This is a genomic window from Chloroflexota bacterium, assembly GCA_034717495.1.
Classification (GTDB): domain Bacteria; phylum Chloroflexota; class Anaerolineae; order JAAEKA01; family JAAEKA01; genus JAYELL01.
In genome coordinates, this window is the sequence record JAYELL010000038.1 from 1 (window position 1) to 57,671 (window position 57,671).

A 57,671-nucleotide genomic window follows, 5' to 3' on the forward strand; every position below is an offset into this window, starting at 1 on the left:
CTATGTAGCTGAAATCGAAGGGCTCGGCGGAGAGCCACAGGATTTCCTGGCCGGTGCTATCCAGAGCGGCGGCGTAGTCCTGTCCAACCCCGCCGAGCTTGCTGATGTAGGGGCTGATCAACAGGTTAATGCCGGTCTTGCCGGTCAGCATGAAACGGCCTGTATGGCCGTAAAGGTAGGCCACATAGGGCAACGCAACGAGCAGAAAACCGGCGGCAAAGAGCAGGGGCACCGAGCAGCTTTGGCGCTTTTTGATGGCGATCCCGATGACGATCAGCAGGAATAGCGCCCACCAGAAGAGGCCCTCGGTGCGGATCAGGTAGGCCAGGCCGAAGGCAATGCCTGCCAGAGCAGCTGACAGTTTGCCCCCGTCTCTCATGACCCGCCAGGATGCCCAGAGTCCGCTCAACCAGCAGAGCAGGAAGGCAGATTCGCTGAGGCTTCCCCAGTAGAGGGGCCATACGACCAGGGCCGGTGAAACGGCAGCCAGCACGGCTGCGATCGACGCCACCAGTTCGTTTCCTGTTACCTCCCGGGCCAGATAAAAAAGCACCACGCAGGCCAGTGCGCCGGCAAGCAGATGCCAGACCGGCAAGGCATAATCGAGCGGCACGCCCAGGGCCATGGCGGAGGCGGCCAGGGCCGGGGGACCGGGAGGCCAGACCAGATCCGGGGTGCCGAAGACCTGATAGCCGTCGCCTCTCAGGAGATTGCGGCCCAGGATGAGGTAATCGGATTCGTCCCAACGGACTGTCCGCGACTGAAGGACCCAGGGCAAACGGAAAAGCAGGCCCAGGGCAAAGACCCCAAGCGCGATGAGCCGGTCGCGTTTCATGGCGAGGACTCCTGGAACTGATAGATGACCACGTCATCAGGTCCGCAGCCGACGCTCGTAAGATAGCGCAGCTGCGGGGGAGCCTCTTGGGGCAGCATCAAAAAGCTCAGTTGGGGCCGCAGCTTTGCTTCCCAGGCATCCATGACGAGAAAGTCAGCATCACGGTCGCGGGCGTAGGCAAGGACTTCAGGCCAGGTGGAAGCAGGGGTTGGGATCCAGGCAGTGCCGGCGTGGAAAGCGATGGCCGGATAGCGGGCCATGACGACGGAATCTCCGGCCGCTCCCCGTTCCCGCAACTCGGCGGCGGCATCCAAATGCCCTGGCTGGAAGGAGTGGGTGTGGGTCACGATGGTACCAAGCTGTCGTCCTTGCCATAACATCAGTGTCAAAAAAAAGAGCAGCGGCAAAGCCATCAGCAAACGCGTCCAGGAGGCTGGCAGATCCTTGCGAAAAAGATTGGACGAGGTGCCGATTAGCCAGGCAACCAGAACTACCATGCCGGCGCCGGCCCAGATCAGCCCGGGAATCAGGAATCCGGCCAGATAGCGGTCGGTGATGAAGAATGGCAAATAGCTCAGCGGGCTTGCCAGCGACGCCAGCAGGGCCAGCTCACCGCGGAAACGTTGCGGCGTCCAGGCGCGCCCGAAGAGACCGAGGACTGCCAGTCCAGCCAACAGAACGGGAACGAGCCTGATGCTGAAGAGCAATTGGATCAGTTCCTGGCTGTTGGACCAGAGACGTCTCAAAATCCTGGCCGGGTCGGCCAGGAGAGCAGAGAGCAGGCCCTGTCCCTCGCTGCTTGGGGCGAACATGTACACCTCGTCGCTGTCAGGTTCCAATTGCCACGTTGCCTGATCGAAGGCGGCCGCGTCATCGTTGGCCAGGCCCTCCATGCTGACATAGGCCATGCCCGCGGCCCCTGACAGGCTCCAGCGCCCGGTTTCCCGCTGCAGATAGATCACGTAGGGTGAGGCAATCAGCAGAAAGAGCAATGCAGACAGCCCCGTCCGGGCCAGCACTGCACCAACCGGGTCTTTGCGGACGATTCTGGTCACTGCCAGCAGAAGGAACGCAAGCAAGGCGAAAACCATAGCCTCGGTGCGGGTCAAATAGGCGAGACCAAGGGAGGCTGCCATCAGCAGATAACCGCCCATGCTGCCCTGCTCCATGGCCCAGATCAGGCCGTAGATGGCTGTTGCGATCGCGAGGAGATAGAAGGGCTCTGTCATGGTGCCCCAGGCGAGGACACCGACGGTCAACGCCGGCAGCATCGCGGCAAAGAGCCCTGTCACGCGGGCTGCCTGGATGCCGTGCAGCCGGCGAGCGATGCCGTAAAGGGGCAGGATCAAAAGGGCGCCGCAGATGATATAAAGCAAGTTGCTGGCGTTGTACAGACCGCCTGTCAGCGGCGCCAGGCCCCCGGCAAGGGCGGGAAAGAGAGGAGGGAAATGGACGCCGGCATATTCACCGAAGATCGAATAACCGCCACCCTGCCAGAGGTTCTGCCCCAGCCACAGGTAGAAGGGCTCATCGCCCCAAACGATGCGAGGAGAGGAAATGGTTACCGCGCGGATGGCTGCCGCCAGTAACATGATTGCGAGCAGCACCAGCCACTCATTGCGGGAGAGGGAGCCGGTCACACCGGATGTCTTGTCGGGCGCCTCTTCCAGGGTCACGCTGTTTTCTCCAGTTGGAAATCGCTGATCTGTTGGAGAGGTATTTCAGGAATCGCTGTGACGTCAACCAGGCAGACGCCCTTCAATTCTGCCAGTTTTTCGGTTTCTGGCGGACTGATACCCAGGAGGAGGTGCCCATCCGGGTTGAGAACCTGGCGCGCGCCCAGCAGCACGCGGCTGAGAAACTCAATTCGGTCTGATTCCAGCCGGTTACCCGACAGTTTCAGCAGGGGCAGACCGAGCCACATGTAACGGCGCAAAATGCTGGTGATGATACGGGTGAATTCGTTTTCCGATGGCCGCATGGGTGGGTTGAAGGCAATTACATCGAAGCTGGATTTGACCTCGCTGTAAAGGTCGGACGGGTAGATCTTGATTTCGACCTGGTTCAAACTGGCGTTGCGACGTGCCAGTTCGATGGCGCGCGGGCTGACATCGACGGCTTCTACGTCCCAGCCATTGCGGGCCACTTCGATGGCAACAAAACCGCTGCCCGTGCCGAGTTCCAGGAGTCGACCTGGCGTATCGCGCAGCGCCAGGATAGCCGATGCCATGGTCCGGGTGTCATTCTGCACACCACAAACACCGATATTGTCTTCGATGACCAATTGAGAGTTATCTGTCAAGCTCTTCGCTCTCCTCGCAGCCTGGACTCCACCGCCTATTCAGAGTGGCTGGTCTCCGGCCCTCCAGGCCGGCCGATGACACCATTTGATTCAAGCTGCCGGCTGAGGGAATCGACTTGCTGTCGCAGGATGCCCACTTCCTGGGAGACAACCTTGAGCTGTTCATTGCTCTGGGAGATGGTGAGGGAAATCTGGAAGATAATGAGCAACAGCCCGACGATTCCCATCATCAGCAGCAGCGCCGGTGTGTATTCAAAACCGAGGGCCTTTCCCATCGCGTCCAGCTGGTTGGCGAAGAATGGGGAGATGGCCAGGGCCAGGCCGGCCAGAATCCAAAGCAGGGCGTAGCGTTCCTGAAGTTTACCGGTGCGGACCATGTTGAGAGCGATGCCGGTCACCGCCATCCCGAGCAGGAACATATAGAGTTTAGCATTCAGGTCCATTATTCCTCCAATCTCTTCGGCTGCATGCGGGTCTTCTGGCGAAGCACGATGACGGCGATTGCCAGCCACATCTTGCCCACATAGTAGATGGGTTTCAGCCCGCTATGCATCGAAACGCCACTGATGCGTTCCCGCATGGTGACCGGGACTTCGATAACCTGGAACCCGGCATAATGCAGGATGATCAGCGTATCCACATCCGGGTAGTCGGTCGGATAGTTATCCCGGGCAAAGAATTGCATGACAGAGCTGTTCATCGCCTGAAACCCGGAGGTGGGATCGGTAATGGCGCGACCGGTGATGCGGGATGCCACCCAGGCGAACAGCTCTGTTCCGAGCTTTTTTATCCAGGGTATATGATACTCTAGGCGCCCGCTGAAGCGGGACCCGACCGCCACATCAGCCTCGCCCGCGGCGACCACCTGAGCCAGTTTTTCGATGCCGTCGGGATCATGTTGCCCATCGGCATCCAGCACCACCGCCAGATCATAGCTATTGCGCACGGCGTAGCGGAAACCGGTCTGGACCGCGGCACCATAACCCAGATTGATGGGCAAAGATACAACGGTCGCTCTCTGTGCGGCCGCGACTGCTGCGGTCTGGTCACTGCTGCCGTCGTCCACTACCAGGATGTCGAATCCAGGTGCGGCTCGCCGCACTTCGGGCAAGACAGCTGGCAGATTTTCCGCCTCGTTGAAGGCTGGCATGATAATCAATTGGCGCATGATCAGTGGTCGGCGGTCGGCAGTCAGTGGTCAATGGTCAATTGTCGGTGACCCGTTAACGGTGCACTATCCACTACTCACCGCCCACCGATATTATACATGTAAACTCAATTATGCAAGCCAAGGAGTTCCCTGGTTGGCAGCAAACGATAGGTTTCGCTTAAACGTCCCAGGATGTGCTCGTAGAGCGCCCGTTTCTCTTCGAACGGCTGGTTGAGAAATTTGATGGATGCAAGCAGCGGGTCGTCGACCGGATCGATCAGGTCAGCGGCATGCAGCGAGTAGTTGATGACCACGCCACGGCTTTTGCTCAATGCCAGCCCCACGTCAAACAACTTTTTGCCTGAGGTCAGGGTAAAGGTGCTGTGCATGGGGATGCGAAGAATGGGCATGGTAGTTACCGGCACTTCCCAAACCCCAACCTCGGGAGCGGGTTTTTGGCGTGAAGGACGGTGCGGTGCTTTCGGATCGGGCCGGTAGGGCCGCTGGGGTGTCAAGCCATGGACCATCCGTCCGTAGCGAGTGGGATCAACATCTGTCTGAACCAGGAGCCGATTCAGGCTTCTCAGGGCTGGCGCGTACGGGGTGGTAAAAATAGAAGAGTCGTAGCGGTAACCAAGTTGACCCAGAATCACGAGTTGATCGGGACCAAAACTATATCCCGGGGACTTGAATCCGATCGGCTGCCAACCACTGGCTTGCACGATCAAGTCGTGGGTCTCTGCGATCTCTTTGCGCTTCTGGCGCTCATCGAGCCGGGAAAAACTGCTGGGATGGGAGGTTGTGTGATTGGCCAACTCGTGACCACGGCGGAGAATCTCGCGCAGCGCTTCCCGCTGGACCGGTAGATCGCGCCCGCAGATGAAAAAGGTAGCCCGGATACCGTATTTATCCAGAAAGTCAAGCAATCGGGGGATACCCTGATCATAAACCGGAGCGCTTGCGTTGGCCTGGGTGGTGCCACCCGCAGCTTCCCGGTAGACCCAGAGTTCATCGACGTCTACCTGGAGCGTTCCCAGCGGTTTTGTGCCGTCCTCTGGTCGAGCACTCATCGCTTTCGCCAATGACCCAGGACGAAGCTGCTCCAGCGCTTTGTCTGCAGGGGGGTGATCAAGCCTTCAAGCCAGAGCATCCCTGGTGCGTACAGCGGTTTAAGCCCGATTGGAATGCGCAGTATCAGCGACTGAAATACCAGGTAGTAGGCGATGTTGCCGCCGTACTTTTCGGAGATGAAGTCAAAGCGATGGGCGTTGTCGCGTTTCATCTGATCCAGTTGGATCCCAGCCTCATTTTCCATGAAATAACGGCGATCCCGGCTATACCAAAGGGACCGTGCCTGGTCGATCAAGGATCCAGCATAGGCCTCAACAAAAAAGAAGCTGCCACCTGGTTTGAGTATCCGGTAGATCTCGTCGATGGCCTGGTCGGTGAAGGGGTGAAGATGGTGCAGTCCGGCGACGACCACCACGCAGTCAAAGCTGCCGTCGCCAATGGGTGCATCGATCAGTGAAGCACAGAGCCCTGAAGCGTGGGGCCAGCGATGTTCAAAGCGGTGCACGGCAAGCTCTGCGATGTCCAGACCTGTGACGCGTGCTTCCCTGGCCTGTAAGTAGTCGCTGGCCTGGCCACTTCCGCACATGGCCTCAAGAACCGATTTACCCTGCAGGTCAACCCCCTCGAACAGGGGATCATACCAGAAACGACTGCGATATTCCTGGCTTGGAGGATCATCGTAGTGCTGTTCGTATTCGGCGATAATGCGGTTGAACTGTTTCCTTTGAAGGCTCTCGGTATTGCTCGACATAAGGTAGCGGGGCTGCCCCGATTTAGCTGACTTCCTGGGCCAGCAGCAGCGCGTAGCCGTTCTTGACCAGATTGCGCAATTCTACCAGGCTACGGGTGCCGCGCAAGCGCCGCCATAGATAGCTGGGATCGGTGTAAAAGGAACGAATCGCCTTGTTCCGGTAATCCCAAAGCACATCCTTGCTCAGGTTCGCTGTTTCGACCACCGGGTAGGTTCGACCACTATCAAAGGTTTCCTCATCGGGGTCATACCAACCCTGGCTGATCAACTCCGTGCGCAGGTCGGTGCCCACCTGGGGAATGACCGTGTTGAAGGAAGCATAGTCGCACCGTAGTTCTTTCGCGTAGTCGACAGTGCGCATGATGGACTCCCGGGTCTCGCCTGGCAGGCCCAGAATAAAGTGGCCCAGGGTGCGGATTCCCAATTCACGGCAGAGGGCGAAGACCTGGCGGGTTTCGTCCACATCCATCTTTTTGCGATAGCGTTCGAGCAGTTCAACATCCGCCGATTCTACGCCGAACTGAATGGTATGACAGCCTGCATCCCGCATGGCGGTCAACAGTTCCCGGTCGACGACGTCGATGCGACTCTCGCAGACCCAGGACAGATCCAGGTTCTGGCGGATCATGGCCTGGCACATCTCAATGGTCAACTCTTTACGGACACCAAAGGTGAAGTCCTTGAAGAGCATCTCCTTGACGCCGATGCTGCGCAGGTGCTCGAATTCCGCCATCATGTTTTCCAGAGGCCGGTAGCGATATTTGAGTGGACTGGCGACGCAATAGGAGCAAGTCCATGGGCAGCCATCGGACTGCATCACGCTGGTCACCGGTTCCCGCCTTCCGTAGGGCATGCGGTACCGTGATAGTGGAAAGATCTCGTGGCGGGGAACGGGGATTTCAAAGACCTTTCCCCTGGTTGCGCGCTCTCCCAGAATAACCTTGCCATTGGACTTGTAGGTAACGTTTGGTATGGGGGTGTTGCCGTCGCCGCCGTTCTGCAAATAGGTCAAAATATCGGGTGTACTGAAATCCAGCAGGATGGCGTCCAGGTAGTCTCGTTGGCTGAGAATTGGGGTGCCTTCGTATAGTAACACACCGCCGGTGCCGATTGTTCGGGCCCCGGTTCGCTGTTTGATCTCTTGAACAAAGGGCAGGTCCCGGGTCCAGGAGGCGACACCGGTCAAAAAGATCACGGCGTGGGGATCGAAGTCCTCGATTTGGGCAAGGGCACGATCGGCAGGGATGCTTTCGACGATGGCATCCATGGCACCTACTTCGTAGTGTTCGCCAAGCATGCCGCTGAGGTAAAGCAGGTCGATGGGAGGCCAATAATAGTCGGCCTTGGAAACGGAACTGCAGTACTGGTCCCGCAAATAGAGGCGATCGCCTGGCGGATTCAATAACAGCACGCGTTCCCTGCCGCTGCCAAAGGTTCTAATCATGATCACCTCCACAATCAGCCAGGGGTTTCTTCATTGCAATTAAAGCGTCGCCATTGTTGCTCATCAACAGGGTCAATTTCCAGCGCAAGGCCACATCGCGGCGCTGATACTGGTCGGCCAGCCAATGAGATTCGGGGATCACCTGACGGCAAAACGCCTGTAGCTGGGCTCTGGTCATATAGGCGACGATGGTGTTGGGCGTTACCTCGAAGCTTTCGATGCGCAAGTCCATGTTGGAGGCTGTCTGCGACAGGTGATAAAGCGCATTGCAGGCCATCGGACTCTGGTTCACCTGTTCCTGGATCAGGATCAATCCGCCTGGCCTGGTCACGCGGAAAAGCTCTTCCAGCGCGTGCTGCTGGTTGTGCCTGGTCTGAGCCAGGGAGGCGCCGATCAGGTGGTGCAACACATTGCGTGCGATAACTACATCGAAGGCGCTGTCGGCGAAACCAGATGCCAGGATCGACCCCTGCACGAAGCGGACGGTCTCCGATGCCTGGTGACCTGCGTAGCGGCCCACCAGCTCAGCATTGTAGAGGGTCGCGCGTTGCCCGGCCACGTCGCCGATCATCTTGAGCTGATAGCCGCCACCGCCGCCGAATTCACAGATCGTCAACGGATATTGCTTCTGAAGAGCCTCGTGCTCCCGTTCCAGCCACCGGAAAAAAAAGGGCGTGACCAGAAAGGGCACGACGCTCTTTTCCGGCGTTGATTCAGATGTGTACAGTTCGAGTTGATCTTCGAACTGTTTGGTGACGAGCTTTTCTTCCTGGTGAAGTGGCGCTGTGCCCAAAGCTTGATGCTCCGATTGAATCTGTTCGACAGCACGAGGCCACTCCGGTGTCGTCCAGAATGACCAGGCACAAGGTGCAACGCACTCGCTCATATGGCACCACGGAGGCATTGGATCGGTTCTTTTTTGAAACCGGCTTGATTTTGTGGACCAAGTGCGTCGCACCTGAGTTAGTTACGAATACTAGCTGATGTATTGTATCTAGGGCAGGGCGTTACGCCAAACTGGCCATCTGGGGCATGCACCGGGTTCCCCTTGTCGCGGGCGCCAACTGCTTTCAGACTGCTGGAGAACCTGTGGTATAATGTGCCGTCGCCGGATATGGCGCGGAAAGATCGGTGCAAGCTATCGCGTCTTAAGGCAGATGCAATTCTTTCGAGGAGATTAGCATGAATCCTGTTGTATTCTCAATTGGGCCCATTACCATCCACTGGTATGGCCTGCTTATCGTTGCCGGGGCAATCCTGGCGGCCTACATCGGCACTCTGGAGGCCAAACGGCGGGGCGAGGATCCAGAGCATGTTTGGAATATGCTCATTTGGATTTTGATCTTTGGGATCATCGGCGCGCGGCTGTACCATGTCTTTTCGACGCCCGTCGACGGTCTGGGTTGGGACTACTACAAAGAAAATCCCATTGCCATCATCAATTTCTGGAATGGCGGATTCCGCGGTCTGGGCATCTTCGGTGGTCTGCTGGGCGGTATCATCGCTGTGTTTATCTACTGCTGGAAAAACAAGCTGAATATGTGGCGCTGGCTTGACATCTTCGCGCCAGGTCTGCTGTTGGCCCAGGCATTGGGACGGTTTGGCAACTGGATAAACCAGGAATTGTATGGGCCGCCAACCGACCTGCCCTGGGGTTTCAAGATCAATACCGACTATCCCTATCAGCCGCCGCCAACGACCATTCCCCGGCCGCCAGGCATGACTGAGGACGCCTTTATCGCCAACACCCGCTTCCATCCCACCTTTTTCTACGAGGCTCTTTGGAACCTGGTGGGTTTTGCCTTGTTGATGTGGATCGGCCGTCGTTTTCAAAGCCGATTGCGGGATGGCGATATATTCCTGCTCTACCTTATCTGGTATCCGCTGGGCCGGATCATCGTCGAGATGTTCCGGCCAGACGCCTGGATCACCGGTGTGCCGGGCCTGGCTACTGCCCAGCTTATCAGCCTGGGCATCATCGTTGCTTCGATCATTACGTTGATCATTCGTCACCGCAATTGGCAACCTGAGCCGCCTCTGGGAACGGTGGAGGAAGTGAGCGAACTACCTTGAGGAAGCTTGCAGCATGACATCGGATTCGATCAATTGGTCTCGCGGGATGGAGCAATCAGGGAAGGAAGAGTCGACAGATGATGAATGAAAGCACTGGCGCAGGTCAGCAGTCGGGAGAACCGGTGGAGGTCTACGCGGCGAGCAACGATCTGGAGGCACAGGTCATAAAGTCCTTTTTGGAGAGCAATGGCATTCCTGTGCTGCTCAGGGGCGAGTCCCTTGGTACAACGCTGGGCGTAGCCATGGGACGGCTGGCCCGGGTCAGCGTCATGGTTCCCGAGCCGCTGGCTGACAAAGCGACGCAACTGCTGGAGCAGCACCTGGACGAGGAGAATGGTGAACAGTGATCGGTTGTTGGGGGCTTGTTGCGGCTTGGGGGAGGTGGAGACGCGGGGAGCTCGGATGGAATGGAATGAGCGATGCTTTCAGTAGAAGGATCGGGAGGTTGATGACGAGCTTTTTGTATGAGTCAGGCAAGTAGTTGAGGACTGGATTTCCGGATGATTAACAACGGATCTTAAAGTGAGGTTTATCGTTGATGATGTTTAAAAACAAACCATTGATTCTTCTTGTAAGTTTGCTTTTGATAGCGGGGTTCATACTTTCGGCCTGCGCTTCCGACACGGGGCCGCAGGCGCCGGCAGGGACAGAGGATACCAGGCCGGTGACCGGTGAGGACTCCCCCTCTGGAAGTGAGACGGCTGATGTTCGGTCGAAAGGGGACCCCGATGCCCCCGTCACCATCGTGGAATATTCCGATTTTCAGTGCCCGTACTGTTCTCGCTGGGTTCTGGATACCTATCCAACGCTGCTGGAGGAGTACATTGACACTGGCAAGGTACGCCTGGAATTCCGTGACTTCCCGCTGAACTTCCATCCCAACGCCGACGAGGCAGCGATTGCCACCCGCTGTGCGGCGGAGCAGGGCGCGTATTGGGAAATGCATGACCGGCTGTTCGAATCTCAGGCCGGATGGGCCAACTTGCCCGATACCGGGGAGGCGTTCGCTTCCTACGCCGATGATCTGGGTCTAGACGTGGAAGCGTTTGAGCAGTGCCTGAACAGTGGCAGGTATGACGAGGCGCTGGTCGAGGACCTGCAAGCCGGCCAGGCCGCCGGCGTGAGCGGAACCCCCAGCTTTTTGATCAACGGGCAACTGCTGGTAGGTGCTCAGCCCGCCCAGGTATTTCGCCAGGCCATCGATACCGTTCTGGCTGGTGGCGAGCTGAACACTGGCCAACCCCAGGCCGAAGCACCCCCGCCGGAACCGTTTGATATCAGTATAGAAGGTGCTGCAATCAAGGGCGATCCAAACGCTCCGATGACGATCATCGAGTACTCCGATTATCAGTGCCCATTCTGCTCCCGCTTTGTCCTTCAGACCATGCCTGCATTGGTGCAAGAGTATATCGACAGCGGCCAGGCCAAATTGGTGTTCAAGGATTTCCCGCTCACCAGCATTCATCCGCAGGCGCAGAAGGCCTCTGAGGCAACCCGCTGTGTCCGGGAGTTGACCGGCAACGATGACAGCTATTGGGCTATGCACGATCTGTTGTTCGAGGGCCAGCAGGAGTGGGGCAACAGCCGTGCGCCAGAGATCTTTGCTGGTTATGCCGAGCAGCTTGGCGTGGCGCGGGATGACTTTTCTGCCTGTCTGGAAAGTGGCCAGTTCGCTGACGCTGTCAAGGCCGATCTGGAGGAGGGAGTCGCGTTGGGTGTACGAGGCACGCCGACCTTCTTCCTCAATGGGCAGGCCTTCGTGGGAGCCCAGCCGATCACCAACTTCCGACAGGCCATCGCTGCAGTGGAAGCGGGTCAGAACATTCAGCCACCCCCGCCGCCAACGCCAGCTCCCCGACCTACGCCGGCCCCGCTGCCCCAGGATGTGCCCCTGGACGATGCGGCCGGAATCGTGGGCAACCCGGACGCGCCGATCACGATTGTCGAGTACTCCGATTATCAGTGCCCCTTCTGCCAGCGGCATGTCCAGCAAACCATGCCCGGTTTACAAAAGTACATCGAGGATGGCACGGTGAAGTACGTGTTCAAGGATTTCCCCCTGCTGAGCATTCACCCCCAGGCTGCCAAGGCCAGTGAAGCAGCTCGTTGCGCCGGCGATCAGGATGCCTACTGGGAGATGCATGACAGGCTCTTTGCTGGCCAGCAACAGTGGTCTGGCAACCCGGCCGCGGTGGATGTGTATAAAGGATACGCGGACCAACTGAATCTGGACCGGACCACCTTCGATGCCTGTCTGGATGGCGGCACCTATAGCGATGTGGTGATGGCCAACCTTCAGGAAGGGTCTGGTTTCGGCATTCAGGGCACGCCCGGGTTCTTTGTCAACCGGCAGCCTCTGCCCGGCGCCTATCCGATCGAGGCCTTCGAAGCCTTGATCCAGGCCGAGCTGGATCGGTAGGAATCCTGCTAATTGTCAATGGTAAATGGTCAGTGGTCAACTGTTAACGACAGAGGGCAACTGACCGTTGCGGCCCCCCGGGGCAGCCCAATCGTTGACAGTGTCACATATTGGTGTTATACTCTTCCGGCTGTGTTATATTACCTTATCAGGAGTTGAGCTGTATGTCGGAATCGACTATCCTTTCCTCCCCACAATTGGATGCTAAACCCGCCAATCGTCAGACAAAATTCATCGTTGGCGCGGTGATCATCTTCGTTGCCATCGCCTATCTGGTTTTCTCGGCCATGGGAAGCGCTGGAGCCTATTACTTTGAGGTCAGCGAGTTGATGGAGCAGGCTTCTGAACACTATGGAAAAAACGTCCGTGTCAGTGGCGCCGTGGTGTTCGATACGGTTGATTACAATTCCTCCGATTTGATCCTGCAGTTTGAGATCACCGACCAGCAGGCAAACCTTCCCGTCTACTTCAACGGGCCCAAACCAGACAGCTTTTCCCGGGCGGCCGAGGCAATTGTCGAAGGTGAGTTCGGCGAGGATGGCGTTCTTTACGCCAACACCCTGCTACTGAAGTGTCCCTCACGTTACGAGGAACATGACGGAGAGACCACTCCGTTGGAATACGAGGAAATCCAGGTCGAAGCGCTCGGCTAGAGTCTTGCCGTCGATGCCCATTTTCCCTTGAGAAAGTTTTGTCAGCGGTCGCTCATGTCCTGGGCGACCGCGTTGCTTATTGCCTCCAACCGGCCTATCACATGAAGATAACGGATCGAATTTCCATTTTTCTGCCGCCAACTGCTCGCCTGATTTCCATCGCAATCGTTCTGGTCATCAGTGCCCTTCTATTCCTTCAGCAGATACCTCCCGTTGGCCTGGTCGAAGCTTCACCGAACAGACAGGAAACAACCCAGCCACCCTCCGCCCGCAATGGCCATGCCATTTACCAGGAGAACTGCGCGCCTTGCCATGGCACGCGGGGACTGGGGGATGGACCGGCCGCGGCTGGTTTGCCCGACGGTGCTTCTGCCCTTGCCGACCTGGCGATCGCGCGCAGCGCCACGCAGGCGGAGTGGTTCACGGTTACCCAGGAAGGCCGCATGGAAGGCATGATGCCCCCCTGGAAAGATCGGCTGACCGATGAGCAGATCCGGGATGTGGTTGCCTTTGCCCTGACTCTGCACACCTCTAACGATGAGATCCTGCGCGGCGAGGAGATATGGGGCAGTGAATGCGCGGCCTGCCACGGCCTGCAGGGTGCGCCCGCAAATGTCTCCGACGGCCCAATTCCTCCTGACCTTTCGGGAGTGGCGTATGGCGAGACTATCTCCTCCAACGACTGGTATGAAGCCATGGTGTCAGGCCACGATACCGTAACCGATTATGAGGTATCCCTTTCAGAACAGGAGATGTGGGCGACCGTCGCCTATGCGCGCACTTTTTCCTACCGGCCGATGATAGCAACAGTATTGCCCCAGGGATCGGGAGCGATCGGAGGTGTGGTCACCAACGGATCTGCCGGTGGGGCACCAGTGGCCGGATTAACGGCGGTCCTTCGGGCAATTCAGGGTTCAGACGAATTTCGACCGGTCACAAGCACTGTCGGCGAGGATGGCATCTTTCGGTTTGAGGGCCTGCCAATGGATCCATCATTCGTCTATCTTGTGTCTGTGGAACACGCCGGCCTGCCCTATGGCGGCGATTTTCTGCGATTTTCCGAGGGCCAGACTGAGCTCGATGCACCGGTAACCATCTGGGAAACCTCCAGCGAGCCGGGCGACATCAGGCTGGATCGGGTACAGTGGTTCGTCGATTTTCACCAGGGCGCGTTGCTGGTGGGTGAGGTCTATCGCGTGGCCCATGATGGGGACCGGGTCTTCCTTGGCAATGACGAAGTCGTCCCGGGTGTGCCTGCTGTGCTTGAGTTTTCCTTGCCGGCCGGGGCCACGGCTGTCGCGGTGGACGGCGGCGAGATCGGTGAGCGCTTTTTCCTGACAGACGCGGGTCTGGTGGACTCGCAGCCATTGCTTCCCGGGCAGACGCAGATGCTCGTGCGTTACCTGTTGCCCTACGATGGCAGCAAGGCTGAGGTCGGACACGAGTTTGCCTACCCGGTCGGCGAACTCAGCGTGTTGGTGGCAGAAGGGGCCAAAGTCATGACCGATGATCTTGAGGATGCGGGCACCCAGATGGCAGGTGACACCCAGTTCCTCAGTTTTGTGGGCAACGATGTGGCTGCCGGTCAGGAAATAATGCTGGCATTGAGCGGCCTGGAGCGGTCCAGTGCGCCCGTTGCGAAAACGCAAAACACCTCGACCTCGGTGATCGCCAACCATCCTGCCCTGCTTATCAGCCTGGCTGCCCTGGCAGCGGGGGCACTCGTTGGAGCGCTGGTAGTGCCGTTGGTGCTGAGACGGCGAGATGACGATGCCGGGGAAAGGGCAGAAGACAGTTATGCCGTGGATCGGGAAGGCCTGGAGGCGGAGAGGCAGCGTCTGTTGGCGTCGATCGCGGACCTGGATGATCGCTATGCGGCAGGTGAACTGGATGATGACACCTATCAAGAGCAACGGATGGCCCAAAAACGATCGCTGATTCTGGTAACCCGGAAATTGGAGAGCGATTCTTTGTCCACGGAAACAGCCGACGAGCAGGCAGCGGTATGATTACGACCCGGAAGCTCGTGAAAACATTTGGGCGCAGGCCTGTCCTCAAGGCGATCGATCTGGAGGTGCCTGCCGGCCAGTCGGTTGCCCTTTTTGGTCCGAACGGGGCCGGCAAGACGACCCTGATTCGCATCATTGCCGGGCTCAGCAAATTGAGCTCGGGCATGGTAGAGCTGGGTGGCCATGATGTTCAGAAGGCGGGCACCGGCTTGAGACGTTATGTGGGCTTCGTCTCGCATAATCCCCTGGTCTACGACAGTTTGACGGGCGAGGAGAATCTTCAGTTTTTTGGCCGACTCTATGATGTACCTGATCGTGAGCAGCGGATAGACGAGGTGCTTGGCCGGGTTGGCTTGTGGGGCCGGCACAAGGACCTGGTTCGTACCTACAGTCGCGGCATGGTGCAGCGCCTGGCTATCGCCCGCGCCATCCTGCATGATCCACCAGTACTGTTGCTGGATGAACCCGATACTGGCCTGGACCAACAGGCCGCCGACATGCTGCGTAGTTTGCTTGTCGAACTGGGAGGCAGTGACAGGACGGTGCTTCTGACGACCCATAATCTTGAGCGGGGCATCGAATGGGCTGATCGGGCTCTGATCCTGAACAGCGGTCGAATCCGCTTCGACGAGCCGAGCAGGGGTCTTTCCAGCGCTCAGTTTCGCCGCAGTTATGGTGAGGTAGTGGGAGACTGAGCCGGATGGACTATCTACGAAAGGTGGGAGCGATCGTCTGGAAGGATGTTACTGCCGAGCTGCGCACCAAGGATATTCTGAGTTCGATGTTGGTGTTTGCATTGCTTTCGGTGGTAATCTTCCAGTTTGCCTTCGATCTTCGGGCCGATAATGTGCGGCTCGTCTTGCCAGGGGTGATCTGGATTTCCATAACCTTCTCCGGGGTACTGGGGCTGAGTCGCTCTTTTATCCTGGAACAGGATCGTGGCTCGATGGAAGGTCTGTTGCTGGCGCCAATGGATCGGAGTGCCATCTATTTTGGCAAGTTCCTTGGCAACTTGTTGTTTATCTTCATCATGGAATTGGTCCTGCTGCCGGTGGCCAGTGTCTTTTTCAATATCTGGTTGCTTACGCCATCTCTGATATTAGTGCTTGTGCTCGGTACCTTCGGGTTTGCCGCGGTGGGCACACTATTCTCCGCACTCAGCATCAATACGAGGGCGCGAGAGGTGATGTTGCCGATCCTGTTGTTTCCAATTATGGTGCCGGTGTTGATCGCCGGGGTGCGCGCGACCGGTAGCCTTTTGGATGGAGAGACGCTCGGCGATATATCTCACTGGTTGCGTTTGCTTCTGGCCTACGATGCCATCTTTTTTGCAGCGGCTTTTCTTCTGTTTGATTTCGTGGTTGAGGAATAACGTGTTAATGATTCACGAGGTAAGCTATGGGCACGAGTACTAAACGCAGTGTGGCCGATACGATCTGGTTGATTCTGGCCGTGATATCGGCCATCATGATTCTTATCGCCCTCTATTTATCGTTGATCTGGGCTCCGGAAGCCAGCAATCTGCCGACTGAGACCGAACGTCTTGTGCAGCGGGTGTTCTATTTTCATGTCTCGGCCGGGTGGGTAGGTTTTTTTGCCTTCATGGTCACGGCGGTTGCCGGAATCATCTATCTCATCACGAAAAAAAGGCGTTGGGACTTCATAGCGCTGGCGTCGGTGGAGATCGGGGTCACCTTTACCACGGCCAACGTCATCAGTGGATCCATTTGGGCAAAACCGACCTGGAACACCTGGTGGCCCTGGAATGATCCACGCATTACTTCAGCGGCCGTTGTCTTGCTGATCTACATTGCCTATCTGATGTTGCGCAATTCCATCGACGATCCGGAGCGCCGGGCCAGGCTTGCTGCGGTCTACGGTATCATCGGATTCATCAGTGTTCCGATCACCTTCCTGTCAATCCGCTGGTGGCGGACCATTCATCCGGCGGTCGTTGGCACCGGCAGCGACACGTCCCAGGGTGGGTTTGACATGGCGCCGGACATGGCAACGGCCCTCATGTTCAGTGTGATCACCTTTACGTTGCTCTATTTTGTCCTGCTAAGATTGCGAGTGAGATTGGAGGACCAGCGAGAGCAGGTCGAGGACATAAAAACGCGTATGTTGGAGGAGTAGCGTTGCCCGACGCATCCAATGCTGGATTTCCCTATCCTTGTAAGGAGATAACAACCCATGACATTTCTTGCAGCTGGCATGATCGTGTTTTGGTTGACCACTTTTGTTTTCGTGTTCAGCACCTTTCGACGCCAACAGAAGCTCGAGGCCGAGTTGACGACCCTGCAACAGGTTTATGGCGAGGACGCGTAGTTCGGTACGCCAGGTTACAGCAGAAACTGCCGGAATGCGTCATAGTATAGTCTTGGAGATGCCTGAGCTGGACAAGCCAGAACCATACTTTGGCAGTGCCCCTTGACAGGATCAGAACGTTGCTCAGGACACGTCAGCGTTCATCTGCGGTTTTCCTTTCTTCTTGAATCAGTGCGCAAGAATCTGACTCAGAAGGTGCTATAGAAAAAGGCTGTTGACTTTGGGAACACAAAACTTGACCCTGGCATTGGCAACCCTGTTTGGCCTGGTATCCTTCTTGTCGCCATGCGTGTTGCCGCTGGTGCCCGTCTACCTGGGTTATCTGACGGGAGCAACCATCGCCGGCGCTGACGAGGAAGGCCATGTCAGTCGCTGGTTTACCTTTTCCCATGCTGTCGTCCTTGTATTGGGTTTCACCGTTGTCTTCGTGGCCCTGGGCGCCCTGGGCGGGGCTGTCGGCCAGGCCCTGAATCGCGCCATTCCATCGATCGTCCGCGTTGGCGGCGTCATGTTGGTGGTATTCGGCCTGCGGGTGGCCCATATTCACTGGCCCAAGCTACGGTGGGTGATCGCAGCGCTGCTCATGGGGCTGTTCGCCTTTGTGGTAAACAGCCGGGAGACGGTGCCCAACCGTGTATTGCAGGCGGTCATGTTTGGCAGCGTCACCCTGGCCGGGTACTCCTGGTCGCTGGCGGGCCATGTGGCAATAGGCGGCGTAGCTGCCCTGCTCAACTTCTTATCCATCTGGCAGGGCACCCCCGAGTTGCTGGGCAACCCCAATATTGGCGGGTTCACGGCGACGATCCCTGCCGTGGCGGAAAGTGCCTTGATCTGGCTGTTGGTTGCCTGGGCCAGCCGCACCGATCTGTTCTACATGGAAAGGCGGATCGAACTGGATCAGGATCGCAATCCGGGCTACGTGACGTCGTTTTTTACCGGTGTCGTGTTTGGTGCCGGCTGGACTCCCTGCGTCGGGCCGATCCTGGCCAGCATATTGGCGCTGGCGGCTACAGAGCAGAGCATTGGCCGGGGGGCGTTGCTGTTGTTGTTCTACTCCATCGGCCTGGGCATCCCGTTTTTGATGGCGGGCCTGCTTTTCAACCAGCTGAGCCAATGGTTGCCCAAGATAAACCGTTATCTGCCAACCATCAGTTTGATTAGCGGCCTGTTGTTGGCGGTGGTGGGCGTGGTCATCTACACGGGCGGACTTCAGCTTTCGGCGAGCCTGCTGCCCCAGGTGGAACTGGAGAGCTGGCTGCTGGGAATCCTGGGACAAGGTGAATAGCGGTGAAGAAACGAAACCTTCAAGCAGTGTTGATCGTATTGGTAGTTGTCCTGGTTTTTACCTCCTGTGCTTCCTCGCAGGATGCGTCTGGTCTGCCGCAGGATATCGGGGTTTTGCCTGTGCTCTCGACCAGTGGCGTGGACAATAATGGCCGGGAGTTTGAAATGGGACAGGCCGCCCCTGATTTCCTCGTTGTCAACAAAGATGGCTCCACCAGTTCATTGAGTGACTGGCAGGGCCAGCCGGTGGTGATCAATTTCTGGGCCAGCTGGTGTGGTCCATGCAAGGCGGAGATGCCCGAGTTTGTGGAGGCCTACGAGGCTCACCGGGAGGATGGCCTGGTTATCCTGGGAATCAATGCTGATCTACAGAAGCAGGAAGAAAAGGCCCTTGAGTTCATGGATGAATACAGGGTGAGTTTTCCGGTGGCCCTGGAAAGGCGCAACGAGATCATGCGGCTTTTTGAGACAACGGGATTACCCACGACGGTATTCATCGACCGTGAGGGCAATGTGGCAGGGATATGGAAAGGCTACCTCAGCCGTGAATTGCTGGACGAATTTATCGCCAAAATCCTGTAGATGACTCCCCTGGCCGAGCATGTTTCGGCCAACAATCCGGAGGATCCGGTGATGCGTCGAGTGACACTTTACACCAAAGAGGGATGCCATCTGTGTGACGATGTCCTGCGGGAATTGCGACGGTTGTCGGCGACCTTCAATATCGATATCGTTCAGCAGGATATCTGCGAAACGCCCGATTTGTACAGCACGTACCGGTTTGACATCCCGGTGGTTGAGATCGAAGATGGGCCTGTTATGCGTGCGCCGATTACGCCCCAACAGCTTCAACGGGCTCTGGCGGAATAGTCACTTCTCCCGGCTGGAGCCGACCATCAGACAGGCATAAGCAGAAATGAGCGCAAGCGAGGGCCACGAGCCGGCAAACCGCCTTGACGACGAGGTGACCTCTTCCGTCGACTCCCGGGCACCAGTCGATTCGACATCGAGCGATCGGGCGTCCTATATCGGCGATCGGATTGTCCTGGGCATTGCCAGGCATTGGCTGGCGTTCTTCAACATAGCCATTTTCACCTATCTCATCATCCCCTTTCTGGCGCCCTTGCTCATGCAAGTGGGGGCTAGCGGTCCCGCCCGACTGATCTACACGGTCTATAGCCCGGCCTGCCATCAATTACCAGATCGTTCCTACTTCCTGTTCGGAGAAAAACCCGTCTACAGCCTCAGTGAATTGGAGGAGTCGGGTGTGTTAGAGAGCAGCAACATTCTGCTGCGCCGCAAATACGTGGGCGACGAGACTCTGGGATGGAAGGTTGCCCTTTGCGAACGTGACCTGGCGATCTACGGTGCGGTGGTGCTGGCGGGGCTGTTATTCGGCCTGATAAGGGATCGGTTCCGTGTGCCGAAGTTGTCGTTCAAGTTCTTCCTCATTCTTCTGTTTCCCATCGCATTCGACGGGTTGAGCCAGCTATTTGGTTTCCGCAGCAGTAACTGGATGCTACGAACCATCACCGGGGCCCTGTTCGGATTTGCCACGGTCTGGCTGGCTTATCCTTATATCGACGAGTCGATGGCAGAAATCCGCGAGAGCACGGAGAAGAAACTGGCAAGGCGGGCGCAATTGCTGGCGGAGAACGAGTAGGCGCGCCAAGCAGCGGATTTGGCCGATCGCATCACTCCCCCTCTGATTTGCCGGGAAAGCCTGGTTGAGCAATAAAATGACGATACTTTATCCCGACACAGAATGGAAAACAATTTCCCCCGCCGGCGCGGGCTTTGACACCGGCAAATTGCAAGCTGCTCGCCGATGGCAACAGGAGCGCGCGCAAGATCCCCGTTACGCGCAATACCGCACCGTCGTCGTGCGCGGTGGGCGCGTTGTAGCCGAGTGGAACCAGGGCCTCGACCGTGGCTGTCACACCTGGCTGGCGTCGGCGAGCAAATCGTTATTCAGTTCCATTCTGGGCATCGTCATCGCCGAGGGCAAAATCCCTTCCGCCGACGCCAGGCTGATCGACTTTTACCCCGAAGCGCTGGACGTGCCCGCAGGCCAGGGACCCAAAGAGGGACGCTACGCCTTTGACAAGGATCTGGAGATCACCTTCCGTCAACTGATTTCCAACACTTCTGGCTATATGAAGCCGGGCGAACTACCGGGCCAGGTGTTCCACTATCAGACCTACGGCATGAACGTCCTCACCCACGCCATTGCCAAAACCTACGGGCTGTACAGCATCGACGACCCCGAAGGCTCGCCGGGGTTCAAGGTGCTGGTCGATGAAAAGCTGCGTATCCCCATCGGCGGGACGTGGAGCTATTACCTGGCCAACTTTGACCTGCCCTCTCAAGCAAGGACCAATATATTTGGCTATTACGACGGTGTCAGCGCCACCGCGCTCGATATGGCGCGTCTGGGCTGGCTGTGGCTGAACGGGGGCCGGTGGAAGGATGAGCAGGTCATCCCGGAGGATTGGCTGAGCGAGGCGGCACGAACCGCAGCGGTGATCATCGAGAATTGTCCCAAAGAGCAGTGGAATTACGGCTACGCCTTTTGGACCAACGACCATGGCCAACTGTGGCCCAACCTGCCCCGGGATTCTTTTGCCGCATCGGGTGCGGGGCAGCAGCACATATGGGTTTGCCCCAGTTTGGATTTGGTCGTGGCGCAAAGCCCGGGTCAGTGGGAAGACCAGGTCGAGAACGATGCAGGCCTGCTCAAGCTGGTCGTGGACGCAATAAACGCATAGGTGCAACTCAACTCACAGGAAGATGGGTCAGCTGGCTTCAATTCCTGTACAATTGCGTATAGCAGGTCATTCCAGTCAGCAAACTCGACAGGAAGCAGGTTCATGATGAAGATCAGTTTTATGACGCTGGGGTGTCCCGACTGGGATCTGGACACAATTTGTCGCAGGGGAGAGGCCTACGGATTCGACGGCGTCGACTTTCGCGGGCTCCAGGATGAAATCGATGTAACCAAATTGCCGGCATTTACCACCGGTGTGTCTGAAACCAGACAGAAACTGAAAAATGCCGGCCTGGAGGTCAGTGGCATCAGCTCCAGCATCAGAGTCTGTGTTGCGCAGAATCTGGCCAGCAATCTGGAGGAAGCGAAGCGCACCATCGAGGTTGCGCATGCCCTGGACGCCAGGAATGTCCGGGTCTTCGGTATGGGCAATCTGGACGACTATACCCGGACGGAACTGGCCAGGATCGGGTGTGATTGCATCAACCGGATATTGGCGCTTGACGAGGCGACCACACTCAACTGGCTTTTCGAAACCCACGACAACTGGATACGGGCTCAGGACTGTAAGTTGCTCCTGGATGAAATCGCAAGCCCTGCGTTCGGCGCCCTGTGGGATATGGGCCACACGGCGCGGGTGGGCGGCGAATCGCCGGCGGAAAGTTATGCTGCCATTGGCCAGCGCGTCGGGTACACGCACGTCAAGGACGCCATCTACGATCCCAGCCATCCCGAAGCTATGGCTGATGGCTGGCGCTACGTGTTGCCGGGGCAGGGACAACTGCCATTGGCAGAGGCAATTGCCCTGCTCAACGAAAAGGGGTATGACGGGTGGCTGCTGTTCGAACACGAAAAACGATGGCATCCCGAATTGGCAGCGCCGGAAGTTGCTTTCCCGGCCTTTGTCAGTTGGGTGCGACCGTTGCTGCAGTCGCTGTCAACCTGATAACGATTCTGTGGGGCCAGCCTGGCGACACTGCTCCAGGACTGCTACCTGCCGGCGCACGCTTTCCGGGCTGATGACCAGAGGTGCATCGTGCCGGATAGACATGAAAAGATCCTGATATAAACACCGGACATCGCGTAGGAAATTCCGATCGGGTTGGTAAGACGCCTCTTGCCATGGCAGGTCCTCTGAATTGTAGGTACGATCGGGGGTGGGTTTGGTATCCAGGACCAGGGGCGGCGCCTCTTCCGGGTCGAAGTAGCGCCAGCGAATGAGCTGGCGATCGCTGATCAGGCTGCCCTGGGTGCCCATCACCAGGCAAGACGCCTGAGGAAACGCGTTGGCATGGGTCAGCTCGATGTCGATCAGCGGGCCATTTTGGGGCCTGAGCAACACCTTGACGTGGCTTTCGGCATCGCCGGCATAGAGGGGCGTGGTCTCCATGTGGGCCACCACCTCGGGCGCCGGATCGTCGACCAGCAGCAAAGCCCAATCGATCATATGGGCGCCCTGATTGTTGAGAATGCCACCGCCAAAGGCCTTCAGCGTCTGCCAATCCCAGCGGCGTGAGAATCTGTGCGCGGCAAGACGGATTTGTATGATGCGTCCCAAAACACCTGAGTCAATCACTTCCTTTATCTTCAGGAAATCGGGGGCATAGCGGTAGTTCTGGTTCACGGTCAGGATCTGGCCAGTCTCGCGGGCCGCGGCGATCATCTCATCGACCTCGACCAGGGAGGGGGCCATCGGTTTCTCCACCAGCACATGCTTGCCGGCCCGCATGGCGGCAAGCGAGTCGGTGCAGTGGTATTGGCTGGGTGTGGCAACCACGACTAACTCGACGTCATCATCGGCAATCAATCCGGCGCAATCATCGTAGACTCGACAGCCAAAGCGCTCCTGAGCCTGTGCCTGCCGTGCCTCATCCGGGTCACATACGGCCACGATTGAGAAAAGGTCTGTCATTTCGGCAAGCGCCTGGATGTGGATCCCCCAACCGCTGCGTCCCAATCCTGCGACGCCGGTCTTGATGGGCCGGCCGATGTTATCCGCCTGAAAGTGATCTGCCATTTCGGTATTCCCTCTATTTGTGCGGAGATCTGCCGGTCTTGACATCGGTGGCAACGACGTCACGGGCATAAAGGTCAAAATCGATGTGGATCAGCATGCCCGGCGGGCAAAGGGGTCCCAGCCGGTTCGGCGTTGACCCAGCAGGTGCAGCAGGACGACGCCTGGAGAATTGATCAGGCTTGGACCGTGATCCTGCCGACATTGCAGAAGAAAAAGCGCTCGCCGAAGGCATTGGCCAGGTGCAGGGTGGCCTTCTGGCCGGTACAGTGAGAAACCCCCAGGCGACCGATGTCGAAGCGCTGCAATGCCTTGATTGTCCGCGTGAGTTGGTCGTCATCCGCCGCGACCAGGTGGGTGCCGCCGATGACGGTGTGGAAGCGGGAGCGGCCTGTGTGCCGGGCCACGTACTCCAGGATATTGACGATACCGGCGTGGGAGCAGCCCAGGACCACCACCAGCCCCTCTGGCGTCTCCAGCACCACGGTCTGGTCGTCCATAATCGGGTCGGGGACCAGCTTGCCGTCTGTATCCACGTGTTTCAGTGCAGGGTCGGCTGGCACGAAGGCAGCGTCACGGGGCACTTCACCGGTCATCCAAACGCCCTCGCCCATTTCGCTCCACCCTCGGCCCAGATGAAAATCAGCTCCGGCTGCCTCCAGCACGTTGCGGGTGAAGGGAATTCCGATGTGGCGGGGCCGCTCTTCATCTTCGGTCTGGTGATAGCTATCCTTGAAGAGATCGGGATGGCTGTAAACAGGTACCTGCCGGTTCAAGGTGCGCAGTGCATTGAGCAGGCCGCCGGTATGGTCGAAGTGGTGGTGGCTGAGCAGAATGGCGTTGGCGGTTGTCAGGTCGATGCCAAAGAGAGCTGCGTTGGTCAGCAGCCCATAGCCCTGGCCGGTGTCGAAGAGGAAATTGCCGGCCGGTGTCTCGAGCCAAACCGCCCAGCCATGTTCGGCAATAGCACCAGCGTGGCCGAAAACCGTGTTTTCACAGAGAACTGTGGTTCGGATGGACATGGAAGATATCTCCCTTCAAATCCGTTTTACTAATGCCTTGCCGGACCTACCAGTGGCGTAACAATCTGATCGTAGCAACTGTCCCTGGCATCGTCACCCGAACTGCGCCATTCTGTATTTCCAGCGGTTCCAGATCGCGCTCGCGTGCGTCGCATAAAAAAGCCTCTGCTATCGTGAAATGAGGGGTTGTAACCATCACCGGCACCGGCGATTCCGACAAGACATGTGTATACAGACGAACAATGATCCCTTCTCCCCGCGAGGCCTGCTTGACTGCTGTCACCCAAACATGGGGGGAGTCGGTTGTGACAATGGAATCGGCAAGGCTGCGCAGCCCTGTAACTCTCGAATCGCTCCAGGGATTGTTGGCAATGCTTCGGGCCATGAGATGAATGTTGTTATCCTGCCAATCGCCGTCTTGAGTGAACAGAAGCGCATATTCAAAAACGTAACTATCGCGTTCGTGGCCGCTGGCCGGGTTGGCGGGAATGCCAATCAAACCGAATACCTTTTCCCGTGTGGCATTGCGCATGGCAACCAGTTCAAGTTGACCCTCTGGCTGGTAAGAAATGGCCCCTGGCATGGGCTGAAGAATGGCCAGACCGCGCCCGGTATCATCATCCTGGAGATGGACGAAATGATGCAGCGGCCAGAAGGTAGGGTCATAGTTCCGCTTTGGCGGGCGAACAACAATCCCGCCGGGCGTATCCATATCCAGCTTTTTTGAGGCGATGCCTGTGGCAAAGCGAACGGTGATGGAATATCCTTCGGCGGCTTTGCCTTCGACGCGACAGTGAATCACAGGCGAGTCGTTGCTGAACCACATCAGACGCCGCAGTGTCTCGCCGTTAAGTTCGCTGCTGCTGATTATCTCCAGCCCGTTATCGCGCTCGTGTACCTGCATCTGAGTCGGGTGATGGCTGGCGCGCATCGACTCTTTCCAGATGCCCCCGGCAAACTCGAGCCCCATGCGCCATAGACCACCGGAATCGCGATAACTGACCAGATCGTTCGAGATGCCGGTTAGAAAAGGTGTCTGTGCATCCTGAGACTGCAGGTTGACTATTGCTCCGCCGGCATCTTCAGCCAGTTCAACATCATAGTAGGCAGTCTTGATCTGAATCCTGCCCTCTTTCTGGCTCCACGTCAACGATTTGGAGCTCGCCGCTGTCACGTCGGATGCGGGCCGAGCGGAGGCCAGGCGATCGATCGTCGCATCTACCGAATCTGCGGCCTGTGCAAGCCAGGGAAGTTGCTCTTCTTCGACGACCTTGTCAGGCGAGGTGCCGGTGACAAAGTCGTGATGATTGGAAACGGCCGCTTGCCACCATGCATCTTCAAGCTCCAAAGAGATGGTCTTTTCAGCCCCGCGATTTTCAGGAAAAAAGGACAACTTCTCGGCCAGCAGCAGGTCGTCGACCAGTTCGCGACACCGCTGTTTAAGCGTTGGGCGGGCAGTGTAGAAACCGGTCCAGTAGGGATTGGGGTCAAGCTCCAGCACAGGAAGTTCATCCTGATAGGTTTCAACCAGCGCCAGATAATCATCCATCCCGGCGTTGACCGCCCAGATGCCCGTCGTCGGGTAGTGATTACGGTTGTAGCGATCAAGCAGAGCGACGAGGTCGGGGATCGGCTCTACAAAATCGAAGCCAATGGGGCATAGCATGTAGGGCGTGCGGCTGAGGGGCGAAAGCTGGGCAACATATTGTTTGATACGGCGTGCAACATGCCGATCAGATCGCATGGAAAAGGCAATCCTGACAAGATAAACGCGGCTAAGGCCGCCATATGCGAGCATATCCCCTTGTCCATAGGTGAAAGCATTCCAGTGACACAACACCTGGGCGCCATTCCGGTCGCGCCAGAGGAAGTCGAGACTGCGCTCCTGGGTCAGCAAGAGTTCGGCGCTTGAGCCCGATCTGGGAAATCGCCTGGGAAATTCCAGATCACAGCCAATGAAATACATGCCATCGACGCGGGTGATGGCGGTGCGATCAAAACCGGCCGCCTTCAAGAGAGAGGGAAGTGTGGGCGTGCAGCCGAAACTATCTGCAAAATAAGCCAGTTTGGGTTCCGGTTCCAGCCCATTTGCGCGCAGCCACTCCTGGCCGATGAGAAGATCGCGTAGGATTGATTCCGTGCTGGGTAACAACGTATCCGCGGTGGTGACGCCGCTGCTGGTCAGGCGCAAGCGTCCCTCGTTGACCAGTTCGCGAATAGTATCCCGTTGCGCGGGATGGCGATCCCAGTACATGCGCAAGAAGAACATGCACTCAATCGAATAGACGCGACGCGGTTCCCTCTGCAATTCTTCGATAGCCTGGTCGAGGTTATGGCGAACAAAGCGCTCGAAATACTCTTCGGCTGTGAACAGCCAATTGGGGTCCCAATGACTCGACTCGCAAAAGATCAACACTCGTTCGGCATCATCAGGGATAGCCAAGCGGCGGCGAATTTGCTGCTCGGTGGGTAGGGGGATCTGTTTCATTTTGGCTTTCATGATGAGGGCAGCACCAACTGCTGGTTGATAGTGAAAAATTGGCGATATGTAAGCCAGACCGTTGCCAGACCGGTAAAAGCAGCCGCGCCAATGAGCATGTACATGACAATGATCTGCAACTGTACTGCCTCCAGCGGGGCGGCTCCGGCCAGAATCATGCCGGTCATAGCGCCGGGCAGTGAAATCAGGCCTACCGTTTTGGTACCATCTACCATGGGCGTCATGCCGGCATGGAGGGCTGTGCGCAGGTAGGGATGGGCTGCTTTGCGCCCGGTTGCCCCCAGAGCCAACGCTGCTTCAATTTCCGGGGCACGGCCGTTGATTTCATCCCGCACCCGTCCCATCACCAACGAACAGACATTCATCGAATTTCCAATCACCATGCCGGCAATGGGGATAATCTGCTGGGCTGTAAACTCAAAAACGCCCAACCCCACCAGCAGCCCCAGGGTCAGCGCCGCGCCAAAGCCGATAGACAACAAGGCCACCCGGCCCGAATGAGGCACTCCCTGGCCGCGCTTTCCGGCCGTATACCCGGCAATCAACGTCATCACCGCCAAAAGAGAGAGAATGGCGGGCGGACTGTCGATGGCAAAAATCAGGGTAAGGGCATAACCGATGGCAATTAGCTGGACAAAAGCCCGGACAGATGCTATCAATATATCCCTTTCCAAATCCAGTTTTTGCCATCGGGAAATAATCGCCGCAATTAACACCAGGGCCAGTGCCGCCAGTATGCGGGAAAGTTGATCGAGGGGGATGTTTTCTAACATGGGGACTCCATTGTGGGACCGGATGACCGGGCTGCCAGGCTAAACGGTGATTCATTCGAGGAAACCGGCAGCAAATTCGGCCGTTTTGTGGTGGCTGTCCGGGCTTAGCAGATGTCCAGGATCGCCTTCGTCGGCAATACGGCCGTCCAGGAGCAAATAAACCCGATCGGCCACGTCCAGCACCTCTTCCATGTAATGTGTCACCCAGATGACCGTCAGACCCAGCTCCTGACGCAGTTTCTCAATGGTTTCCCGCACATGCCGCCGGGCGGCCGGGTCCAAAGCGCTGGTCGGTTCGTCCAGGAGAAGGGAATCGGGCTGATTGGCCAGGGTGCGGGCGATAGAGACCCGCTGTGCTTCGCCGCCTGACAGTTCACTGATAGGCCGCCGGGCATAATCGGATGGCATGTCGGCCAGGGCCAACAGTTCTGCAATGTCATCCGGGGTCAGGCTACGGCCGTCTAACCCCGGTCCGTAAGCGATATTGTCGGCGACAGTACCGGGGAAGAGTGCCGGTTTCTGGAAGACCATCCCCATCCGGCGGCGTAGAGCCAAAACGTTCATCGTGGCAATATCCTGGCCGTCGAGGAATATGGTGTGAGGAGGCGCTTCGGTCAGCCGGTTGAGGCAGCGGAGCAGGCTGCTTTTGCCGCTGCCGCTGGGACCCAGCAAGCAGACGATCTCCCCGGCCGCCACCACCATGTTAACATCGCGCAAAACGGGGCGACCGTTGCGCTCCAGTGATAAGTTTTGCACCTGAAAACGAGGGGTTGTCGGATCGGTTCTGTCCATACGGCGAATCTGTCGAATTCGAAACTACTCAGGCATAAGGTGCAAAACACTTGCTCATGTGGCTCCAAAGGTGTCATTGGGTCGGGTTTGAATTCGCATCGGCTCGATTCTGTGGACCAAGTAGGTCGCACCTGAGCAGTTACTCGAAATCCTTTTGTCCTTTGTTCCTCGAAGCACTCAATGAGTTAGCCACTGCAGCATTTGCCGGGTCACCTCGGGACGGCTCAGCAACTCCACATGGTTCATACGGTAGGCAATCCATTGCGACGCCTTGGAAAAAAGCAGGTTTCGCCGCGCGTCGTCATGTTGGCCCAGTGCGCTGTGCAGGGGCACCAGACCGTCGCCAACCAGATGGTTTGCCAGGGCGCTGCGCCTGGCTGCCGTGGTCGCTGCCACGGTGAAGCAGGCCACACCCTCAGGCAAGGGCACAATCTGGCGGCCATCGGGCTTGCGGTGAAAGCGGTCATGGCCAAACCAGTCTTCATCCAGCAGATGGCCGTAGCGCAGGTCAGTGATGCCGGCGCTGCGCAGATGGCCGAGTCTGCCGAAAGGCGCGGTATAGGGCGTGCTGCCCAAAATTAGGTCCACCCAGTTACCGGCCCGCTCCAGCGGGGCGCCATGGTGCGGCGTGCCCAGAAACACGATGTTTTTCAGGTGGCCTGGCCAGCGCAAGGCCTCCTGTTGGGCGTAGTGGAAAGCGCTGCGGATGAGCAAACCTCCCATGCTGTGGGCCACCACGCTCAGTTCTTCAATCGGTGTGGGCCAGTGTGTGACCAGTTGCTCCAACTGGTTCGATAGCTCGTGCCCATTTTGCGACGTGTGCAAGCCGGAGTTGTAGCGCAGATAGACGGGCGTGTAGCCCAGGGCTGCATCCAGCGCTTCACCATGGTCGACCACGTGCCCATTGTGCTGCGCGTGCCACTGCAGGTCGTTCATGCACAGACCGTGAATCAGCAGCAACACCTTGCCCGTGGCCTCAGGCATTGGCGCCAGGGCCTGCCAGTTCAGTGCTCTGCCCCGGTAGCGCAGGGTCATGGGGGTTGCGAACGGGCTGTTGTTGGCGAAAAGGTGGTCGCCCATCACGCCATTGAGTGCGGCGAGAACCGCTTCGCGCTGGGGCGTTCCAGGCCTGGCATCTTCATCCGATTCAAACAGGGGTTGCAGCCTGGCCAGCAGCGTGTCCACACTTTTGCCCACCAGTAGCGTGACATCGTGGACATTTCTGTAGACCAGACCGGTAATGCCGCGGGTTTTCCCCGGCTCCTTGCCGCCGGGAATGCCCATGGTGTCCCACACCGATCGGTGCACGCCTTCGACGATATGGGTGACGCCCGTGGTGGCCTGCGTTGCCAATTGGGCAATGCCCCGAATGTCCGAGGTGCGAAGGTGTCTGAGTGGATTAGTGATTGACAACATTCATGTACCGCCCACTATGCTCCGCCAATCCATGAACAACTATCAGGATGGCTTCAGGCTCACCTTCGGGCAACCAATACTGATAGTAGATATCGGTATCCCGAACACCTTTCAAGTATCCTTCTTGATCTACCATTTCAGATCTCCTCAAGTGTCACTTGGAATAGATCTTCTCCAAAGCTTTCGAAGATCTCAACTTGCACAGTATGCCGGGCACCAGCTGCTGTTATTCTCCTACCCTTGCTTTTTTCGATCTTGTAAAGTTCCTCTCGCAAGAGAGTTGCTTCTTCGGTGCTCGCCTCCAGCCTGGCTATAGCAAATCCTATCCCACCTTGCATCGCGAAAATTTCCTCGTAGCCATCCTTATTCTCAATTTCGAGTTCACTCGCTCCGATTTCGATGGCCTTTGAGGTAATTTCCGTAAGCGGACTATCTTTTCTGCTGGCATGATCAGTCATTTTTGTCATTGTCCCGTTGGATCTGATGGTGCGCGAGCGTCTCGCCCAACGCTGCCATTCAGGGGCGGCCTACTGTGCTGTTGCCAAAGGGCAACACCGAACCAAGACACTATTCTACCAGCGCAGAGCCTTTGCAGCGATGCGATTTTCACAGGCACAGATTGCCACAATTAGACACTCCCTCAATTGAAGTCTTGCTTGGGCCGTCTTCTGCAATGAGCTTGCCAGGTAGGTACTGGCTTTGAACAGAGTTTGTTTGCCTGGTTAATCCCCGGAAATCTACCCGACTTCAAAGGTGAAAATCTGCCGCTGTTTGCAGCGCTACTTCAGGCTTACCATAAAATTCACCTGTTGGGAATACTGACAACTCATATTTACCGTGAGCGTAACTATAGAACGCTAATTCCCATTTCTCTTCATCACCAAAGTAACGCAACCGAAAAAGATGAACCGGCGTATTGCGCAGACGTTGCAGGTACTCTTCGCGGCTTTCCGCCCAATCCGGTGGGGGCCAGTTTGGGCCGGGTGGCTCTGGTTCCGTGTAGGCATCAACATAACAAAATTGTCCGCGAAACCGCATGTCAAGTCGGGTGTAGCTACCAGCAAGATGGGTTTCGGCATAGTCTCGGATACGTTTTTTAGTGCGATTCTTAACGGCTTCGTTTATCTTCACGTATGAAACATCCTCATTATAAACGGTAAACGAGTTCAATGGCCAGAACGTTGCCGTCATTGTAGCTCCTGAGAGTGCAAGTGTCAATGCAAAGTGTCTTCTTGTTGAGTTACACCATTGTCCCACCCACAGCAGGAAACTTCGCTGCCCGATGAAAACACGGGAAAGGCAAGCATTTCGCTGAACTTCAATACAACTGACGAGAAACGAGCGGGTTCTGGCGGCGCAGCGCGTGCCGCTGGAGTCGAGAATTGGACAGATGGACAGCTGTGGTCTATAATTGCATTTTGCTGGCCTGATTGAGTTGGCGATCGCGCCTGATATGCTGGTCGTCTTGTCCTCTCCTTGTGGCTCACAGGCCGATAGAGAAAACAAAACCGGAGCTCGTCGAATACTTTCGTTTTTGAAAACGAGGCTTGTCCTCAGCCATGGAGGCGTTTAAGTGGCTAACCATCGTTCTGCATTGAAGCGCGTTCGCTCTTCGGAGAAGAAGCGCCAGCGAAACCTTGCCGTACGGGGCGGTGCCCGTACGGCCGTAAAACGTGCCCGTACTCTTATCGAGGCCCAGCAATGGGACGAAGCAGAAGCGGCCGTCAAATCAGCTGTGATCGCACTGGACCGTGCTGCGTCCAAGGGCGTCATTCATAAAAACAACGCTTCACGGCGAAAGTCCCGCCTGGTGCGAGGCTACCAACAGGCGCGTGCTGCAGCCCAGTAGCTGAACTTGCCAGACCATCTGGCCTGGCCATCCGGAAAAAGAAAAAGGGAACTGGTTTTGTGCCAGTTCCCTTTCTGTGTCCTTGCAACTTCCAGTGGCCTGTGGAGGGAATGTCAAGCCTCTTGCTCAGAAGGCATCTCTTCTGACGGGTTTTCCCCGGGCTCAGCGGTGTCTTCCGCCTGCTTGTCAATCGATGTGGCAGCTTGTCCGTCGGGGAAAAAAGTATAGCCAATGCCACGTTTGGTGCGCAGGAAATTGGGCTTCTTGGGATCGGGTTCGATGATTCCCCGCAGCCAGCTCATGTGAACATCCAGGGTTCTGGTGTCCTCCAGGTAGGTGGTGTTCCACACGTCCTGCATGATCTGCTTGCGAGCCACCGGACGATTGGGATTCTGCATCAACAGCTCAAGCAGCTGGAACAGCTTTGGTGTGAGCCGTCCCTCTCCCGCTGGACCGATGATCGTCTGTTCGTCGAGGTCGAGCACAAAAGCACCTTCGACAAGCACCTGGCGACGGTTGCCTTCGAGGGCTTGTTCGATTGACTTGAGGACGCGATGCCAGGTTGTCGGGCCGGGAAGCAGGTAATCATATGAGATGCTTGCCAGGGTATCGTCCTCAGCGATGAGCACGATACGGGCCTGGGGAGCGCTCTGTCGCAAATTGAGACACATTTGCTCTGGCGGTACAGGAAGTGAGACCGAGTCGACGACGATCACGTCAGGCTGGGAATCTTCCAGAGCGCGCAATGCCCGGGATTGGCTGGCAGCAAAACCCACGTCATAACTGTTGAGCCCGAGATGGCGCCAAAGGGCAGCATAGTTGTCGGGCTGTCGGCCGAGAAATAAAATGCGGTTGGACATGGGACGGACTGAACCCCTCCGGGAAACCCCAATTCTTATCAGGGCCTGGCGCTAGCGGCTCTTCGTCAAGGGAGCCAAGCGGAAGGACTGAAACAGATCGTGGGAAACCTGCGCAGGCGGATTATACAACAAAGGCGCCGGACGTGCAATCATGACAACATACCGATCCAAGATCATTGACCTTTGTTAGTCGTCGTAGTATAATCGATTGCCATGAGTGACCCAGAGAACCAAAACCATAGAGCTGACGCGCCTGGCGATTGGTCAAGCGGACAGCTTGTCTGTGTGGTTCTTCCGACTTACAACGAAGCTGACAATTTGCCAGCGATGGTCGCTGCACTCCTGGGACTTCCCGTTCCAAACCTTCATATCATCGTTGTCGATGATGCATCTCCCGATGGTACGGGCGACATTGCAGATCGCCTTGCTCGCCACCACGAAGGCCGAATCCACGTGCTGCACCGGACTGAGAAGCGGGGGCTTGGCCGCGCTTATGTGGCCGGCTTCAAACGAGCGCTTTCCCTGGGCGCCGAGTACATCGTGCAAATGGACGCCGATTTCTCCCATAGTCCGGAGGATGTCATTCGCCTGCTGGATGGCATCGTCGACGCCGATGTCGTCATCGGCTCGCGCTATGTGTCGGGCGGGGAGCTGGATGGTGACTGGAATTGGGGCCGCCGTTTCCTGAGTTGGTGGGCCAATGCAGTCTGGACCCAGTCGTTTCTGGGTTTGTCGGTGAGCGACTCCACGGCCGGGTTCAAATGCTGGCGGCGCCACACCCTGGCGGCTATCGACCTCGATCAAATCCGCTCCAACGGCTACGTTTTCCAGGTCGAAATGTGTTACGTGACCGAGCGCCTGGGTTTCCGCACGGTTGAAATCCCGATCTTCTTCGAAGACCGCCGGGTAGGCCAATCCAAAATGACCATGTCAGTCAAGTTTGAGGCGGCGTGGCGGGTATTTGATATCCGTTGGCGACACCGCAACCTGACGAAACAGGTGACGGACTCCCAGGCTGTACCGGTCAACCTACCACAATCGCCGCGAGAGACGGGATCTACCTGATGGATTGGCAATACGCGTTGATCTGCTCCCGCGATCATCTCCTCTTCGGAGGATACAAGATCGACCAGCCTGTTGCCCTGCTGGCCGGCAGGGTCTGGGGGTTGTAGAAAACCCGCTCCCATGAAACGAGACGCGTTTCGCCGCGGCGTCCTGGCTGCAGCGATTTTGCTGCTGGTTTCCCTTCTCTGGTTTGCACCCGTCGTATTGGGTGGCAAAACCCTGATCCCCGCCGAAAATCTCTACCAATTTCAACCCTGGCAATCCCTGGCAACCCAGGCGGGGGTGGGTGACCCCCAGAACGAGTTGGTCAACGATCTGTTGCTGGAGAACTTTGTCTGGAAGAGCTTTCTGCGACAGGCTATCGATCAGGGTGAACTTCCTCTTTGGAATCCCAATCTGTTCACTGGCCTTCCCTTTTTGGCAGCCGGTCAGCATTCCGCCCTCTATCCTCTCTCACTGATCTTCTATCTCCTGCCGCTGCCGATGGCTTACGGTGTTTTCACCTGGCTACAGCTGGCCATTGCTGGATTCGGCATGCTTTTGTTGGCTCGTTCCCTGCGACTGGGCTGGGCAGCAAGTCTGTTTGCCGGGTTTGCCTACGCCTTTAGCAGTTTCTTCGTCGTCAGTGTTGTGTTCACCATGATCATCGCGGCAGCGGCGTGGCTGCCATGGATACTTGCCGCGGTTGAGATGATCATCAGAAAACAGGAAGAGAAGGGGGACGCCGACTATTCTCCTGTTCCCTATGTGATCGCCGGCGCGGCGGCATTGGGTATCCAGGTTCTGGCCGGCCATCCAGAGATTAGCGTGCTGGTGTTGTTGACCACAGCTTTTTATGCTCTATGGCGTCTCATTCTGCTTTGGCGGCGCATCGGGAGTATTCGCCGGCCACTTCACCTGGCTGTCTGGCTTCTGGTGATGGTCCTGGCCGGCCTTGCCATCGGGAGTATCCAGCTGATTCCTCTGCTGGAACTGGTCACATCCAGTTTCCGCGAGGGTTCGGTCAGCTACGATCAGGTAGTGGGCTGGGCATGGCCGGTCCGGCAAGTGATCACCTTCCTCCTGCCGGACTTCTTTGGAAATCCAAGCCATCATGGTTGGTTCGATCCCGGGCTGCATCTCTATCGCGAGGCTGGCCCTAACGCCTTCGGTGAACCGGTTCGCGACGTGTTCTGGGGGGTCAAGAACTATGTCGAAGGTGGCAACTACCTGGGCATCATGACCTTGCTGCTGGCCCTGGTTGCGGTTGGCGGGGCACTGGCGTCAGCGATTCGCGGGGTGTCTAGCCGGAACCAGCCCACGGGATCGACAGCCAGCCAAGAGGTAGCCCCACCAGATTCCAGCCTGCCGGGCGGGGATACGCGACACATTTGGCTCTTCGCCGCTCTGGCGCTGCTGAGTCTGGCGTTTGCTTTCGGCACGCCACTCTACGCCCTTCTCTTCTACGGCGTACCAGGCTATAAACAACTGCATTCGGCTTTTCGCTGGGTGTTCCCCTATACCCTGGCTATGTCGGCATTGGCTGGCTATGGCATGCAAATGCTGCTGGACCGGCTGGCTGGCGCTGGCGAGTCGGGAACGCGTATTGCCCGGCTTGGCCGGGTGTTGGGTTTCGCCAGTATGGCCGTTGGAATCTTCGCGCTGCTGGCGGTGTTGGCAAGCCTCATCAGGCCGGAGCCGTTTGCGGCTATCGGACAACGGATCGTGGACTGGTCCGATCTGGCCCAGAGGGTTTTTGCGGGAGGCGAGGATTTCTGGGGCTACCAGTGGGGAAATTTGCTGCATTTCGGTGTCTTCTCGACGCTGGCGGGTTTGTGGTTGATCTTCGCGACCCGCTCGGTTGCATCGACAGGACGAAATCTCAGGCGCTGGCTGGCGCCGGCCGCCATGGCGATCTTGATGGTCGACCTGTTTCTGGTACTTGGTGGATTCAACCCCGCCTCTGATCCGGAGCTTCTTGAAAGGACGCCGCCCAGCGTGGCCTTCCTTCAGCAGGATGATGATCTCTGGCGGTTGAGCTCGTTTGAAGGCGAGGGAACGAGCAAAACCTTCAATGCCAATACACCCTGGATGAGCGGGCTGCAGGATATCCGTGGATACGACTCCATCATCTCCAAACAGTATGTCGATTACATGGAGTCCATCGAGCCTCAGGGTCAACTGCTTTACAACCGCATCTCTCCCTTTTACGATCCGGCCAGCCTGGATGATCCGCTGACAGACCTGTTGGGCGTAAAATACATCATGACGGAGCTGCCGTTGGAGCTGCCTGCTGAAAGCGGATGGGCCGTGGTGTACGACGACGAAGTTCGCATTCTCGAAAACAGGGATGTCTTCCCCCGCGCCTTCGTGGCGGCGGGCGTCGAACTGGCGCAGGCGGACGACGTGCTGAGGGCCATGCGCGGTGTGGATCTTCGCGAGGTCGTCGTGCTGGAGGAGGCGCCACCGGTCCCGGTGCCGGCAACAGGTGCACCCCTGCTGGCATCGGGTTTCAGCCGGCCGCCGGCTGACTATGACGGTCGCATGCCCGCCGGTGAGCTGCCTGCGCCAGCCTCTCCGCAGCTGCGTACAGCGACGGTAAGCAGGTATGGCACGCGTGAAGTTTTCGTCGACCTGAACCTGGATGATCGGGGTTGGCTGGTATTGACCGATGCCTGGTTCCCCGGTTGGAAGGCCTTTCTGCGTCCCTTTGGCGTGGTCGGGGAGGGCGTGGATGCTGAGGGCAATCCGCTGGAAACTGAGCTACCCATTTTTCGGGCAGATGGCAATTTCCGGGCGGTGTATCTGCCACAGGCGGGTCAATGGACCGTAAGATTCGTCTATTCCCCCCGATCGGTGCAACTGGGCATCTATGTCACCTTCCTGGCACTCGTGAGTCTGCTCCTGTTGGGAGGCGCCTGGGCCTGGGGAAGGTTCTACCGGGAAACGGAGGATGAGCACTCCGAGGTCCGGAGGGTTGCCAAAAACAGCACGGTTCTGATGGCGCTTTCTCTGTTGAATCGGGCCATTGATTTCGTTTTCGCCATGCTGCGATTGCGTGTGCTGGGCCCTGCCGGCGAGGGCAGTTACGCCTTCACCATCGCCATCTATGGCTTCTTCGAAATCCTGGTCCGGTTCGGGCTTGGCACCCTGTTGACAAGAGATGTCGCTCAGGAGAAGGACCAGGCCGGGCGCTACCTGGTGAACGTGTTGACGCTGCGCTTAGGCCTGTGGGTATTGGCGCTGCCCCTGGTGGGTTTGGTCATGGCCATCTATGCGGCGAGTGGAAGTCTGACCACACAGGAAGCGCAGGCCATCGGCCTCTTCACCATCGCCCTTTTCTTCGCCACCCTCTCCGACAGCTTTACGGCGGTTTTCACCGCCTACGAAAAGATGGAATATCCGGCGGCCATCGCCAGCGCCATGACGGTAGCCAAGGTGGGCCTGGGCGCCCTGGTGCTGCTACCTCCCTTCAGCTGGGGATTCGTCGGTCTGGCTGGCGTCAGCGTGGTCACCAATATCATTCAGAGCATCTGGCTGGGGATAGCGCTCCGGCGCCATGTACCCATGCATTACTCCAGGGCCGATTTTGCCGTTCAGCGGGTGATGTTGAGGGAATCGTATCCACTGATGCTGAATCACCTCCTGGCCAGCGTCTTTTGGCGGATCGATCTCTGGATCTTGCGGCCGTTGGCAGGGGCAGCGTCCGTCGGGATCTATTCGGCGGCTGTCAAATATCTCGATGGCATCAATGTGATTCCCAGCTATTTTACCCTGGCAATCTTTCCGCTGATGAGCCGTTATGCCAAGGATAGCCATGAGTCGTTGGTGCGGGCCTACCAGTTGGCAATTCGTCTGTTGGTCATGATCGCGTTGCCGATCGCCGTGGTCGTGACCGTACTTGCCACGCCGTTGATCAGGATTCTTGGCGGTGCCGCCTACCTGCCCGATTCCGCGATTGCCCTGCGAATCCTCATCTGGTCGATCCCTGTCGGTTTTGTCAACAGTGTCACACAATACGTGCTGATCGCCGTGGGGCAGCAACGGTTTCTGACAAAGGCCTTTTTCGTGGGTGTTGCTTTCAATACGTCGTTGAATCTATTGCTGATCCCGCGGTATGGGTACCAGGCTGCCGCAGTAGTGACCATTTTCAGCGAATTCAGTCTTCTGATCCCATTCTATCTTGCCGTAAGGCGCCATGTCGCAACGTTGCCCTGGGTAGATTTGATTTGGCGCCAGGTCGTTGCCGCCGTTGTGATGGGTGGCGTGGCCTTCGTTCTTATGGACCGTTCTCCGTGGGTGGCCGCAGGTGCTGGCACCGTTGTTTATGTCCTTGTCCTGCTGGCACTGGGCACTTTTCGAGATCCCGACATGGCGCGCGTCTGGCAAGCCTTTCCTGGCCGTCGCCGGGCGACAGCCATCGATACAGGAGAAGGTGAGTAGCGATGAAACTTCAGGATCTTCTCAATACCGCAGGAGCCCTGCGGTTTGGCTTGTGGTTAGGGCGCGTCATACCCCTGCGCCTTGGGTTGGCTCTATCCGATCTGATCACAGGTTTCTTTGTGCGTCGAAGCGACTCCCCTTTGCTGAAGACGGTCAGCGGAAATCTTCGTGTCGTGCTCGGCCCTGACGTTCCGGAGGAGCAGGTTATGCGCACGACAGGAGCTGTGTTCCGCAACGCGGGCCGGATGTATTTCAACTTCTTTCATTCAGTAGGCAAAGGTACGGAGTCGGTGGTCGACCAGGTAACTTTCAGCTCACAGACCAATTATCATCTCTGGGAAAGGGCAGAGGCAGGCCAGGGAGCAGTGGTAGTTGGGGCTCATCTGGGCCCCTTTGATATGGCGGCAGTGGCCCTGTCACAAATGGATATTCCTGTCAAGGTGTTGGCCTGGGCAGATCCGACCAGAGGGTATCAAGTGCAGAACGAACTCAGGTCGATCGCCAAGGTGCAGTGGATGACCATTGGCACGAAGGCGTTGCGTGACGCCATCCGCCTGTTGCGCAATGGCGGCTTCGCTATGACGGCGGTCGATCGTCCAGTGTCGATCGACCGCGAGGAACAGCTGCTCTTTTTTGGCCGCCCAACCGGAATGCCCGTCGGCCACGTGCGTCTGGCTTTGCAGACGAACGTCCCCGTACTCGTTGTGGCCGCCGAGTATTTTCCCGACCGTAACCATGTCATGGTACACATTGTGAAACGGGTGGACATGGAGCATACCGGCGACAAGCGGGAAGATATTCGGCGCAATGCGCAGCGCATTTTAACAATCATCGAAAGCCTGATCATAGCTCGTCCCGAACAATGGATGATGTATTTCCCCGTTTGGGAGGATGTTGCTGACTAGGGGATGGGGGGACGCGGGGACGCGGGGGATATCCGATGTCAATATGTCACGAACCATATCTTGACATGGCGACATATTGACATAATGGTACCAGAGAAAAAAACGACCTTCCGAACACGAGGGGATTTGGGCAGGAGGACGGGGTTGTGGGAGTGGATCAGAGATAGCCCAGTTGTTTGGCCGCCAGGAGCAGCTCATCCCGAAACGCGGGATGAGCAATAGTGATCAGCTCCAGCGCCCGCTGTCGGATCGTCTTGCCATGCAGAGACGCCACACCATATTCTGTGACCACATGATGCACATCATTGCGGCTGGTGACGACACCGGCGCCCTCGGCAAGCATGGGCACGATCCGGCTGACCGAATCACCCTTGGCAGTCGACAGAAAAGCAATAATGGGCAAGCCGCCCTTGGAGCGAGCGGCGCCCCTGATGAAGTCCACCTGTCCGCCGACCCCGCTATAGAGACGTGGACCGATGGAGTCTGCACATACCTGGCCTGTCAGGTCGACTTGAAGGGCAGAGTTTATCGACACCATTCGCTCGTTTTGGGCAATATTGAATGGGTCGTTGACGTAATCGCTGGGGTGCAGCTCGATGATAGGGTTATTGTCCACAAATTCATAGAGCCGCGCCGTGCCGAAACAAAAACCGGCGATGATTTTTCCGGGGTGAAAGGTCTTCTGAGAACAGGTGATCACACCGGTTTCGACCATATCGATCACGCCATCGGAGAAGAGCTCCGTGTGAACCCCCAGATCGCGATGATCGCCAAGGTTATTCAGCACGGCATCGGGAATGCTGCCGAGCCCCATCTGCAGAGTAGCGCCGTTGGGAATCATCTCGGCGATATATTGGCCGATACGCAGATGCAGTTCCGAACTGCCTCCCTGGGGTGCTTCGGGAAGGGGTCGATCGACTTCGACAATGGCATCCAGCCGACTGACGTGAATAAAGGAATCGCCCAGCGTCCGCGGCATTTTTCCATTGACCTCGGCGATAACAATTCGGGCGGCCTCGGCGGCCGGCTTGGTCGTACCAACCTCGACACCAAAGCTACAGAAACCATGTTCATCCGGCACTGAGACAGATATCAGAGCCACATCCAGAGGCAGGGTGCCGCCGGCCCGGAAGAGGTCAGGGATATCGGAAAGGAAGACGGGGGTGTAATCCGCCCTCCCTTCCTGAACTGCCTGGCGAACGTTGCCGCCGATGAAGAGCGCATTGTGGCGGTAGGAACTCTGAAGTTCCGGCGCTACATAGGGCGCATCGGCGAAGGTCAGGATGTGGGTGATTTCCACATCCCGCAGGTGTGGGGCAGCACCTTTCAACCCACCCACCAACCCAATGGGAACGCCGGCGCCACCCCCGATATAGATGCGGTCCCCCGACTTGGTGAGAGCCAGTGCGCCCTCGACGTCCAAAACCTTGCGCCTGTAGATGGCCTCCCAGTTCATCGAGGGACTCCGTCGCGAAGGTCGATTTCGAGTTCCCGCCCCAGCGCGTCGGCCAATCCCGGGCTTGAGATTTGACCTCGATAGACGCTAACCCCGCGGCGCAAGCTGTGCACAGTTTCCAGCGCACCCTCGAGGCCCAATTCGCCGATGGCCTGTAGATAGGGCAACGCTGTGTTGGTCAGGGCGTGGCTGGCTGTGCGGGCTACCGCAGAGGTGATGTTGGGCACGCAGTGGTGGATAACCTGCTCGGCTACAAAAGTCGGGTCGCGCAGGGTAGTTGGGCGGCTTGTTTCGACACAACCGCCCTGGTCGATGGAAAAGTCGATAATCACCGCACCGGGGCGCATTTTTCTGACCGCATCCCGGCGAATCAGTGCAGGCGTTCGTTTCCCGGGCACCAAAATGGCGCCCACCAGGACGTCGACGAAGCCGGCGATCCGGTTAAGGTTGAACTCATTGGCGATCATGGTGGTGACTGTGCCACCATAGCTGTCATCGACCATGCGAAGCTTGTTCACGTCCCTGTCGAGCACAATCACCTGGGCTCCCAATCCAACGAACGCCCGGGCCGCGCTCTGTCCCAGGGTGCCACCACCGACGATGGCTACGATGGCCCTGGCGACGCCAGGAATGCCACTGAGAAGAATCCCTCGTCCGCCTTCCGTGGTGGTCAACAGCTGACCAGCGATGACAGGCGCCAGGCGACCTGCCACTTCGCTCATGGGGATGAGTACGGGCAGGCTGCCGTCATTGTCCTGAATGGTTTCATAGGAGATGGCGGTGATCGACTTCTCAGAGAGATCTGCCAGTAGATCGGAAGATGCTACTGGCAGATGAAAGAATGAGAAAATGCTCTGCCCGGGTCTAAACAGCTGGTGTTCCTGGGCCATCGGGCGAGCGATGGAAAGTACTACGTTGGCGCGACCATAAGCCTCGGCAGCCGTGTAGACGATCCGGGCACCTGCCCTTCGATAATGTTCGTCACTGAAACCAGCTCCTGCGCCGGCATTGCGTTCAACGTGGACCGTGTGCCCGGCCTGAACCAGGCTCAGAACGCCGGCAGGCGTCAGGCCAGCGCGGCTCTCAAGGTCGCGAACTTCTTTGGGAACTCCGAACTCCATTGGTCGACTCGCTCCATTAGTTGACTACGGAAGGTTGAATATTTTCGCCACAGAGGAAGGCATGGATATTGTCGGCGGCGGTGTGTCCCGCAGCAATGGCTGTGACGACCAGATCGGGACCGTGCACGTTGTCCCCACCGGCGAACACTCCCTCGCGGCTCGTTGCACCCGTCTCGTCATCGATCACGATCAAGCCCCATTTGTGGGTGGCAAGATCCCTGGTCGTTTCGCCCATCAAGGGATCGGGCCAATAGCCAATGGCAAGGATCGCTGTATCGACATCCTGGATGAATTCTGAGCCCTCGATTGGCACCGGACGCCGCCGACCCGACGAGTCAGGCTCCCCAAGTTCCATCTTGATGATCTTCATGGCTTCGACGTGGCCATTTTCATCCCCGATGAACTCCACTGGAGCCCGAAGATAATCGATCTGGAGGCCTTCCTCCACGGAGATGGCTCGCTCTTTGGCATTGCCGGGCATTTCGGCCTCGGTGCGGCGGTAGACGATAGTCACCTCTTCGGCGCCCAGGCGAATCGACGATCGGCCGCAGTCCACGGCTGTATCGCCACCACCGATGATGGCAACGCGCTTGCCGACGGCCGGTTTCTCTTTCTGACCCAGGGGCAGGTATTGTCGCGGCACATTGGCTCGCACCAGAAACTCCGTGGCCGAGTAGATGCCGTCCAGATTGTCTCCCGGGATGTCCATGGTCGCCTCGACGCCTGCCCCTGTGCCTAAAAAGACGGCGTCGTACTCTTGCGCCAGGTCATCCACGGTGACGGCATCGCCGATGCGGAAGTTGGTGATGAAGTGAACCCCGGCATCTTCCAGATCCTTGATCTTGTACATCACGACGTGCTTATCGAGCTTGAAGCTGGGAATGCCGTAGACCAGCACGCCTCCAGGCACGGGCCACGCCTCGTAGACAGTAACGTTGTGCCCCAGTTTCACCAGATCCTCCGCGACGGTAATGCCGGCCGGCCCTGAGCCTACGACGGCTACACGTTTTCCCGTCTTGGTTTCAGGTACCTCTATTGCCAACTCGCCGGCTTGACGGGCCCGGTCAGTGACAAAGGCCTCCAGCTTGCCGATGGAAAGGGAGCCGTGCCAGCGACCCATGACGCATCCGTACTGGCAAAGGTTGGGACAGACGCGGCCACAAACCTCGGGCAGCGGACTGGTGGCAGCAAAGACCTTTGCCGCGCCGATAAAATCTCCCTCGCTGGCAAGCCACAGCGCCTGGGGCACATCGTTTCCTGCAGGGCAGCGGGTGACGCAGGGTTGGGGGGCGGGGCATTGCATGCAGCGAGAAGACTCCAGCTGGGCTGATTCGGCATCGAAACCCACCAGCGCCTCCGCGAAATCCATGATCCTTTCTTCGACCGGACGCATGTCGTAATCGACTGCAAGGGTGTGCACTCTGTCCCTGCGGTCGATTTCCCTATTGAGTGTATCCGTCGACATTGGAATCCTCCTGAGTGTTCGTTGGCACTTCTCTGTGCCGCATATTATGGGTTCTTCGTGATCGGATTGCAAATTTGCCAGAGGCCTGGTGTCTACTTGGCCAGAAGGCCGGGCGACTTGCCTCTACATCAACTTCCTGAACGATACCAGAGACCAACAATATTTGTACTATTCGCGTTTTATATTTCACAAGACATATTAACACAACTTGGCGATTTTGAAAATAATTGGAGACGCCATCGGGATCATGCCAGTTCCACCCGCACTGCGCAGACCTTGAATTCGGGAATCTTGGCCTGGGGATCGATGACCGGGTTGGTCAGGAAATTTGCCGCCGACTCTGCAAAATGAAACGTTGCAAAGATCAGTCCTGGCTCGACCCGATCAGTTACCTGGGCTTTGGCAACTATCTCGCCTCGACGGGAGGCAACCTTCATTAAGTCACCATTGCCGATCCGGGCATGGGCCGCATCCCTGGGATGGATCTCTACCAGGGCTTCGGGATACATAGCTTCCAGACCTCTGGCTCGATGGGTCATTTCTCCACCGTGCCAGTGATAGAGCACCCGTCCCGTTGTGAGCATGAGCGGGTACGCTTCGTCGGGAAGCTCGGCCGGTGGCAGATGGTCGGCTGCGGCAAAGTATCCCAGGCCCCGGCTGAAGGTACCGACGTGCAGGATGGGGGTCCCGGGATGGCGCCGGTCAAAGATAGGCCAGTGCAACTGTTCTCCCCCTTCCAGCCGGGCGTAGGTCACACCGGCATAGATGGGAGTGAGGTGATTGATTTCATCCATAGCATCGGCCGGACCTGCATATTCCCAGTCCGCCCACAGGGCATCCGGATCGGGTTCGACGGCGCCCATGGCAAGCATTCTTTTGGCAAGCTGGGTGATGATCCATGAGTCGGTCTGGGCTTCGCCCGGCGGCGAGATTGCCCGTCGAACGCGCTGAATGCGACGCTCGGTATTGGTGAAGGTTCCTTCCTTCTCGGCAAAGCTGGCCGCAGGCAATATGACGTCGGCGAATTGCCCCGTCTCCGTGAAGAAAAGGTCCTGCACGACGATGAACTCGGTCTTCTGGAGGGTATGGCGCACGTGATTCAGGTCGGGATCGCTGACCATGGGATTCTCGCCGATCACGTAGAGGCAGCGAACCTTACCCTGCTCGGCAGCGTCCAACATCTCGGTGACGGTCAATCCGACCTTATCGTCCAGCGGCACGCCCCATGCCTGTTCAAATTTCTCCCGCACGGCTGGATCAGTCACTTTTTGATAACCAGCATGGACATTGGGCAGGCCGCCCATGTCGCAGGCACCCTGCACGTTGTTCTGGCCGCGCAAGGGGTTTACCCCGCTACCGGGCTTTCCCATGTTTCCCAACAACATCTGCAGGTTGGCGCAGCTCATAACGTTGGCTACACCCACCGTATGTTGGGTGATTCCCATGGCGTAGAGCAGTGCGCCGGGGCGATTCTCCGCCATCATGCGGGCGGCCAACTCGATGTCGGCCGCGGCTACGCCGGTGATCTCACTTGCCACTTCCGGCGAATATCTGTCGACAACCGCCTTCAGATCATCGAAGTTCTCGGTGCGGGTTTCGATGAATTCGTTGTCCTGCCAGCCTTCTCGCAGGATGACGTGCATCAACCCGTTGAGCAAGGCGATGTCGGTACCTGGTTTGTTGCGGAGGTGGAGGTCAGCATAGTTGGTGATGTCGATTCGTCGCGGGTCGGCGACGATCAGTCTGGCGCCACGGTGTCGCTGCGCGCGCCGGATCTTGCCACCGATCACCGGGTGGTTCTCCGTGGTGTTGCTGCCGATGATAAAAATGCACTGGCTATCCTCGACAATATCCTGAATGGAGTTCGTCATGGCGCCACTGCCAAAACTTGTCACCAGACCGGTGACGGTGGCGCTGTGTCAGAGACGGGCGCAGTGATCGATGCTGTTGGTTGCCAACATCTGCCGGGTGAATTTTGCGAACAGGAAATTCTCCTCGCTGGTGCATTTGGCGGAGGCCAACACTGCAAAGGCATCACCACCGTAGTCCTTTTTCTCCTGTACGAACTTCTGTGCCACCACCGCCAGTGCGGTGTCCCAATCGGTCTCGACGAGGGTCTCTGGCGGCGCGACGTCAACAGGCTGTTGCGATGGGCTGGTTTGTTCGTCGCTGCCATTTCTGCGCGTTCTGTTCCTTCCCCGCCGCAGTGTCAGAAGGTCACCGGCGATCCGCCACTCGCCGGCATCGATCTTCTCCTGTATGCCGCTGAGCCATTTCGCCCGTACCAGGGGGCGCTTCAACCGGTCCTCATGGTGGACATAATCGAAGCCGTAACGGCCCTTCACGCAAAGAGCCATTCCGTTGACCGGAGCGGCCTGGCTGCTGGTCACCCGAACAATCTGGTTGTTACGCACATTGAGGTCGAAGTTGCAGCCGACGCCACAGTAGGAGCAGGTGGTTCGAACCTTGGTCACCTGATTTGATCGGCCGGTGCCCAGGCTCATCTTGTCGGTCAGGGCGCCGACCGGACAGAATGCCACACATTGACCGCAGCTCTCACAGTTGGCATCCAGGAGGAACTGATCGGCGCCCGCCACCAGTTTTGTCTGAAAGCCCCGGTAAGCAAAGCTCAAGACATCCCGGTTTTGGATTTCGCTGCAGGCCCGGATACAGCGGCCGCAGAGAATGCACTTATTCAGGTCGATAGCGATAAAGGGATTTGGGTCCGGGTCGATGGGATAGTCGTGGGCGTCCCCGTACTTAGTTGGCCACGCCACACTGTAGTCGTAGACAAGATCCTGCAACTCGCAGTCACCGGCCACCTCACAGGTCATACATTCGTTGGGATGGTCGCTGAGCAGCATTTCGAGCACGAATTTGCGCGTTTCGATGGCCTCGGGGCTCATGGTGTCCACCACCATGCCCTCCATGGCAGGCGCCGTGCAGGCTGTCTGTAGCACCCGCGCCCCCTTCACCGACACCACACACATCCGGCACGCGCCGACATTGACGAGGTCGGGATGATGGCAGAGCGTTGGAATGTCGATACCGGCCAGGCAGGCAGCCTGGAGGATTGTGCTACCATCCGGGGTTGTTACATTTCTTTCGTTGATGATAAGGTTGACCGACATAGGCTTATCCTAACATACCAGGGTAGTCGCCGTGGCGACAGCGAGTCGTCGATTCACCGATAACCGTCTCAGCGGGGCGAAGTGATCAGGACGGCATCGAAATTGCAGACTTCGGCACAGAGACCGCAGCGTTCGCACAGGTCAGGATCGATGACGTGAGGCTCCTTTTTATTGCCGGTAATGGCGTTGCTGGCACAGTTGCGCGCGCAAACCATGCAGCCAGTGCAGAGTTCAGCCACGATGGTGAAGTTGATCAGGGCGGTGCACTTGCCGGCCGGGCAGCGCCGGTCCTCGATATGGGCCCGGTACTCAGCTTCGAAGTGCTGGAGTGTTGAGATCACCGGTTGGGGTGCCAATTGGCCCAGGGCACAGAGAGAACCTCGCTGCATGCCTTCGGCCAGCCAGCGGATTTCCTCCAGATCGGATTGCTTTCCTTCACCTTCGGTGATGCGCTCGAGTATCTCCAGCATACGGATGCTGCCGATACGGCATGGTGGACATTTCCCGCAGCTCTCGTCGCAGGTGAAACGCATGAAGAACTTGGCGAACTCGACCATGCAGGTCGTCTCGTCGGCGATGACCATGCCGCCCGAACCCATGACCGCACCGGCTTTTTGCAGCGAGTCGAAATCCACCGGGATGTCGAGATAGGCTTCGGGCAGGCATCCACCCAGGGGCCCACCCGTCTGGATCGCCTTGAATTGCCTGTTGTTGGGAATGCCGCCCCCCACATCGTAGATGATCTCCCGCAGGGTAATGCCCATGGGTACTTCGATCAACCCAGTGCGGTTGACCATCCCGGTCAGCGCGAAGACAGCGGTGCCTGGACTGCTCTCCGTGCCCAGACTCTTGAACCACTCGGCGCCATTCATGATCACCCGTGGCACATAGGCATAGGTCTTGACATTGTTGACATTGCTGGGTTGATCCCAGAGGCCGGCGACCGCAGGGTAAGGAGGCCGTGGGCGCGGTTGGCCCCGCTCTCCTTCGATCGATGCCATCAGCGCGGTCTCCTCGCCACAGACGAAGGCGCCGGCACCCTCCTTGATGATGATATCGTAGGAAAAGCCCGAGCCCAGGATATCCTCACCCAGGAGACCGTGCTGCCGAGCCTGGTCCAAGGCAATCCCGAGCCGCTGGATGGCAAGGGGATACTCGGCGCGGCAATAGAGATAGCCGCTTTGGGCGCCGATCGCGTAGCCTGCGATGATCATACCCTCGATCACAGAGTGAGGATCGCCTTCCAGGACGGATCGATCCATGAAAGCGCCGGGGTCACCCTCGTCGGCGTTGCAGATCACATATTTTGGCCAGTCTTGCGTCTTGCGGGCGAAGCCCCATTTGACCCCGGCCGGAAAGCCGGCGCCGCCGCGCCCGCGTAACCTGGCCGCGGTGACTTCATCGATCACCTGCTCAGGCGTCATTTCGGACAAAACCTTGTCCAGCGCTGCATAGCCATCCCGCGCCAGATAGTGGTCGATGTTTTCCGGATCAATGACTCCGCAGTTGCCAAGTAGAATGCGCTGTTGTTTGCGGTAGAACCCGATCTCGTGCCACTTTTCGATCCTATCCGCGCTGCCAGGATCCTTGTAGAGGAGCTTTTCCACCGGCTCTCCACCCACGAGGTGACTTTCGACAATGCTCTTCACCTGCCGCGGACTGACCCGGGTGTAAAAGGTCTCATCCGGGTAGACGACCATGATTGGTCCCTGTTCACAAAAACCAAAACACCCTGTTCGCCGGACCTCGATCTCTTCATCGAGGCCCTGGCTTTTCAATTCTTCGACCAATGCGTCACCAACTTCGGGGCTGGCTGACGAGGTGCAGCCCGTGCCCATGCAAATAGCGATCCAGCGGTGGTCGGGATCGGTATTTGCTGACAATCGGTTTTTTGATAGTTTTAGGGTATCGAGTATGGCCATAGTGGCAGCCCATTCCTTCCTATTGGTGATCGTCCTGAGCTGCGGCGATCTGTTTCTTGACCCGCCGGACCAGCATTTCGGGTCGCATGCGTCCCATCACCTGTTCGTTCAATACCGTAACCGGCGCCAACGCACAGGATCCGAGACAGTAGACAATCTCTACCGTTAACTCACCGTCGTCGGTAGTCTCTCCTGCAGCAACCTCCATGCCATCCTCCAAGGCTGTTAGTAGCATCGGCGTTCCTTTTACATGGCAGGCGGTGCCGTCACAGATTTTGAGGATGTGGCGTCCACGCCGTTCCAGGTAGAACTGGGCGTAGAAGGTGGTAACACCAAAGACCTTGCTTATTGAAAGGTCCAACGTATCTGCGATCGATGCCAGGACTTCAGGTGGAAGATATCCGTAGACTTCCTGGGCGGCCTGAAGGATCGGTATCAGGGTGCCTGGTTGAGTTCTGTACTTTTCAAAGATGGGTTCCATCAATGTGAGATCAACGCTTTCCACGATTTTAGCAGCCTCAGGAGTGCTGTCGACTGTGCTCATTTTGCACTCTCCGCATGGTAAATAGAAGGATAATGATATCGGAACTATCCCCAGGACGCGGGGATTCATTTGACAGCGTAACACCTTTTTCAGGTCCTAACAATGACCCACGTCATATTTAGAGCACGAAAACGGACCAATTTTCGGGATTCGCCACAAGTTGCGGGTTGCTTTGATACGAGGGTTTGGCGATTATTCTCAGGTCTGTTACAATTTAGTTTGTTGTTCGGTACTCCTTCGGCAAGAGGCAAGCCATGTTACTGCCAACCGTAGCAGACATCGCTCTGTTGATATTGATTATTCACGGCCTTATCTTACTCGCCGTGCCTATAGTGCTTTTCTATTTTCTGGCCCGCGGCATGATCGTGGTCAACCAGAAGACGAGGGAAGTCATACCATTGGTGCAGGATTATTCCCGCCAAATGGCCGATTCTGCCGATAACATAAGTGAAAAGATCACCAGCCCAATCATCAAGGTTGACCAGACGGTTTCCCGGTTTCGCGGCAGTTTGGATCGGGCGGCTGAGCCCTTGAGAGGGAACAAGGAGGAGGAAGCCATGGCGGAGAGCAATCTGGGCCAGGCGGAGCCTTCCACAAGCGAGGTAAGTTAAGCATGACAATCCAGCAGACTCAAGCTGATGACAACGATAGCATGATCAAGGGTATCCTGATAGGTGCACTTGCGGGCGCTGCACTTGGGGCAGCGGTCGGGTGGGCCTATTCCAGCGCTATGGGCGAGGCCGAGGAGCAGAGTCTTGCTCTGAATCCAGGTGATTACTTCAAGCTGGGCATTGCCTTGCTCACGGTAGCGCGTCAGGTTGGCGATGTGACCCGGCGGGTTTGAGAATCGCAAGCGGGCTATGGTTCAGGGCAGGATCGAGAACAGTGGACGTGAACCTGGCCCTAACTCGGCATTCAGGCAATCAATACTCTTGTAGACACTCATCATAGAGGAGACCTCCTGTGAGCAATGAAGCCAAAGTAGACCACCTCGTCGCAGTTGTCGGCGCGGGACCTGCAGGTATCTATGCCGCCAAGGAGCTAAGCGACCAGGGGGTGCACGTGGCCCTCATAAATCGTGACATCAAACCTGGGGGATTGGCGGAATATGGCATCTATCCCAGCAAGGTTAAGATGAAGCAGGCATTGCGCAAGCACTTCTGGGAGATCCTGAAATCTCCACTGATCCGCTATTACGGCAATGTGGCCGTTGGCCTGAATGGGGATCTGGGGCTGGATGATCTGCGGGCGATGGGATTCCAGGCAATTCTTGTGACCGTCGGCGCCCAGGGAACCAAATGGCTCGGCCTGCCGGGGGAAGATCTTTCGGGTGTCTTCCATGCCAAGACTCTAGTTTATCACTACAATAGTTTGCCACCCTATAGCCAGCAAGAGTTTGACATCGGAGAGCGTGCGGCCCTGATCGGGGTTGGCAACGTGATGGTTGATATCGCCCGCTGGTTGATTCGGGAAAGAAAGATCGAAAGGGTGACAGCCGTGGCTCGACGGGGGCCGGTCGAGGTGAAATTCACTAGAAAGGAATTCCAGACCATTATCCAGAACATGGATATGGACGCGTTCGACCAGGAGATCAAGCGTGTATCGGATCGAATGCTGGCCGTTGGACAGGACCCGGAGGAGGCCAGGGCAGAGATCCTCAAGGCGCTTCCCAGGAGTGCCGAACCGGTATCGAATAGCGAATTCTATCTTCAATTCATGAGCTCGCCAATTCGCATCATCGGGGATGATCAGGGACAGGTCATCGGCCTGGAGATGCAGGACACGGAACTGATTCTGCGCGGTGATCGGACTTCGGCGCGAGGATTGGAGTCGTCCCGCACTCTCGATGTGGATACGGTGATCTTTTGCATCGGCGATCGGGTGGATGCGGAACTGGGCCTGCCTGTGGAGTGGAATGAGTACGTAAAAAACCCTGATCCTCGTTTCCCCGTGAACGGTATTTCCTACGAGGCGTTCAACCCGTTGACCGGCCAAACAATCGAGGACGTCTTTCTGGCGGGCTGGGCCCGGGAAGCCAGCAGTGGTCTGGTGGGCACCGCCCGCAAGGATGGAACGGCCGGCGCGCAGGCGGTTCTGCGATACCTTGAGACCCTGGACGGGGTCGAGATGACCGATATCGAGGCATTCAAGGAAGCCATGGACCGGCTGGACAAACCGGTGGTTTCAGTGGAGAAGTACAATCGTCTTCAGTGGTACGAGTGGGCCATGGCCGATCGGCAGGGGGACGCGGATTTCAAATTCTCCTCCAACGAGGAAATGCTGGAAGTCATGAAACTGACGCTGGAAAGAGAGCCGGTTGCTTGACCGGTTGTCTGAGATGGTTATCGGGGGCAGCAGGGGCTCTGCCGTAACTGGGCCGGTGGTACAGTGTTAATGACTGAGAGCACTGACATCGCTGTTGTCGGGTACTCTCGAATTGAAAATCAATCAAAGCGAAGAAATCTCAACCTAAGGAGAGAGGTATGGCACGGGAAGGTGAATTGAAGGGATGCTGGGCGTTGATTCTTGGCGCCTCAAGTGGTTTCGGGCGGGCGACCGCGCTGGAACTGGCCAGTCGGGGTATGAACATTTTCGGCGTTCACCTGGACCTCAAAGCTACTCTGCCAATGGCAGACCAGGTCGTGGCGGATATTGAGGAGATGGGGCAGCAAGCCCTCTTCTTCAATTCCAACGCCGCAGATGCCCGCAAGCGCAGCCGGGTGCTGGATAAGATCCAAGCGACACTGGAGGCTAACGGTGGGCCTCAGACAATCCATTTGCTTATGCACTCGCTGGCTTTTGGCACTCTACTTCCCTTTATTGCCGACTCATCCGATGGAGCGATTTCAGAAGCGCAGATGGACATGACTTTGAACGTGATGGCTCATAGCCTGGTTTTCTGGACCCAGGATCTGGTTCGCCGGGGACTGATGGATCGTGGTAGTCGGGTTTTTTCGATGACCAGCGCCGGTTCGCACAGGGTGTTTCGAGATTACGGCGCTGTTTCCGCGGCCAAGGCTGCCCTGGAGTCACATACGCGGCAGCTGGCCGTGGAATTGGGACCAAAGGGAATCCTGGTTAACTGCATCAACGCCGGGGTTACCGATACCGCCGCCCTGCGCAGGATCCCCAGCCACAAGCGTATGCTGGAGTTGGCACTCGAGTTCAACCCTGGTGGGCGGATGACCACGGAGCAGGATGTGGCTGACACGATTGCCTCTCTTGCCGATCCGCGGATAGAGTGGATAAGTGGCTCTGTGATTTTTGTCGACGGCGGTGAGGATATTTCGAGCGGATGACGGGGAGGACACGGGGACGCGGTGGCAGGGCGACGGGGGGACAGGGCGACGCGGTGACCTTACCCCATGGTACGCCAATCTGGCTGGAGCGTCGTCGGTTGATTCCAAAGGGACGCTTGGCTAATTGTCAAATGAAAATGGCAGAGGACAATTGCCAAGGTGGCCTCCACAGGGCAGTTCAACCAGCAAAAAACCTGCGGTGGGCGAAGTCGAGCCTCTTGCAGTGAGCGAAGTCGGACTTGTTGTCGATACTGATTCCGTAAGCGCCTAAGGATATGGAAGAAAACGCTAATCTTGCTCCGGTACTTCTGGTCGTCGCGCTGGCATTTCTGGTGCCGTTGCTGCTTTCGCGTTTCAAACATCTGGGCATACCGGTCGTGGTGGGGGAAATCATCGCCGGCATGATTATCGGCAGCAGCGGGCTGAACCTGGTGCATGAGAGCGCCATGTTGGAGGTCCTTGCAGCGCTGGGATTCGCCTTTCTGATGTTTTTATCAGGACTGGAGATCGACTTTTCGCTGTTGCAGACCGCAAATCGTGATAGCGGCTCACCCTTCGCAAATCCGGTGGTGCCGGCGGTCATCATCCTCAGCCTGACCATTGCCATGTCCCTTGGCTTCGCTTTCGCTCTCACCGCCGCAGGTCTTGTCGAAAGCCCCTGGTTGCTGGCGCTGATCATGTCGACCACCTCGCTGGGGATCGTTTTGCCAGTGCTGAGAGAGAGGGGGCTATCGGGCGGGTTATACGGGCAAACGGTGCTTATTTCGGCCCTGGTTGCCGATTTTGTGACCATGGTCCTGATCACCGCGGTCGTGGCCCTGCTTTCGGGTGGGTTGACACTGGAAGTTCTGCTGGTCGGTGTTCTGCTGGTGGTGTTCGTCCTGGCGGCGCGCTTTGCCCCGCGGGTTACCAATTGGGAGCCGATACGCCGGGGCATTGACGAGATGGCTCACGCCACGGTACAGATCAAGGTACGGGGAGCATTGGCCGTCATGTTTACCTTCGTGGTGCTGTCCGACGTGCTGGGTGCGGAAGTGATCCTGGGTGCGTTTTTGGCCGGTGCCTTTCTGGCGCTCGTCTCAGGCCCGGATGACCCCGGTGATTGGGAGGTAAAACATAAACTCGACGCAATCGGATTCGGCTTTCTCATCCCCGTTTTTTTTATCATGGTTGGTGTGCGCTTCGATCTGCCGGCATTGCTCTCCTCTGCCTCTGCTCTGGTCCTCTTCCCGATATTGCTGCTGATTGCTTACCTGGTGAAGGTTGTGCCCTCCATGATACTGCGCCGTCATTATTCAACGCGGCAATCGGTTGCAGCCGGGTTTCTTCTGTCGTCACGGCTGTCTCTGATCATCGCTGCATCGGCTATCGGGTTACGACTTGGCCTTATCAGCGACGCCATCAACGCTGATATCGTTCTGGTGGCGATCGTCACCTCGACCCTGTCTCCCGCGATATTCAGCCGATTGATACCTGATTCAGAGGATGATGTCGGATTGGTCAAACCAACCTTCATCGTGGGTGCCGGCCGTGCAGGTGTGTTGTTGGGCCAGGCGTTGTCGCGCCATGGTGATCCCGTCATCTATGTTGACCACAACGAAACTCGATTGCGGCGTGCGCGACAGGCAGGGTTTGAGGCTGTACTGGCTGATGCTACCCAGGCATCAGAGTTAGCTCGGGTTGGGATTGAAAACGCCCGGGCCCTGGTGGTTGCAACCAGCGATGATGACTTCAACCTGAAAGTCAGTCAGATTGCCAGGAACACCTTTGGCTGCGAACACATTATCTCCTATCTGCAGGATACCACGAGGCTTCGGGAATTCGAGGCAGCCGGTGTGCGGGTCGTGAATCCAGTTTTGGCCAGCGCATCCATGATGGAGTCACTGGTTCGCTTTCCCGATGCCTATTTCCTGTTAACGGCTATGGATGATGACAAGGATGTTGTGGAGATCGAGCTACGCAATCCGAGGTGTGACGGCATTATGATCCGTGACATGAGATTGCCGGGCGATGTGCTGGTGCTGGCAATTCGGCGCCGCGGAGAGCTGTTCGTGCCCCACGGTGATAATCGCCTGATGAACGGCGATCACGTCACGCTGCTGGGCACTGGTGAAGCGGTGGAAGAGGCCGTTCACTTGCTGCAACAGAGTTCAGATGGCGCCGGCAGAAGTGCAACGAGTGACCCGGGTGCGCATTGAGTTGAAACAGATTTACGCCTGAGCGGTGCAGCCTGGCAGAAGCGATTTGCCAGGGCAAGAGGTTTGTATTATAATTCGTGCAGATGCAATAATATGCATCTGCACTTTCGTTTTTTATCGACCATCGGTGAAACCACTATGTCCTGTCTCGAACCTGTAATCGATCAATTGAGAGTCTCCGGCCACCGCCTGACGCCGCAGCGCGTTATGGTTCTCGATGCCATCTACCACGCGGGTGGTCATCTTACCACCGATGAGGTCTATGAGCGGGTGCAGACACATTCCCGATATGTCGATCGAACCACCATCTATCGCACCCTACAGTTTCTGAAGCAGAACGGCCTGATCGGTGAGTTTCGACTGGACGGCCAGCCGGTGCGATATGAAGCGATACGCTCCGGTGAGGAACACCATCATGCCGTGTGCGACGAGTGCGGGCAGGTGAGCGACATCGAACCAAATGTCCTGGAGGGATTGGCCGAAAAACTGCGAGAGGATTACGGTTTCCACGCCAGGCTCAGTCACATCACCATCCATGGTCTCTGCAGGACATGCGCAGCCAAAAAGCAGCGCTCTTGATATTGCCTTTTCTAAATGATGTCAAATTGTGAAGACTCCTCGGAGGTGTCGAAATGCTCTTCAGCAGTTACTCAGGTCCCTTGCCTAAGCCAGAAGCTTTGCACATTCCGGATGGTTTCCTCTCCGCCCCGGTGGCCGTTCTGGCCTGGTTGATTTCGGTTGCCTTCATCGTTGTGGCGGTGCGCATAAGCAGCCGCACACTGGATGAGCGGCAGGTACCCATGATGGGTGTGTTGGCCGCTTTTATTTTCGCAGCTCAGGCCTTCAACTTCCCCGTGGCGGGGGGTACCTCAGGCCACATGTTGGGCGGTGCGCTGGTAGCCATCCTGCTGGGCCCGTGGCCAGGGCTGTTGGTCATGACAGCGGTGATTGCGTTGCAGGCTCTGATTTTCCAGGATGGGGGCTTGCTGGCAATGGGCGCCAATATCCTCATCATGGGTATTCTAACCGTGTGGGTGGGCTATTTTACCTATCGCCTGCTGTCCCGGTTCAATGGTTATCTGGCTGCCTTTCTGGCAGGATGGCTTAGCGTGGAGGTTGCTGCCATAGTGACGGCCGCGCTGCTGGCGCTGAGTGGTACATCGGCGCTGGCTGTGGTGTTGCCGGCAATGGCTGGCGTGCATGCTTTTATTGGAATCGGCGAAGGGCTGATTACTGCCGCTGCGCTGGCCCTGGTCCAGAAGGCGCTGCCCGGTTTCTTCGACCACCGGTCATCCGGCGGTCGAACTGACACCGCCACCCTGTTTGCTGGCGGTGTCGTGCTGACGCTCATTGTGGGTATTCTGGCCGTGTTCTTTGCCTCGGGTAGCCCCGATGGGCTGGAATGGGTTGCCGAAGACCTGGGCTTCCTGGGGGCAGCGCAGGAGTCCCCTTTCCAGATCGCACCTGATTATGCTGTTCCAGGGATTTCCAGCGATATAGCTGCCAATCTCCTTGCGGTGGGTATTGGCATTCTGTTGCTATTTGCCGTTGGTTACACGGTTGCGCGATCGCTGCGCCGACGGCAGACGCAATCGGCGTAGGATACCCCAGGGGCAGCCTTTCCGTGCACATTCACATCCTCGACCAGCATATTGAGACCAATAGCATCGTTCACCGGCTTGACCCACGGGTCAAGCTTGTATCGGCGCTGGTTTTTATCCTCGCTTGCGCACTGACTCCAGATGGCGCGTGGTTGGCGTTTGCTGCACTGGGGGTGCTGTTGTTGGTTCTCATAATCATTTCCGACCTATCCATAATGACCCTGATGAAGCGCAGCATTGTTGCGCTTCCCTTTGCCCTGGCGGCTGTCACCGTGATGTTTACGATTCCGGGCGAAACCCTGGCGACGATTCCTCTGCCTTTTTCTGCGGGCAAGTATCAGCTTAGCATCAGCGACGCCGGACTGGTGCGTTTTGTGACGATCATGCTGAAGAGTTGGCTTTCTGTACTGATGGCATTATTGCTATCGGCGACCACCACCTTTCCGGATATCCTGCGAGCGATGCGGGGAATCGGCGTCCCCCGAGTCCTGGTATCGGTGATCGCCTTTATGTATCGCTACATCTTCGTGCTTGGGGATGAAGCGTTACGCCTGATGCGAGCCAGGGAGGCGAGAACGGCGACTGGATCAGATGGTCGCCGCAGCGGTGGCAATATCATCTGGCGGGCAAAGGTGGTTGGTGGCATGGCTGGTAGCCTTTTCGTGCGATCCCTCAGTCGCAGCGAGCGGGTATACCAGGCGATGGTGAGTCGCGGCTATACAGGTGAGATGCTCTGGTTGGAGAAGCCCCGGCTCCAGGGTTGGCATCTGGCAGTGGGAGGTCTTTTCATTGCCATTCTGGCCGCCATCGAAGCGCTGGCCTGGCTTTCGTGACGGTTCTGACAGTGTTCGATCGCAATGGCCAATACGATAGATATGGCACGCGAATGCCGATTGAGTGGAGGGATTCGACGACGAACTCATGACCAGTATCAACGGACATGAACCGGTCTTGCACGTTCATGATCTTTTCTACACCTATCCCGATGGCAGGAAGGCGCTGTACGGCGTAACCCTGCATGTGGACTATGGGGAGAAGGTGGCGCTTGTCGGGCCCAATGGTGCCGGCAAATCCACCCTGATGCTGCACTTCAACGGCATCCTCAAAGGCAAAAACGGGGTCGTTCGTGTTGATGGTATGGACCTGAAAAAAGAAAACCTGGGACAGATCAGGTCCCAGGTCGGACTTGTGTTTCAAAATCCAGACGACCAGTTGTTTTCCACTTCGGTCTTCGAAGATGTAGCTTTCGGGCCGCTGCACATGGGCTTGCAAGAGTCTGAGGTGCGTCGTCGTGTGCAAATGGCCCTGGATCAGGTGGGCATTCCCGAATTTGCGCCACGTATGCCTCATCATCTTAGCGTGGGCGAACGAAAGCGGGTAGCCATTGCCACGGTCCTGGCCATGGAACCGAAAATCCTGGTCCTTGACGAACCGACAGCCGGCCTGGATCCGCGCAGCCGGCGTAGCCTGATCAACCTGTTGCGCGAACTGGATGCCACGATGCTGGTGAGTACGCACGATATGCGTTTGGTGGATGAGCTTTTCGAACGCACGATCGTACTCGATGGAGGACGTGTGGTAGCGGACGGGCCGACTGGCGAGATCATGGCAGACGTGTCCCTGCTTGAGAACCATGGGCTGGAAGCGCCATAAGAATTAGGAGCTGATGTCACGCAGCTCTGCTGACCGAGGACGGCAGACCACCGACCGCTGTCAGCCAGGCATATTGTTACCTGCGTAACTCCAGTCAGGAGAAGGAATCGCTGTGGAGATCGAAGCGAAATACCGTATTTCCAACCCCGAGCTTTATGATATCCTATCCTCGACCGATTCACTGGCCGGTTTTGCCATCGAGGATGTGAAGATAAAAAAAGTCGAGGATCAATACTTCGACAGCGAAGATCTGGTATTCATGCGGGGAGGATTCTCCCTGCGTCTCCGTTCGTCGGGTGGCAGCAAGGTAGTCACCTTGAAATCGCTGGACCGCGGCGAGGGTGCCCTGTACAGCCGTCAGGAAGTCGAGACAACACTGGAACCGGGCACTGGTATGCAGATTGCCAATTGGCCGGAGGGTCCCGCGCGGGAGCTGGCAGGCCGACTGGCAGGGGGGAGGCCGCTGGAAGCGCTTTTTCGAATTCGGCAGCAACGGGTTGTGCGCAACCTCTGTCGCATCTCCGGCGGACAAGCGGTCATCGAACTGAGCCTGGACCAGGTTGAGCTTCAGGCGGCA

At 57.4% G+C, this 57,671-nt stretch carries 54 protein-coding genes (1 of these 54 running past the window's edge); 29 read left to right on the top strand and 25 right to left on the bottom strand.

Annotated elements, in window-relative coordinates:
* The 9 genes from U9R25_07040 to U9R25_07080 form a co-directional block, all read right to left on the bottom strand.
* The coding region (locus U9R25_07040; GenBank protein MEA3335651.1) for a glycosyltransferase family 39 protein at positions 1 to 835 on the bottom strand (835 nt) is incomplete at its 3' end.
* Entirely contained in the window at positions 832 to 2,511 is a 1,680-nt protein-coding gene (locus tag U9R25_07045; GenBank protein ID MEA3335652.1) for a glycosyltransferase family 39 protein, read from the bottom strand. The genes U9R25_07040 and U9R25_07045, both read right to left, overlap by 4 nt.
* Positions 2,508 to 3,137, bottom strand: coding sequence for a methyltransferase (locus U9R25_07050; protein MEA3335653.1), 630 nt, complete (start codon positions 3,135 to 3,137; stop codon positions 2,508 to 2,510). The genes U9R25_07045 and U9R25_07050 overlap by 4 nt, the downstream gene beginning before the upstream one ends.
* A 35-nt stretch (positions 3,138 to 3,172) precedes the next feature.
* On the bottom strand, positions 3,173 to 3,580 hold the full coding sequence (locus U9R25_07055) for a DUF2304 domain-containing protein (GenBank protein MEA3335654.1): 408 nt from the start codon (positions 3,578 to 3,580) through the stop codon (positions 3,173 to 3,175).
* Entirely contained in the window at positions 3,580 to 4,305 is a 726-nt protein-coding gene (locus U9R25_07060; GenBank protein MEA3335655.1) for a glycosyltransferase family 2 protein, read from the bottom strand. The genes U9R25_07055 and U9R25_07060 overlap by 1 nt, the downstream gene beginning before the upstream one ends.
* A 107-nt stretch (positions 4,306 to 4,412) precedes the next feature.
* Positions 4,413 to 5,357, bottom strand: coding sequence for a polysaccharide deacetylase family protein (locus U9R25_07065; GenBank protein ID MEA3335656.1), 945 nt, complete (start codon positions 5,355 to 5,357; stop codon positions 4,413 to 4,415).
* A complete protein-coding gene (locus U9R25_07070) occupies positions 5,354 to 6,109 on the bottom strand; it encodes a class I SAM-dependent methyltransferase (protein MEA3335657.1) in 756 nt (251 codons plus the stop codon). Before U9R25_07070 ends, U9R25_07065 begins: the two co-directional genes overlap by 4 nt.
* Before the next feature lie 22 nt (positions 6,110 to 6,131).
* Positions 6,132 to 7,553 (bottom strand): radical SAM protein, encoded by a 1,422-nt coding sequence (locus tag U9R25_07075; GenBank protein MEA3335658.1) that lies wholly within the window; start codon positions 7,551 to 7,553, stop codon positions 6,132 to 6,134.
* Positions 7,546 to 8,346: a class I SAM-dependent methyltransferase gene (locus U9R25_07080; GenBank protein MEA3335659.1), complete on the bottom strand. Its 801-nt coding sequence runs from the start codon at positions 8,344 to 8,346 to the stop codon at positions 7,546 to 7,548. Before U9R25_07080 ends, U9R25_07075 begins: the two co-directional genes overlap by 8 nt.
* A 389-nt stretch (positions 8,347 to 8,735) precedes the next feature.
* Here U9R25_07080 and lgt point away from each other — a divergent pair, with 389 nt between their 5' ends.
* From lgt to U9R25_07155, 15 genes are all read left to right on the top strand, one after another.
* Positions 8,736 to 9,626, top strand: coding sequence for a prolipoprotein diacylglyceryl transferase (lgt, locus tag U9R25_07085; protein ID MEA3335660.1), 891 nt, complete (start codon positions 8,736 to 8,738; stop codon positions 9,624 to 9,626).
* Between the two features lie 77 nt (positions 9,627 to 9,703).
* Positions 9,704 to 9,973 (top strand): DUF2007 domain-containing protein, encoded by a 270-nt coding sequence (locus U9R25_07090; GenBank protein MEA3335661.1) that lies wholly within the window; start codon positions 9,704 to 9,706, stop codon positions 9,971 to 9,973.
* Between the two features lie 191 nt (positions 9,974 to 10,164).
* The gene (locus U9R25_07095; protein MEA3335662.1) at positions 10,165 to 12,045 is read left to right on the top strand and encodes a thioredoxin domain-containing protein; all 1,881 of its coding nucleotides are present in this window, start codon (positions 10,165 to 10,167) and stop codon (positions 12,043 to 12,045) included.
* A 164-nt stretch (positions 12,046 to 12,209) separates the two neighbouring features.
* Positions 12,210 to 12,698, top strand: coding sequence for a cytochrome c maturation protein CcmE (locus U9R25_07100; protein MEA3335663.1), 489 nt, complete (start codon positions 12,210 to 12,212; stop codon positions 12,696 to 12,698).
* Between the two features lie 38 nt (positions 12,699 to 12,736).
* Positions 12,737 to 14,707 carry a c-type cytochrome gene (locus U9R25_07105; GenBank protein MEA3335664.1) on the top strand — a complete coding sequence of 657 codons (1,971 nt, stop codon included), beginning with the start codon at positions 12,737 to 12,739 and terminating at the stop codon, positions 14,705 to 14,707.
* Positions 14,704 to 15,402: a heme ABC exporter ATP-binding protein CcmA gene (gene ccmA, locus U9R25_07110; GenBank protein ID MEA3335665.1), complete on the top strand. Its 699-nt coding sequence runs from the start codon at positions 14,704 to 14,706 to the stop codon at positions 15,400 to 15,402. The genes U9R25_07105 and ccmA overlap by 4 nt, the downstream gene beginning before the upstream one ends.
* Before the next feature lie 5 nt (positions 15,403 to 15,407).
* Positions 15,408 to 16,079, top strand: a complete 672-nt coding sequence (locus U9R25_07115) for a heme exporter protein CcmB (protein ID MEA3335666.1) — start codon at positions 15,408 to 15,410, stop codon at positions 16,077 to 16,079.
* Positions 16,080 to 16,105: 26 nt separating this feature from the next.
* A complete protein-coding gene (gene ccsA / locus U9R25_07120) occupies positions 16,106 to 16,843 on the top strand; it encodes a cytochrome c biogenesis protein CcsA (GenBank protein ID MEA3335667.1) in 738 nt (245 codons plus the stop codon).
* A 57-nt stretch (positions 16,844 to 16,900) separates the two neighbouring features.
* The gene (locus U9R25_07125) at positions 16,901 to 17,035 is read left to right on the top strand and encodes a CcmD family protein (GenBank protein ID MEA3335668.1); all 135 of its coding nucleotides are present in this window, start codon (positions 16,901 to 16,903) and stop codon (positions 17,033 to 17,035) included.
* A gap of 220 nt (positions 17,036 to 17,255) precedes the next feature.
* Complete coding sequence (locus U9R25_07130) at positions 17,256 to 18,320, top strand: cytochrome c biogenesis protein CcdA (GenBank protein MEA3335669.1); 1,065 nt, start codon at positions 17,256 to 17,258, stop codon at positions 18,318 to 18,320.
* Between the two features lie 2 nt (positions 18,321 to 18,322).
* A complete protein-coding gene (locus U9R25_07135) occupies positions 18,323 to 18,901 on the top strand; it encodes a TlpA disulfide reductase family protein (protein ID MEA3335670.1) in 579 nt (192 codons plus the stop codon).
* Complete coding sequence (locus U9R25_07140) at positions 18,902 to 19,189, top strand: glutaredoxin family protein (GenBank protein ID MEA3335671.1); 288 nt, start codon at positions 18,902 to 18,904, stop codon at positions 19,187 to 19,189.
* Between the two features lie 46 nt (positions 19,190 to 19,235).
* Positions 19,236 to 19,982, top strand: a complete 747-nt coding sequence (locus tag U9R25_07145; protein MEA3335672.1) for a DUF2085 domain-containing protein — start codon at positions 19,236 to 19,238, stop codon at positions 19,980 to 19,982.
* A gap of 76 nt (positions 19,983 to 20,058) precedes the next feature.
* The gene (locus tag U9R25_07150) at positions 20,059 to 21,087 is read left to right on the top strand and encodes a serine hydrolase (GenBank protein ID MEA3335673.1); all 1,029 of its coding nucleotides are present in this window, start codon (positions 20,059 to 20,061) and stop codon (positions 21,085 to 21,087) included.
* 102 nt (positions 21,088 to 21,189) lie between these two features.
* The gene (locus U9R25_07155) at positions 21,190 to 22,032 is read left to right on the top strand and encodes a sugar phosphate isomerase/epimerase (GenBank protein ID MEA3335674.1); all 843 of its coding nucleotides are present in this window, start codon (positions 21,190 to 21,192) and stop codon (positions 22,030 to 22,032) included.
* Here U9R25_07155 and U9R25_07160 read toward each other — a convergent pair.
* The 9 genes from U9R25_07160 to U9R25_07200 form a co-directional block, all read right to left on the bottom strand.
* Positions 22,024 to 23,103, bottom strand: a complete 1,080-nt coding sequence (locus U9R25_07160) for a Gfo/Idh/MocA family oxidoreductase (GenBank protein MEA3335675.1) — start codon at positions 23,101 to 23,103, stop codon at positions 22,024 to 22,026. The two genes, U9R25_07155 and U9R25_07160, sit on opposite strands and share 9 nt — an antisense overlap.
* Before the next feature lie 173 nt (positions 23,104 to 23,276).
* On the bottom strand, positions 23,277 to 24,122 hold the full coding sequence (locus U9R25_07165; protein ID MEA3335676.1) for an MBL fold metallo-hydrolase: 846 nt from the start codon (positions 24,120 to 24,122) through the stop codon (positions 23,277 to 23,279).
* Positions 24,123 to 24,168: 46 nt separating this feature from the next.
* Positions 24,169 to 26,610 carry a hypothetical protein gene (locus U9R25_07170; protein ID MEA3335677.1) on the bottom strand — a complete coding sequence of 814 codons (2,442 nt, stop codon included), beginning with the start codon at positions 26,608 to 26,610 and terminating at the stop codon, positions 24,169 to 24,171.
* An 8-nt stretch (positions 26,611 to 26,618) separates the two neighbouring features.
* Complete coding sequence (gene fetB / locus U9R25_07175) at positions 26,619 to 27,395, bottom strand: iron export ABC transporter permease subunit FetB (protein ID MEA3335678.1); 777 nt, start codon at positions 27,393 to 27,395, stop codon at positions 26,619 to 26,621.
* A gap of 51 nt (positions 27,396 to 27,446) precedes the next feature.
* The gene (locus U9R25_07180; protein MEA3335679.1) at positions 27,447 to 28,187 is read right to left on the bottom strand and encodes a phosphate ABC transporter ATP-binding protein; all 741 of its coding nucleotides are present in this window, start codon (positions 28,185 to 28,187) and stop codon (positions 27,447 to 27,449) included.
* A 177-nt stretch (positions 28,188 to 28,364) separates the two neighbouring features.
* The gene (locus tag U9R25_07185; GenBank protein ID MEA3335680.1) at positions 28,365 to 29,603 is read right to left on the bottom strand and encodes an alpha/beta hydrolase; all 1,239 of its coding nucleotides are present in this window, start codon (positions 29,601 to 29,603) and stop codon (positions 28,365 to 28,367) included.
* Positions 29,587 to 29,739 (bottom strand): hypothetical protein, encoded by a 153-nt coding sequence (locus tag U9R25_07190; protein MEA3335681.1) that lies wholly within the window; start codon positions 29,737 to 29,739, stop codon positions 29,587 to 29,589. The genes U9R25_07185 and U9R25_07190 overlap by 17 nt, the downstream gene beginning before the upstream one ends.
* Before the next feature lies 1 nt (position 29,740).
* The gene (locus U9R25_07195) at positions 29,741 to 30,061 is read right to left on the bottom strand and encodes a hypothetical protein (protein ID MEA3335682.1); all 321 of its coding nucleotides are present in this window, start codon (positions 30,059 to 30,061) and stop codon (positions 29,741 to 29,743) included.
* A 289-nt stretch (positions 30,062 to 30,350) separates the two neighbouring features.
* A complete protein-coding gene (locus U9R25_07200; GenBank protein MEA3335683.1) occupies positions 30,351 to 30,794 on the bottom strand; it encodes a hypothetical protein in 444 nt (147 codons plus the stop codon).
* 382 nt (positions 30,795 to 31,176) lie between these two features.
* On the opposite strand from U9R25_07200, the gene rpsT reads away from it, so the two are divergent.
* Positions 31,177 to 31,452: a 30S ribosomal protein S20 gene (gene rpsT / locus U9R25_07205; protein ID MEA3335684.1), complete on the top strand. Its 276-nt coding sequence runs from the start codon at positions 31,177 to 31,179 to the stop codon at positions 31,450 to 31,452.
* A gap of 113 nt (positions 31,453 to 31,565) precedes the next feature.
* On the opposite strand, the gene U9R25_07210 is transcribed toward rpsT, so the two are convergent.
* Positions 31,566 to 32,312, bottom strand: coding sequence for a response regulator transcription factor (locus tag U9R25_07210; protein MEA3335685.1), 747 nt, complete (start codon positions 32,310 to 32,312; stop codon positions 31,566 to 31,568).
* Positions 32,313 to 32,597: 285 nt separating this feature from the next.
* Here U9R25_07210 and U9R25_07215 point away from each other — a divergent pair, with 285 nt between their 5' ends.
* The 3 genes from U9R25_07215 to U9R25_07225 all read left to right on the top strand — a co-directional run bounded on the left by U9R25_07215 (position 32,598) and on the right by U9R25_07225 (position 38,704).
* Positions 32,598 to 33,377, top strand: coding sequence for a polyprenol monophosphomannose synthase (locus U9R25_07215; GenBank protein MEA3335686.1), 780 nt, complete (start codon positions 32,598 to 32,600; stop codon positions 33,375 to 33,377).
* Positions 33,378 to 33,497: 120 nt separating this feature from the next.
* Entirely contained in the window at positions 33,498 to 37,799 is a 4,302-nt protein-coding gene (locus U9R25_07220) for an oligosaccharide flippase family protein (GenBank protein MEA3335687.1), read from the top strand.
* Between the two features lie 2 nt (positions 37,800 to 37,801).
* Positions 37,802 to 38,704: a hypothetical protein gene (locus tag U9R25_07225; GenBank protein MEA3335688.1), complete on the top strand. Its 903-nt coding sequence runs from the start codon at positions 37,802 to 37,804 to the stop codon at positions 38,702 to 38,704.
* A gap of 157 nt (positions 38,705 to 38,861) precedes the next feature.
* Here U9R25_07225 and U9R25_07230 read toward each other — a convergent pair whose 3' ends face one another.
* The 6 genes from U9R25_07230 to U9R25_07255 all read right to left on the bottom strand — a co-directional run bounded on the left by U9R25_07230 (position 38,862) and on the right by U9R25_07255 (position 48,343).
* The gene (locus tag U9R25_07230; GenBank protein ID MEA3335689.1) at positions 38,862 to 40,160 is read right to left on the bottom strand and encodes an acetyl-CoA hydrolase/transferase C-terminal domain-containing protein; all 1,299 of its coding nucleotides are present in this window, start codon (positions 40,158 to 40,160) and stop codon (positions 38,862 to 38,864) included.
* Complete coding sequence (locus U9R25_07235; GenBank protein ID MEA3335690.1) at positions 40,157 to 41,281, bottom strand: alanine dehydrogenase; 1,125 nt, start codon at positions 41,279 to 41,281, stop codon at positions 40,157 to 40,159. The genes U9R25_07230 and U9R25_07235 overlap by 4 nt, the downstream gene beginning before the upstream one ends.
* 16 nt (positions 41,282 to 41,297) lie before the next feature.
* Entirely contained in the window at positions 41,298 to 42,746 is a 1,449-nt protein-coding gene (gene gltA / locus U9R25_07240; protein ID MEA3335691.1) for an NADPH-dependent glutamate synthase, read from the bottom strand.
* A 245-nt stretch (positions 42,747 to 42,991) separates the two neighbouring features.
* The gene (fdhF, locus tag U9R25_07245; GenBank protein MEA3335692.1) at positions 42,992 to 45,877 is read right to left on the bottom strand and encodes a formate dehydrogenase subunit alpha; all 2,886 of its coding nucleotides are present in this window, start codon (positions 45,875 to 45,877) and stop codon (positions 42,992 to 42,994) included.
* Positions 45,878 to 45,945: 68 nt separating this feature from the next.
* On the bottom strand, positions 45,946 to 47,760 hold the full coding sequence (locus U9R25_07250) for an NADH-quinone oxidoreductase subunit NuoF (protein ID MEA3335693.1): 1,815 nt from the start codon (positions 47,758 to 47,760) through the stop codon (positions 45,946 to 45,948).
* 58 nt (positions 47,761 to 47,818) lie between these two features.
* The gene (locus U9R25_07255; protein MEA3335694.1) at positions 47,819 to 48,343 is read right to left on the bottom strand and encodes an NAD(P)H-dependent oxidoreductase subunit E; all 525 of its coding nucleotides are present in this window, start codon (positions 48,341 to 48,343) and stop codon (positions 47,819 to 47,821) included.
* A 254-nt stretch (positions 48,344 to 48,597) separates the two neighbouring features.
* Here U9R25_07255 and U9R25_07260 point away from each other — a divergent pair, with 254 nt between their 5' ends.
* The 10 genes from U9R25_07260 to U9R25_07305 form a co-directional block, all read left to right on the top strand.
* Positions 48,598 to 48,954, top strand: coding sequence for a hypothetical protein (locus U9R25_07260; protein ID MEA3335695.1), 357 nt, complete (start codon positions 48,598 to 48,600; stop codon positions 48,952 to 48,954).
* Positions 48,955 to 48,956: 2 nt separating this feature from the next.
* Positions 48,957 to 49,187, top strand: coding sequence for a hypothetical protein (locus tag U9R25_07265; GenBank protein ID MEA3335696.1), 231 nt, complete (start codon positions 48,957 to 48,959; stop codon positions 49,185 to 49,187).
* 119 nt (positions 49,188 to 49,306) lie between these two features.
* Positions 49,307 to 50,668, top strand: a complete 1,362-nt coding sequence (locus tag U9R25_07270) for an FAD-dependent oxidoreductase (GenBank protein MEA3335697.1) — start codon at positions 49,307 to 49,309, stop codon at positions 50,666 to 50,668.
* 158 nt (positions 50,669 to 50,826) lie between these two features.
* Positions 50,827 to 51,642, top strand: a complete 816-nt coding sequence (locus U9R25_07275) for an SDR family oxidoreductase (GenBank protein MEA3335698.1) — start codon at positions 50,827 to 50,829, stop codon at positions 51,640 to 51,642.
* A 275-nt stretch (positions 51,643 to 51,917) separates the two neighbouring features.
* Positions 51,918 to 53,840, top strand: a complete 1,923-nt coding sequence (locus U9R25_07280; GenBank protein ID MEA3335699.1) for a monovalent cation:proton antiporter family protein — start codon at positions 51,918 to 51,920, stop codon at positions 53,838 to 53,840.
* A 138-nt stretch (positions 53,841 to 53,978) separates the two neighbouring features.
* The gene (locus tag U9R25_07285) at positions 53,979 to 54,419 is read left to right on the top strand and encodes a Fur family transcriptional regulator (protein ID MEA3335700.1); all 441 of its coding nucleotides are present in this window, start codon (positions 53,979 to 53,981) and stop codon (positions 54,417 to 54,419) included.
* Positions 54,420 to 54,472: 53 nt separating this feature from the next.
* On the top strand, positions 54,473 to 55,441 hold the full coding sequence (locus U9R25_07290; GenBank protein MEA3335701.1) for an energy-coupling factor ABC transporter permease: 969 nt from the start codon (positions 54,473 to 54,475) through the stop codon (positions 55,439 to 55,441).
* Positions 55,442 to 55,464: 23 nt separating this feature from the next.
* Positions 55,465 to 56,274, top strand: a complete 810-nt coding sequence (cbiQ, locus tag U9R25_07295) for a cobalt ECF transporter T component CbiQ (protein ID MEA3335702.1) — start codon at positions 55,465 to 55,467, stop codon at positions 56,272 to 56,274.
* An 88-nt stretch (positions 56,275 to 56,362) separates the two neighbouring features.
* Complete coding sequence (locus U9R25_07300) at positions 56,363 to 57,094, top strand: ABC transporter ATP-binding protein (protein MEA3335703.1); 732 nt, start codon at positions 56,363 to 56,365, stop codon at positions 57,092 to 57,094.
* A gap of 112 nt (positions 57,095 to 57,206) precedes the next feature.
* Positions 57,207 to 57,671, top strand: partial view of a CHAD domain-containing protein gene (locus tag U9R25_07305; protein MEA3335704.1) — the beginning only. It continues 1,161 nt past the right edge of the window; 465 of the gene's 1,626 nt are visible here — the first part of the coding sequence; it begins with the start codon at positions 57,207 to 57,209; its stop codon lies beyond the right edge, outside the window.

What these genes read in the sequence shown, in the direction of transcription:
- U9R25_07055 (MEA3335654.1), bottom strand. Translation starts at nt 3,580, where the DNA reads ATGGACCTGAATGCTAAACTCTATATGTTCCTGCTCGGGATGGCGGTG.
- U9R25_07060 (MEA3335655.1), bottom strand. Translation starts at nt 4,305, where the DNA reads ATGCGCCAATTGATTATCATGCCAGCCTTCAACGAGGCGGAAAATCTG.
- U9R25_07065 (MEA3335656.1), bottom strand. Translation starts at nt 5,357, where the DNA reads ATGAGTGCTCGACCAGAGGACGGCACAAAACCGCTGGGAACGCTCCAG.
- U9R25_07070 (MEA3335657.1), bottom strand. Translation starts at nt 6,109, where the DNA reads ATGTCGAGCAATACCGAGAGCCTTCAAAGGAAACAGTTCAACCGCATT.
- U9R25_07075 (MEA3335658.1), bottom strand. Translation starts at nt 7,553, where the DNA reads ATGATTAGAACCTTTGGCAGCGGCAGGGAACGCGTGCTGTTATTGAAT.
- lgt (MEA3335660.1), top strand. Translation starts at nt 8,736, where the DNA reads ATGAATCCTGTTGTATTCTCAATTGGGCCCATTACCATCCACTGGTAT.
- U9R25_07090 (MEA3335661.1), top strand. Translation starts at nt 9,704, where the DNA reads ATGATGAATGAAAGCACTGGCGCAGGTCAGCAGTCGGGAGAACCGGTG.
- U9R25_07095 (MEA3335662.1), top strand. Translation starts at nt 10,165, where the DNA reads ATGATGTTTAAAAACAAACCATTGATTCTTCTTGTAAGTTTGCTTTTG.
- U9R25_07100 (MEA3335663.1), top strand. Translation starts at nt 12,210, where the DNA reads ATGTCGGAATCGACTATCCTTTCCTCCCCACAATTGGATGCTAAACCC.
- ccmA (MEA3335665.1), top strand. Translation starts at nt 14,704, where the DNA reads ATGATTACGACCCGGAAGCTCGTGAAAACATTTGGGCGCAGGCCTGTC.
- U9R25_07115 (MEA3335666.1), top strand. Translation starts at nt 15,408, where the DNA reads ATGGACTATCTACGAAAGGTGGGAGCGATCGTCTGGAAGGATGTTACT.
- ccsA (MEA3335667.1), top strand. Translation starts at nt 16,106, where the DNA reads ATGGGCACGAGTACTAAACGCAGTGTGGCCGATACGATCTGGTTGATT.
- U9R25_07125 (MEA3335668.1), top strand. Translation starts at nt 16,901, where the DNA reads ATGACATTTCTTGCAGCTGGCATGATCGTGTTTTGGTTGACCACTTTT.
- U9R25_07140 (MEA3335671.1), top strand. Translation starts at nt 18,902, where the DNA reads ATGACTCCCCTGGCCGAGCATGTTTCGGCCAACAATCCGGAGGATCCG.
- U9R25_07145 (MEA3335672.1), top strand. Translation starts at nt 19,236, where the DNA reads ATGAGCGCAAGCGAGGGCCACGAGCCGGCAAACCGCCTTGACGACGAG.
- U9R25_07150 (MEA3335673.1), top strand. Translation starts at nt 20,059, where the DNA reads ATGACGATACTTTATCCCGACACAGAATGGAAAACAATTTCCCCCGCC.
- U9R25_07155 (MEA3335674.1), top strand. Translation starts at nt 21,190, where the DNA reads ATGATGAAGATCAGTTTTATGACGCTGGGGTGTCCCGACTGGGATCTG.
- U9R25_07160 (MEA3335675.1), bottom strand. Translation starts at nt 23,103, where the DNA reads ATGGCAGATCACTTTCAGGCGGATAACATCGGCCGGCCCATCAAGACC.
- U9R25_07165 (MEA3335676.1), bottom strand. Translation starts at nt 24,122, where the DNA reads ATGTCCATCCGAACCACAGTTCTCTGTGAAAACACGGTTTTCGGCCAC.
- U9R25_07170 (MEA3335677.1), bottom strand. Translation starts at nt 26,610, where the DNA reads ATGAAACAGATCCCCCTACCCACCGAGCAGCAAATTCGCCGCCGCTTG.
- fetB (MEA3335678.1), bottom strand. Translation starts at nt 27,395, where the DNA reads ATGTTAGAAAACATCCCCCTCGATCAACTTTCCCGCATACTGGCGGCA.
- U9R25_07180 (MEA3335679.1), bottom strand. Translation starts at nt 28,187, where the DNA reads ATGGACAGAACCGATCCGACAACCCCTCGTTTTCAGGTGCAAAACTTA.
- U9R25_07185 (MEA3335680.1), bottom strand. Translation starts at nt 29,603, where the DNA reads ATGTTGTCAATCACTAATCCACTCAGACACCTTCGCACCTCGGACATT.
- U9R25_07190 (MEA3335681.1), bottom strand. Translation starts at nt 29,739, where the DNA reads ATGGTAGATCAAGAAGGATACTTGAAAGGTGTTCGGGATACCGATATC.
- U9R25_07195 (MEA3335682.1), bottom strand. Translation starts at nt 30,061, where the DNA reads ATGACTGATCATGCCAGCAGAAAAGATAGTCCGCTTACGGAAATTACC.
- U9R25_07200 (MEA3335683.1), bottom strand. Translation starts at nt 30,794, where the DNA reads ATGACGGCAACGTTCTGGCCATTGAACTCGTTTACCGTTTATAATGAG.
- U9R25_07210 (MEA3335685.1), bottom strand. Translation starts at nt 32,312, where the DNA reads ATGTCCAACCGCATTTTATTTCTCGGCCGACAGCCCGACAACTATGCT.
- U9R25_07220 (MEA3335687.1), top strand. Translation starts at nt 33,498, where the DNA reads ATGAAACGAGACGCGTTTCGCCGCGGCGTCCTGGCTGCAGCGATTTTG.
- U9R25_07225 (MEA3335688.1), top strand. Translation starts at nt 37,802, where the DNA reads ATGAAACTTCAGGATCTTCTCAATACCGCAGGAGCCCTGCGGTTTGGC.
- U9R25_07230 (MEA3335689.1), bottom strand. Translation starts at nt 40,160, where the DNA reads ATGAACTGGGAGGCCATCTACAGGCGCAAGGTTTTGGACGTCGAGGGC.
- U9R25_07235 (MEA3335690.1), bottom strand. Translation starts at nt 41,281, where the DNA reads ATGGAGTTCGGAGTTCCCAAAGAAGTTCGCGACCTTGAGAGCCGCGCT.
- gltA (MEA3335691.1), bottom strand. Translation starts at nt 42,746, where the DNA reads ATGTCGACGGATACACTCAATAGGGAAATCGACCGCAGGGACAGAGTG.
- U9R25_07255 (MEA3335694.1), bottom strand. Translation starts at nt 48,343, where the DNA reads ATGAGCACAGTCGACAGCACTCCTGAGGCTGCTAAAATCGTGGAAAGC.
- U9R25_07260 (MEA3335695.1), top strand. Translation starts at nt 48,598, where the DNA reads ATGTTACTGCCAACCGTAGCAGACATCGCTCTGTTGATATTGATTATT.
- U9R25_07265 (MEA3335696.1), top strand. Translation starts at nt 48,957, where the DNA reads ATGACAATCCAGCAGACTCAAGCTGATGACAACGATAGCATGATCAAG.
- U9R25_07275 (MEA3335698.1), top strand. Translation starts at nt 50,827, where the DNA reads ATGGCACGGGAAGGTGAATTGAAGGGATGCTGGGCGTTGATTCTTGGC.
- U9R25_07280 (MEA3335699.1), top strand. Translation starts at nt 51,918, where the DNA reads ATGGAAGAAAACGCTAATCTTGCTCCGGTACTTCTGGTCGTCGCGCTG.
- U9R25_07285 (MEA3335700.1), top strand. Translation starts at nt 53,979, where the DNA reads ATGTCCTGTCTCGAACCTGTAATCGATCAATTGAGAGTCTCCGGCCAC.
- U9R25_07290 (MEA3335701.1), top strand. Translation starts at nt 54,473, where the DNA reads ATGCTCTTCAGCAGTTACTCAGGTCCCTTGCCTAAGCCAGAAGCTTTG.
- U9R25_07300 (MEA3335703.1), top strand. Translation starts at nt 56,363, where the DNA reads ATGACCAGTATCAACGGACATGAACCGGTCTTGCACGTTCATGATCTT.